Source organism: Cellulosilyticum sp. WCF-2, from assembly GCF_003990395.1.
Taxonomy (GTDB): Bacteria; Bacillota; Clostridia; order Lachnospirales; family Cellulosilyticaceae; genus Cellulosilyticum; species Cellulosilyticum lentocellum.
In genome coordinates this window covers 1,712,912-1,770,582 of the sequence record NZ_CP034675.1, presented here as the reverse complement: position 1 = coordinate 1,770,582, position 57,671 = coordinate 1,712,912, and the positions used below count along the sequence as shown (strand labels likewise).

The window sequence follows — 57,671 nt, the reverse complement described above, 5'->3', positions numbered from 1 at the left end:
GCTCATTTCTATCTCATCATTATATTTCCATCTATCAATATAAGCCATTAATTCTATTTGTTCCTCTTGATCACATCTTAACCGAACAACTAGTAAGTTATCGGGTTTAGAACAAAAATACTCTCTTTCAAACTTTCCTTTTGGACTCATATAACCTACTGTAGCACAAGCTGTTTCTAAATCTAACGTTCTTCTATAGTGACTTACTTGTTCTTCTTGCCCAAAGCATTGAATAACCAAATCCCCTAATACAGAGTATTGCCTTTGACCATCTGGAGTTCCAAACATACTCATGGATAAAAGTTTCTCTGCTTCTCCTATCTTCCCCTGCCATAATAAATCTCTTATAACAGGCAAATATTTTCTAGCATCTTTATTATTCCTATCTCTAAAAGTACCATACCAAAGGCTTTCCTCATTCATTTGAATGAGTTCTTTTTTTATTCCTCCAAAAATCATGCCCCCTAATGCACCATTGCCAATTGGTAATGCTTCATTCCAATTCCGTGCTGCTTGTTTATACCAGAGTACTTGATCTAGCATAGGCCCACTCCTTATAATAGTTTATTATATTATTTATTCTAATTTATTATAATTATTCACTCATTACAATATGAATTTCTGCTTATGATTTACCTAATAAAACATTCCTCTCTATTATCTAGAACCAGCCATTAACATTATCACTATCTTATTAAAAATGGGGGTGCTAATAGATATATGGCACTCCCAATAAAACATAACGTCTATTCACTCAAAAACAATTTAATTTCTTCCCATTCCCCCAACAAACTTCCTTGACAGAGCTCTGATGAGCCTCCTCCTTTGCCTTGAAATTTCATATTCATTGCTTTGCAAAGAGGTCTTATATCTATTTGGCTATTTCCTAGGGCATACTTAAATCCCGTTGCATCAGGTGTTACTACCAGACAGGTTTTATCTACCTTCTGTATTAAGAGAGTACATAGTTTTCTTAGTTCCTCTGGAACTAAACCTTCTTCACAAATACAAAGTGTCGCTTGATTGCACTTTATATATTCTTCTACCTTATATGAAAAAAGTTTTCCTTTAACTTCTGCTAATTTAAACTTTGTTTCGTTGAATTCTTCTTGTAACTTTTGAAGATGCGATGTAATCATCTCAGGTTTAGCTGAAAGTATAGCCATGGCACTACTTACGATTTCTTGCTTCTTACTGTAATCTTTTAGTGCTCTCTTGCCACAAGCTAATGTAAGCCTTGTACCACCTCGATGTCTTTCACTACTAATAAACTTAATCATTCCAATCTCCCCAGTATACTTCACGTGTGTGCCACAGCAAGCACAGGTGTCATACCCTGGTATGGTTACTAGTCTAACATCCTCATTGAGTTCAATTTTAGAACGATAAGTCATCTCTCTTACTTCCTCTTGTCCATAAATAGCCCCTTGCACTGGGATATTTTTATAGATAGCTTCATTGGCTAAGTATTCTATTTCTGAAACTTGCTCACTTGTTAACTCACCATCTACATCTGCCGTCATATTCTCTCTACTCAAATGAAAACCTACATTGTTGTAACCGTAATGCTTATTAATAAGACCTGATATAATATGTTCCCCACTATGTTGTTGCATCATATCAAATCGCTTGTCAAAATCTATCTTACCCTCTACACTATTGCCTACTTCTAAAGGGCACTCTACTATATGATAAATCACATGGTCCTTTATACGAACATCTTTAACTTTTACACCACCTAATATGCCTTCATCTGATGGTTGACCACCTCCTTCAGGATAAAAAGCTGTTTGATCAAGAACTACCTCATACCCCTTCTTTCCTTCATTGCAACTTAATACGGTTGCCGTGAAATCAGTTAAATAGCTATCTGTATAATATAACTTCTTAGTCATCTGTATTCTCCTATTCTGTTATTTCTGCCAAATATCTCTCTAAATCCTTTAATCCTCTAACTCCAGCTCTACCTCTACCCCATAATGATCTGAAACTACATTTTTATAATCTCCATTGAAGATAACCTTTGAGCTTTTAACCGTTAACGTCTTATTTACCAAAATAAGATCAATACGCAAACCTACTTTATTACCTTTCCAGCCGGCTATTTCTCCCTGTACAGTAACTCCTTGATCTTTTTCTCCTGCTAGAATATAGGTATCATAAAATCCTTTATCAATTAGATAATCATAGCCCTCTTCTCTAAGATTCGCATTATTATTGAAATCACCCATAAGTAGACTAAGTTTATCTGAGTCCATTTCTTCTACTAATCGATCACACTGATATTCAAAAGGCTCTATTTCGTCATGCCACCAACCTAAATGACAAGAATATAAATCTATTTCTTGTTCTTTATACGCTACAGTTACTTTAACAATCTTTCTCGCTTTAACATCGTCTCTATCTCGACTCTTACTTACTGTAAAGCAAGAAGTGTGCGTAATCGGCATCTTGCATAAAATAGCAGACCCTTCTTCATATTCATCTCTAACAACTTTAGATAAGTCCCAAAAGCTATTATACTTTGGCCCACCTATTTTCTCTATTAATTGCTGTAATACCACCATAAAATTATCTCTTCTCAAATGTCTATCTTGTAAATAGGGTGATGCTGTACTTTGATTAATTTCTTGTAGTGCAATGATATCATAGTCTCTTTCTTTTATGATTTCTGCTAAATATCTCATTTTTTCCTCTTGGTTCTCTTCTCTCCATGAATGTGTGTTTAACGTCAATATTCTCATGCTAGCTGCTCCTTTTGTAGTAAACTCATGATTATAACCTATTTATTTATGAGTTTACTACAAAAAGAGACAGGAGACAAATAACTCTTCCGGTTACTCATCTCCTGCCTTTTATTTATCTTTTATTGAAAGGTTATACAAATTATCTTTCTGCTAAACGTAAGTAAGATTCATATCTTGTTTTAGCATTTTCTTCTGCTAGCTCGAAGAGTTCCTCTGCTTGTGTTGGATATTGTTTAGCAAGTGATGAGTAACGTACTTGTCCCATAATGAAATCTCTAAAGCTAGCTGTTGGTTCTTTTGAGTCAAGGCTAAATGGATTTTTACCTTTTTCAACATTTGGATTATAACGATATAAATGCCAGTAACCAGATTTAACCGCTTGATCTTCATTAGCAACAGAACGTCCCATACCTTCTCTTAGTCCATGGCTAATACATGGTGCATAAGCAATGATAATAGATGGACCTTGATGTGCTTCTGCTTCCATAATAGCTTTCATAAATTGGTTCTTATCAGCACCAATAGCTACTTGAGCCACATAAACATTGCCATAGCTCATCATCATCATACCTAAATCTTTTTTACGTGTCTTCTTACCAGATGCAGCGAATTTTGCAATAGCTGCTGCTGGTGTTGCTTTAGAAGATTGACCACCAGTGTTTGAGTAAATTTCTGTATCAAATACTAGTACATTAACATCTTCACCTGATGCTAATACGTGATCAAGACCGCCATAACCAATATCATATGACCAACCATCTCCACCAAGCATCCATACAGAACGTTTAACAAGATAATCTTTCTTATCTTCAACTTCTGCAAGAAGTGCTTTAGCTGCTGGATCAGTAATTGTATTATTTTCAAGTACTTCTAATACTTTAGCACTTGCAGCTTTAGAAGCTTCACCTGAGTTCATTACTTCTAGCCATTCATTAAATGCTGCTTTAGCTGTTTCATCAATATCTAAGTCAACTAATTCATGCATAACATTAGCTAATTTATTTCTCATTTGATTAACACCAAGACTCATACCAAGACCATATTCAGCATTATCTTCAAATAAAGAGTTTGCCCATGATGGTCCTTGACCTTTGCTATTTGTAGTATATGGTGTAGATGGCGCAGAACCACCCCAAATAGAAGAACATCCTGTAGCATTAGCAATCATCATGCGATCTCCGAAAAGCTGTGTTACAACTTTGATATAAGCTGTTTCACCGCAACCTGCACAAGCACCTGAGAACTCAATAAGTGGTGTCTTGAATTGGCTATTTTTAACGTTCATTGTAAGATCTAAATCATCTTTACTACTTACTTCTTTCACAACAAAGCTCCAGTTTGCATCTTCAACTTCTGATTGAGAAGCAAATGGTTTCATAACTAAAGCTTTAGTTTTAGCTGGACAAATATCAGCACAGTTGCCACAACCTGTACAGTCATATGGACTAACTTGTATTCTATAAGTTAAGCCTTCTAAACCTTTTCCAATTGCTTTCTTAGTAGCAAATGTACCTGGTGCTTTTGCTTGTTCTTCTTCTGTTAAAAGCACTGGTCTAATACATGCATGTGGACAAACAAATGAACATTGATTACATTGAATACAATTTTCAATCTCCCATTCTGGTACTTCAATAGCAATACCACGTTTTTCGTAAGCAGCTGTTCCTGCTGGAAAAGTACCATCTTCAAGACCATTAAATGCGCTTACAGGAAGTTTATCTCCTTCTTGAGCATTCATAGGACGTAAGATGTTAGTAATGAATTCTGGTTCATCTACAGCTGCTGCCGCTTCTTCTACTGCGCTTGCCCAGCTAGCTGGAACATTAACTTTAACTGCTGCTTCAAAACCACGGTCAATAGCTGCATAATTCATATTAACAACTTTTTCGCCTTTTTTACCGTAAGCTTTAACTACGGCTTCTTTTAAGTATTTAATAGCATCTTCTTCTGAAATAATATTAGCTAATTTAAAGAATGCTGATTGCATAACCATATTAATACGGTTACCAAGGCCTACTTCTCCTGCTATTTTAGTTGCATTAACAATATAAAATCTAATTTCATTGTCAGCAATATATTTTTTCATATGTGCTGGAAGGTTAGCTTCTAATTCACTTTCATCCCAAATACAGTTAAGTACGAATACTCCGCCCTTTTTAAGTCCTTTTAATAAATCATATTGATGAACATAGGATTGATTGTGACAAGCAATATAATCTGCTTCATCAATTAAATAGGTCGAACGAATAGGTGTATCACCAAAACGTAAGTGAGAAATAGTTACTCCACCTGATTTTTTAGAGTCGTATGCGAAATATGCTTGTGCATATTTATCTGTATGATTACCAATGATTTTAATGGCTTGCTTGTTAGCACCAACTGTACCATCAGAACCAAGACCCCAGAATTTACATCTTACTGTACCTGGCTCAGCAATTTTTAATTCGTCTTTGTAAGTTAATGAAGTAAATGTTACGTCATCATTAATACCTACTGTAAATCCAGTCTTTGGCTGAGCACTTACTAAATTATCAAATACAGCTTTAATATCTGTTGGTGTTGTATCTTTTGACCCAAGACCATAACGTCCACCAATAACTGTAGGCGCATCAGCTTTTCCATAAAATGCTGAACATACATCTAAATAAAGTGGTTCACCTGCTGAACCTGGTTCTTTTGTACGATCTAATACACAAATACGTTTTACTGTGCTTGGAATAGCTGCAAGTAAATGTTTTGTTGAGAAAGGTCTATATAAGTGAACTTTAACTACACCGTATTTAGCACCTTTTTTATTAAGTTCTTCAATTGTTTGTTCAATTGTTTCTGTTACAGAACCCATTGCTATAATGATATCTTCTGCATCATCGGCACCATAATAATTGAATAAACCATAATTTCTACCTGTTAATTTATTGATTTCTCCTATGTATTCTTCAACAACAGGTACTAAGTTGTTATAGAATTTATTACTAGCTTCTCTTGTTTGGAAATAAATATCTGGATTTTGTGCAGTTCCTCTTGTTACAGGATGATTTGGAGAAAGTGCATTATCTCTAAATGCTTTAAGAGCATCTTGATCTACTAGTTTAGCAAAATCATCATAATCAATTGCTTCTACTTTTTGAATCTCATGTGAAGTTCTGAAGCCATCAAAGAAATGTACAAAAGGAATTCTACCTTTAATAGCAGCAAGGTGAGCCACTGGTGCAAGGTCCATAACTTCTTGTACAGAGCCTGTTGCAAGCATAGCACAGCCTGTTTGTCTTGTAGCCATAACGTCTTGGTGGTCGCCAAAAATGTTAAGCGCTTGAGCAGCAAGAGCACGGGCACTTACATGGAAAACGCCTGGTAAAAGTTCCCCTGCAACCTTATACATATTAGGAATCATTAATAACAAGCCTTGTGAAGCTGTAAAAGTAGTTGTTAAAGCTCCAGCTTGAAGTGAGCCGTGGAAAGCCCCCGCAGCTCCTGCTTCAGATTGCATCTCTACTACATTAACAGTTTGTCCGAAAATATTCTTCCTTCCTTGAGCAGACCATTCGTCAACTACTTCTGCCATAGTTGATGAGGGGGTAATTGGATAAATTGCAGCAACATCAGTAAAAGCATACGCAACATAAGATGCAGCTGTATTACCATCAACAGTCATCATCGTTTTTCCCATATTATCTCTCCTTTTTATTTATTAATAATACAAGCATTCCAAATACTATCTAAAGTATTCTAAATAATTTTACGCTTTTGGCCAATATTTGTAAATATCTTGCACTCAATATCTTATGTTTTTGTAAATTATTTATCGGGTCATTTAGAATTTCTTCATGAACTAACTAGCAAAAAGGGACAATTTCTTTTAAATAACTTGTTTAAAATTACTTTTTTATACTCAACTAATATATTTTACTTTAGTATTGTTAAGAATCTAACTTCTTGCTAATATCCTTATTGTTAAAAAACAATCTATATATTCGTTTTGAGATAGTTTTATTTATATATTTTTCTCTGAATTGGTAGATATATTTTTGAGAAGCCATCTTATAGATTGTTCTATATACTCTAGTTGATTAGATGCATCAAAATGTTCTATATTAAGTGTCCCATCATACCCCATAAATTCTAGTTTATCAAGTATTTCCTTAATTTTAATAACACCAGAACCTACTGGAGTTGAAAACAAGGCCGTTCCATCAGCAGCTATCTTAGCCACTTCTTCTCCCTTCATGGCAGTACTTCTATCTTTTACATGAACATATACAATATAGTCTTTCAACAACTCAAAAGCCTCGATTTCATCTTCACCTCTATATCTGTAGTTACCTGTATCAAAAGTATGCTTTAAATCTGGAACCTGCTCCATAAACCATAATATTTCTTTTGCTGTAGTATAAGGTGCACAAACATTATCATAATCTTCTAAAGTAACAGTGATTCCCTTATCCTTGGCATAATCACACATTAATCTTAATGCCTCAACCATATGCTTTATAGCTTGTTCGCGTTTGATACCTACTTCTTCTTTTAACAATCCTGGAATGACTAGTACAAACTTAGCTCCCATATGCTCCGCTAGATCAATTAATCCGTAACCAGCTTCACCTGTTTCCTCATAACCAAAATCAAAATATTTATAGATACAACTAATCTCCAATTCGACTGCCTTTAATAATACTTTCATCTCTCTAGTATAAGGCTTTAACTCTTCATAGGAGCATGCCACAGATTGAATCCCCATATTTTTTACTTTTTTCAATACCTCTGAAAGTGATAAACCTGTTTGTTCACTTGCCAACAAAATGTGATTATAACAAACCGACAACTTCATATAACATCCTCCCATCAGCTTACCCATTTATATCTCTTTTCTTTATGGGCCCCTATACAAGATTGAAATTATGTACAATGTTATTTCGTATACACTCTACTAAAACTACTATATGCTACAAAAAAAATTAAATCAATAGAATATACGATACAATTGTATATTATTGTAAATAATCATGCACTAATCTTACTTTTATATCCTATAAACCGGTTTATTCTCATTACACTTATAATTCTTGTCTTCTTAATACAGCAAAAGAGAAGATATCACCTAATTGGTATATCTTCTCCTCTGATATATTTTAACTTCCCTAGCTCTATACTTGTTCAGCTAAACGTTTATAATTTTCATAACGTTCCTTTGCATATTGCTCAGTAAGTTCAAATAAATGTTCAGCATGTTCTGGGAACTGTTTCATTAAAGCTGAATAACGCACCTGCGCCATTATGAAATCTCTAAAACTTTCTTTTGGTTCTTTCGAATCTAAAGTAAATGGATTTTTACCTTGTTCTTTAAGCAATGGATTAAATCGATATAAATGCCAGTAACCACATTTAACAGCTTGTTCCTGATTAGCTGTTGTTCTGCCCATACCTTCTCTTAGTCCATGACTAATACATGGGGCATAAGCAATAATAATAGATGGCCCTGGGTGTGCTTCTGCTTCTATAACAGCTTTCATAAATTGATTTTTATCTGCTCCCATAGATACTTGAGCTACATACACATTCCCATAGGTTATCATCATTAAACCTAAGTCTTTTTTACGAGATTTTTTACCAGAGGCAGCGAATTTGGCAATAGCTGCTGCTGGTGTAGATTTAGAAGCTTGACCACCTGTATTAGAGTAAATCTCAGTATCGAATACAAGCACATTAACATCTTCACCTGAGGCCATGACTTGGTCAAGACCACCATAACCAATATCATAAGCCCAGCCGTCACCACCTAATATCCATTGTGAACGTTTAACAAGATAATCCTTTCTTTCCTTAATCTCATTAATTAAAGTTTTAGTAGCTTCGTCAGCCGTTGTGTCTTTTTCTAATACCGCTAGAACCTGCTCACTTATTCTTCTAGATTCAGCCCCAGATTCTTTTGTACTTAACCATTCATTAAATGCTAATTTCATATCTTCATCAATAGGCAGTTCTAGTAAAGACCTCATATTGTCTTCGATTTTATTTCGCATTTGTTTCACACCTAGATACATTCCTAATCCATATTCAGCATTATCTTCGAACAAAGAGTTGGCCCATGATGGTCCTTGGCCTTTTTCATTGACCGTATATGGTGTAACAGGCGCAGATGCCCCCCAAATAGAAGAACAACCAGTGGCATTAGCAATCATCATACGATCTCCGAAAAGCTGTGTAATGACTTTAATATACGCTGTTTCACCACAGCCTGCGCAAGCACCTGAGAACTCATGAAGAGGTTGTCTGAACTGGCTACCTTTGACGGTATGTGGTGCCATAACATCTCCCTTATTGGCAATTTTAGAAACTGCATATTCCCAGTTAGGTACTTCCTTTTCTACCTGAGTATGGAGTGGTTTCATAATAAGGGCCTTACCTTCTTTTTTACCTGGACAAATATCAGCACAGTTACCACAGCCTGTACAGTCCATTGTATCAACTTGAATGCGATAACCAAACTCATTCATATCCTTTCCCATGGCCTTAAGTGTTACAAAACTACCTGGCTTTTCGCTTTCCTCTTCGGTATTTAAAAGATAAGGTCTAATTGTAGCATGCGGACAAATAAATGAGCATTGGTTACATTGAATACAGTTCTCGGGAACCCACTCTGGTACATTAATAGCTACTCCACGCTTTTCATAAGCTGCACTACCACTTGGAAAAGTACCATCTTCAATCCCATTAAATGTACTTACTGGAAGGCTATCGCCTTCTTGTCTACTCATAGGGCGTAATATCTTCGTTACAAATTCAGGTTCGTCAAAACCTCTTTCATCTACACTTGTTCCTTTTTTCCAATTTTCTGGCACATTAACTTTTATCGCTGCCTCAAGCCCCCTATCAATAGCAGCATAGTTCATATTAATAACCTTTTCACCTTTTTTCCCATAAGCTTTAACCACTGCTTCTTTTAAATACTGAGCTGCCTGGGCCTCTGGTATAATATCTGTTAACTTAAAGAAGGCTGCTTGCATAATCATATTAATACGGTTACCCAGTCCTATTTCAGAAGCAATTTTAACAGCATTTACAATGTAGAATTGGATGTCATTTTCTGCGATGGTGCGCTTCATGGTAGTTGATAAATTCTCTTCTAATTCTTTTTCATCCCATAAGCAGTTAAGAACGAATATGCCTCCCTTTTTAAGTCCTTTTAAAACATCATACTGATGTATATAAGATTGATTATGGCAAGCAATATAATCTGCTTCATCAATAAGATAAGGTGCATTAATCGGTTCTTTACCAAAACGAAGATGTGACATGGTTAAGCCACCAGACTTTTTAGAGTCATAGTCAAAATAAGCTTGAGCATACATATCCGTATAATTACCAATAATTTTTATAGCTTGCTTATTAGCCCCAACTGTACCATCTGAACCTAGTCCCCAGAATTTGCAACGTACTAAATCCGGCACTTGAAGCTTAAGTGGTTCATTTGTATTAATGGAAGTATGCGTAACATCATCATCAATGCTCACAGTGAATTGATTTTTAGGTGTACTACTTAAAAGATTTTCTACTACTGCCTTAATATCTGTTGGCGTGGTATCTTTAGAGCCTAATCCATAACGACCACCAATAATCATGGGTGCATCTTCTTTTTCATAGAAAGCAGCACGTACATCTAAATAAAGTGGTTCCCCTATAGCACCTGGCTCTTTAGTACGATCCAGTACACATATACGCCTAACATTCTTTGGCACCGCTTTAAGAAAGTGTTCTACTGAAAAAGGTCTATAAAGATGCACTTTAACAAGACCTAGCTTTTGTCCTTTAGCATTTAAGGCATCTATAGTTTCCGCAATGGTAGCTGTTACAGACCCCATAGCTACAATAATATTTTCTGCATCCTCTGCTCCATAATAATCAAAGAGGCCGTATTTTCTGCCAGTAAGGGCATTCATCTTTTCAATATATTCTTCTACAATAGGTACTAGAGCTTCATAAAATTTATTACTTGCCTCCCTTGTTTGGAAATAAATATCTGGATTTTGCGCTGTACCACGAATAACGGGATGATTAGGAGATAAAGCTCTATCTCTAAAAGCTTGAAGCTCTTCTACGGGCATTAGCTTTGCTAAATCTTCATAGTTAATTGCTTCTACTTTTTGAATCTCATGTGAAGTTCTAAAACCATCAAAGAAATGAACAAAGGGTACACGTCCTTTAATAGCCGCAAGATGTGCTACTGGTGCTAGGTCCATAATCTCTTGAACAGAACTAGTTGCAAATAACGCACATCCGGTTTGTCTTGTAGCCATAACATCTTGGTGATCACCAAAAATCGAAAGAGCCTGCGCAGCTATTGCTCTAGCACTCACATGAAAAACACCTGGTAAAAGCTCTCCGGATACCTTATACATATTTGGAATCATAAGTAACAAACCTTGTGAAGCAGTGAAGGTACTTGTTAACGCACCTGCTTGAAGTGAACCATGAAAAGCCCCTGAAGCCCCTGCTTCAGATTGCATTTCTACTACATTGACAGTTTGTCCAAATATATTTTTCTTGCCTTGTGCAGCCCATTCATCTACTTGTTCAGCCATAGGTGTAGATGGCGTAATTGGATAGATAGCTGCCACATCAGTATACGCATAAGCGATATATGCTGCCGCTGTGTTACCATCTACAGTCATCATTGTTTTTCCCATTTCATCTTTCCTTTCTAATGTCTTAACTTGAAGCCTATTTTCTCGATATCTTTTATTCTATTTTTCACTTCACTAGTGTTTCACATTAAAGGATAATTCATACTTGTTTTATACAAAGACATATAGAGAGAAAAGAAAAAAGCTGAGCATTTCTCGCTATACGAAAATCTCAGCTTTTACCATTTTATTCTTTTATAAGTTTTATTTGATCATCTAATACTGAGTGCAATCAGACTCTAAATTAAATTCTAGTACCTTTAAAACTTGTTCAGCTATTTGACGTTCTGTTCCTTTATAAGGATAAGAATGAATATGAATAGCGGGATTAAAGTTAAGTTCAATAATTGCATAAGGTGCTTTTTCATCTCTATAATCTTCTAGCATCATATCAACACCACAAAACTTAGCACCTACTGCTTTGGCTGCACGAACAGCTATCTCTTTAAAGTATTCTGGAATATCATCTGTATAATCAATGCTATCTCCACCTGTGCTAATGTTAGAATTTTCCCTCAAATAAACAACCTCTCCTTCAGCAGGAATATAGTCGAAATCCAAATCGCTTTGTTTTAGGAATAAAGCGCTACTTGCATCTAAGTTAATTTTTTCTAATGGTGTTTTATAACCTCTCCCTCTTAAACTATCTTGATTTTTTATAGCTACTAACTGTGTTATCGTATGTGCTCCATCACCTATAACATTGGCCGGTACGCGGTGAAGAACTCCTGCCACTTGATCTCCGATTACAAGGAATCGGTACTCCTTACCTTTAGCAAACTCTTCAATTAACACTGTATCATCATGTTCAAAGCCTATCTCAAGCGCCCTTTTGATATCTACTTCACTGGCTCCCTGTGTAAAAATACTAATGCCTTTACCGAAATTCGTAGATTTTGGTTTAACAACAATAGGTTTATTGGCATAACGCTTAACTGCTAACTCTAAGCCTTGTCCTTTAAAAACTTCAATACCTTTTGGTACACAAACCTGGTGCTTCTCTAACACCTTCTTAGTAACTGTTTTATTTTCCATCATCAGCATAGTCATATAACTATCTTTAGATGTCTTGGTAGCCTGTTTCACATATTCGGTATGTGTTCCTTGAGTAAGGGCAATAAAGTTGTCACTACGATCTAATACTTCTACTTTTATTCCTCTTTTAATAGCTTCTTTCATAAGGATTTGTGTAGAAAGTTCCATATCATCATAACCATATAGTTTATAACGGTTCGCATAAGCATCTTTTTTATAAATTTCTGCTAGTTCTAATTGGCTCTGTAAATAGCCTTTTTGTTTAGAGAGTTCTGTTATTTTAGCTGCATAAGTACGCTCAGGATCACATACCTTCTTGACCATTTCATCAATAACTTCTGCCCTGTTAAGATCTAAAGTTCCTTCCATCACTTTCATTTCATCTAAAATTTCTAAAGCCCACTCGGTCTTCGTAATTTCTTTTCCTTCCTTACTTAACCAAACCTCTAATCTTCCACCCTTGGCAATTAAACGCTGATTATTAGTAGCTTCTTCCTGCCAATTAATTAGCTCTTCTTTACTTTCTTCTTTTATGAGAAGGTATAACATAAATAAGTGTAAAAACTCTAAGTCTTCTAAGCTAATACCGCCTTTTTCAAAAGGATTATTATCAATACTTCTCACTTCAATATATAAGATACCTTCTTGTTTTAAGGACTCCAGTAGTCTTGTATTATCCTTTGCCTTTGGCCTGATTTGACTATAAAGTTCTTTGTGACTTTGAATCATGCCATCTGCTACAAATCTCTCAATACTTTTTGCATAGGCCTCTACACTAGAGTAGTCAGGATAAAGATCAGTATGATTTTTATAACCACATTCACCATTACGATAAGATACAGCCCCTGGATTTGTAAAGCTTTCTTCATCTACCTTATTTAAATAGCGTGTACACTCTGTAGCATAGGTTTTATGAAATACAGGTGTCGCTCCTAATAAATAAATAAGTAACCAACGATACCTTAAATAATTTCTTGCCATCTTCAAATAAATACTATCTTTGAATAGCTGATAATTTAAGTGAGTATCTTCTGCTTCATAAAGTCTTTGTATAAAGTTTTCTTCAAAGGAAAAATTATAATGTATTCCTGAAATAAGTTGCTTTTTCCCTCCGTACTTCTTAAGTAGCTCCTCCCTATAAAGCCTCGCTTCTTGACAAGTTTTACAATCTCTATATTCGGCAATAGGAATATGTTCATCTGCTGGTATATCGCACGGCATAGAACCCGGCCATATATATTCATCTTCTATATTAAGTGCGACTATATCATATAAAATATTTAAGTAATCGTATGCTTTTTGACTACTATCTAAATTAGGTGTAATAATCTCTACCTGGCTCTCAGAAAAATCTGTAGTAATGTATGGGTTTTTAAGTTTATCCCCAAATACAGCCGGATGCTTGGACATAGCAAGCTTTCCTTCAGGTGTTACTCTAAGCCCTTCTCTTTCAATACCAATGCTTGCAGCTAATAATTCTTCTCTATTAAATAATTGCTTTAATTGATTAAGCATAAAATCTCCTTCCAACTACATTAATGTATACTAAGTAATAATGATTATAAAATAGTATACCTCATTTTTATTAAAAGCTAAACAATAATTCAATTTTAATATTTTCTCGTATTTTATTGATTTAGGGAACCTTATTATACCATTTTTCGTCATAATTCTTATAAATATACTTATATTTTATGATTACACTTTATCATTGCAATCTAACAATTAATGGATTTATGTTAAGGAGACAACTATGAGAAAACAATTTGTAATGGCTATGGCCGCGCTAACACTCAGTACAGTCGTTGTAGGCTGTAGTTCTAAAGCACCAACTTCATCCGAGATGAATACAGAGGCTTCCTCTACCCCTGAAGAAAAACAACCTACTACTGAAGAATCAACTAGTGAACCTGAATCTAGTATTGTTCCAGAAGAAAGTATTATGCCAGAAGAAACTGTAAAGCCTGAAGCAACTACGAAACCCGAAGAAAGTGTGATTCCAGAAGCAAGTACTTCACCTGAGGCAACAAAAAAACCTGAGACAGCTTCCAAGCCACAAACAAGTCTAAAGCCTGAAGCGACTGCTAAACCACAAGCAACACCTAAGCCTTCACCAAAACCTGAAGCTAGTACTAAACCTGCAGCAACTCCAAAACCTGAAGTAATACCCAAACCAGAACCAATACCCAGCCCTGAAACAACTAGTTTAAGTGCTAGTGAAGTATATAGTAAGATTACCTCTGATCTTGATTTTTCTCGCCTAACAGATGTAGATGATACCTTATTAAAAGATCTCTATGGTATTGATACTAGCCTTCTAGACAGTTACTGCGTTAAAATGCCAATGTTAAGCTTTAGTATTTCAGAAGTTGGTGTCTTTAAGGTTAAAGATGTTAAAGATGTAAATACTATTGTAGAAGGCATTAATAAACGTGCCGAAAATGTTGGACAAATGCTCTATCCTTCTCTTATTGAAACCTTTGAAGGTAGACAAGTCATCACTAAAGGAAATTACATATTATTTGCTATGGATGAGGCGGCAAGTACTATTGCTTCAAACTTTAATAGCCTTATCAAGTAAGGAGCTCTGATTTATGGTATTTAGCAGTTTACTATTTTTATTTATATTTTTACCTGTTTTTTTAACAGTCTACTTTATACTCCCTAAAAATTTACGCAATCTTATATTATTTCTAGCTAGCCTCATGTTTTATGCATGGGGCGAACCTGTTTATGTGTCTATTATGATTTTTTCTACTGTGCTTGATTACACATGTGGACGCATCATTGATCGCTTTAGGGAGCATAAGCTGATTCCCAAATTAGGACTTGGTCTCTCTCTTATAGGAAACTTAGGAATGCTAGGCTTCTTCAAGTATGCCGACTTTTTTATTAGTAATACTAATGCACTTTTAGGAACTCATTGGGATTTACTTCGTACTGCATTACCTATAGGTATTTCCTTTTATACCTTCCAGACCATGTCCTATACCATTGATTTATATCGGGGTAAAATTCAAGTTCAAAAAAATATAATTGCCTTTGGTGCTTATGTAGCAATGTTTCCTCAACTTATCGCCGGCCCTATCGTTACTTATGCCACCGTTGAAAAAGAGCTTAATCACCGCGAAGTTACATTTGAAGATTTTGGATTAGGTGCCATGCGCTTTATCGAAGGACTTGGAAAAAAAGTACTTATTGCTAATAACATTGGTCTTTTGTGGGATCAAATACTCAATACACCTATTAATAATCTATCTATTATAGGAGCTTGGCTAGGTGCTATTAGTTTTGGACTTCAACTTTACTTTGACTTTAGTGGCTATTCTGATATGGCTATTGGACTTGGCCGAATGTTAGGTTTTCGTTTTCCCGAAAACTTTAATTATCCTTATATTGCTAAAAGTGTATCTGATTTTTGGCGAAGATGGCATATGACCTTAACCGGTTGGTTCAGAGAGTATGTGTATATTCCTTTAGGAGGGAATCGTGTAAGTAAGCCTCGTTTCTATCTCAACATTTTGATTGTATGGTTTTTAACAGGTTTTTGGCATGGTGCTGGCTGGAACTTCATCCTTTGGGGTCTTTTCTTTGCCGTGCTTATGATTATAGAGCGTAGCTTTTTACTTAAGTATTTAGAAAAATTACCTAGCTTTATCTCTAGATTTTACCTTTTATTTGTTGTAACAATAAGTTGGGTGCTTTTTGCTCATGACTCTTTGGAACAAGCCATTTCATATCTAAAGGTTATGTTTGGTATAGGTACTAACAGTTTCATTAATACCCCCTCATTATATGCTATCACCAATTTTTATGTCCTTATCATTATTGGAATCGTATTTGCAACACCACTAATGAATAATCTTAAAGCACGTCTTAATGAATGGGTTGTATTTGCATTTTATGTCGTTACTCTTTTTCTAAGTACTGCTTACTTGGTAGATGCTACTTTTAACCCGTTTTTATACTTTAGATTTTAGGAGGTGAACCATGAAGAAAAAATTACCTTTTGTAATAGGTATTACTTTTATCTTTTATATTTTTACTTTCTTTGGTTTACAACTACTAGCCAAAGACAAGACCTTCTCAGAGTTAGAAAACCGTAACTTAAGTGCTAAGCCATCTTTTACTATGGCTAGCTTATTAGATGGTACTTATGGCAAAGCTTTTGAGACTTATATAGCTGATCAATTTCCTTTAAGAAATCAATTTATCTCTACTAAAGCTTATAGTGAACTCATTTTACAAAAGAAAGATAATAATGGCGTTTATATTGGAAAAGATGATTACTTTCTTCAAAACTTTGATGCACCCGATTTAGATTTAGCAGCTAGAAATGCCACTTATATTAATGAACTTGCTAAAGAGTTTAAAGTTTATGTTGGACTTGCTCCTACTGCAACCAAAGTGCTTGAAGATAAATTGCCAAACTACGCCACCCCATATGATGAAGCATTTTATATTTCTACTTTTTATAATAAACTTTCTAATCAAGTTACTAAACTAGACTTTCTTAATACTTTAAGCACTCATAAGGATGAGTACATTTATTATAAAACAGATCATCACTGGACTACTTTAGGAGCTTATTATGCTTATACTGAATTTTGCAAATCAGCTGATTTAATTGCTTTAACTTTAGATGACTTTAAAATTGAAGATGTAAGTGATGCCTTCTATGGAACCTTATTCTCTAAAGGCAATTTCAGTTTTGCTACACCTGATACGATGCAGCTCTTTTATCCTAAACAAACTGAAGCATTGGAAATAACCTATGAAGTAACAGGAAAGACCTCTTCTAGTCTTTATGAATATTCTCATTTAGATACAAAAGATAAATATAGTGTTTTCTTAGATAACAATCACCCTTTAATTAAAATTAAAACCTCTATTAAAAATGGACGTAAGCTTCTAGTGATTAAAGATTCTTATGCAAACTCTTTTATTCCTTTTTTAACGCAGCACTACGAAGAAATTCAGGTTCTAGACTTACGATTAATGAATGTGCCTGTTGCAACTTTTGCAAAAGAAGCTGGCATATCAGAAGTTCTCTTACTTTATAATGTACAGAATTTTAGTGTAGAACCTAAGCTAAGTTTATTACTTAAATAACTTTTTTAAATCATAAGATGTATAACGTTAATAAAAGTGTCTGCTCATTTTTAGGTAACAGACACTTTTTATTAACACTATACATCTTTTATTTTTAATCAATCTCAGCACGTGAAAACAACTCTAAAATAAACTCTGAATCTTCACAAGCATCTTTAAATGCTAATACAAACTTCTTAAGAGCTTCCGAATCTTCACTATAGGCACAAAACATGCCCGCTTCTGAATCAAACTCTATATCTTCTAATAATTCCTCACATTTCTCCTCAAGGAAAACTCTAGCTAAAGCTTCCCAGTCATATCCATTTCCTTCACACCCCTCATCTTCTCTAGACTCAAAAATTTCAGGCTTATAATCTCCAGCATTTAAACATACAGAAAAACTACCATTTGAATCATTCCACCAGAAAGGTTTTATTTGTTTTTCAAAATTCATAATGACTCCCCTTTTAACTTACTTTATTTTCCAAATACTACTACTAATAATAATAGTTTTTTTCTTTCTATTGTCAATATAAAATACGAAAATTTTATATTATATTTATCCTATCGCAAATATTAAATACTCATCTTATATAAAAGAATCTAGCTATTGCTCTTTAAATAGCTTAAAATAAAACTATCTATAAACTTAAGGAGAATTCTATGTTAAATGAGAATGTAATGGTATTTTTACAAGACAACCTAGACTTTTGGCCTCATTTAAGTGCAGATCAGCAAAGTAATGTTATTGCCCATACCTCTATAGCTCGTTTTACAAAAGGGCAGACCATGCATCGTGGTGATCAAAATTGTATGGGGCTTATTATGATTCGCTCAGGACTGCTTAGAGTTTATATGCTCTCAGAGGAAGGCAAAGATATTACGCTCTTTCGTCTAGTTCCTGGAGAGCTTTGTTTACTTTCTGCCTCTTGTATCTTGAACCAAATTACCTTTGATGTACACATTGATGTTGAGGACACCTGTGAACTTGTTTCTGTTTCTTCCCATATACTTTCTGACCTTATGACCGATAATATTTATGTAGAAAATTTCATTTATAAACGTTTGGTAGATCGTTTTTCAGATGTGATGTGGGCCATGGAACAAATACTTTTTATGAGTTTTGATAAACGCTTAGCCATCTTTTTAGTAGATGAAATGTCAAAGACTCATTCAACAACTCTTCGTCTTACTCATGAGCAAATAGCCAAATATATAGGTAGTGCTAGGGAAGTCGTTACGCGTATGTTAAAATATTTTTCAAACGAAGGAATTGTGGAACTTTCTAGAGGTGGTATTACTATCATTAACCCTACAAAACTTAAATCCCTTCTTTAAAAGTCAGAAGTTAAAGGGGCTACTCACAAATGAGTCCTAGCCCCTTTAATTGTCAATTCTATACATTTCTTTATTAAGCGTTTTTAATTTGTATTTACTTCTTTAATCTCTTTCTTGCCCATATAACCTCTGTAATTATCCATGGCAACTTCTAATTTTAGGAACTCTTGCTCAGACCAATGAAGATCTCTTCCATTATTTAAAACAATCACATAGGTAGTAGGTCCTTTTCTAGTTATTTCTTTGACTTCTATAATATCATTGTAGTGTATTCTGTCTTGCTTAAAAGTCCCTTTAAATACAATACCTTTTTCAAAAAAGCTAATTTTTCTATGTCTCATGCGTATCAATACTAATGACAGAATAATTACAATTATCCCTAATCCAATTACTGCAAGCCTTTGCGTACGCCAATAGTCCTGTGCCATCATGATTACTACAAACCACATAAATAACATAATCGTATACCAGATACCTGCTCTTGATTTCACAACCAACATTAAATCACCATATTCTTTATCTGATGAACTTGCTTTCATTTTTCATCATCCCCTTAATCATCGCTATTAAGCCTTTTAATTTTATCCATCTTTAAGTTAACCATTTTTCAGATTGATGAGCATCCCCTCTTTTATAAGTGGAACTAATAAATGATAGTCTATTAATTGTGTATGTTTCGGCCTAGCCTCCTTAATATCGTAATTATTAAACTTACTATTTGTTATAACTATTCCTCTATTGGCTTTATAATGCTTCATATTCTCAGAAACTCCTTGAACGGCTTCTTTCCATGAATCAGCATCTATTTCAGTCCTATACTTAGTACAGATGGCAATAACTTCTTTCTTTCTCTTTGCTATTAAATTGATACTCATTTGTTCTGATTTTGGAATACCTTCTACTTCATACCCTTTTGTTTGATATAAATCTGCTATAAGCTTGTCAAAATCTTTAGCTTCTACCTTATTTAAGTCTTCTTCGATACTATTCATATGGATCTTACCATAAGGTCCCCTCTCATCTCCGAGGCTTCCCTTCTTATAAAGCCTACTAAATGTACTTTGTCTGAGAAATGGCTTTCCTATAAGCATTAACACCCATTCAATGAAAATCAGAGTAAAGTAAGTTAAAGTGTTAGCCTCTCCTTTAAAAATCAAAAGTGCTATATAAAAACTAAACAGCATAATAAGTCCATTAAAAATGTATTTCATTGACTTCCTCCCTTTAGGTAATTACTTTCTTTAAGCATTCACCAAATGGGATTGGTTTAATCACTAGGTCTTTACTTTCTTATCCAATATATGTATAATAGTGGAGCGAGAATAAATTTGTAGACACATAAAAATCCACTTTCGGGATGTGGCCTAGTTGGTAAGGCGCTTGTCTGGGGGGCAAGAGATCGCGTGTTCAAGTCACGTCATTCCGATTAAAACCACCTTATTAGATAAATAAGGTGGTTTTTTATTTATCATCATGTGACCTTTTTAAACCTCCTAGCTCTTTTACAAAAAGGTAATAAAGCTCACCTTAAAGCAGGCTTCTTTACTCATTTTTTAATCATTACATCACAGTTTATCCCCTTTTGTCTAATTAATTTTTCGCAAAGAATTTAACAACTCTCCCTTTTTATTAAAGTACCTATTTAAATACTTTACCATTCGTGCACTTTACTTACCAGTTTCGATAAATCCCATCTTCTTTAATTTCTATGACACCTTCTTTCATCAATCTACCAATGGCTCTTTTAAAACCGGCTTTACTCATTCCTAGCTGCTCTTTAATCGTCTCTGGTGAGCTCTTATCATGAAGCTTTAACTTCCCTTCTTCTTTATATAATATCTCCATAATCTTTTTTGCATCATCTTCCATTTGCAAATGCGCTGGTTTTCTCATACTAAGTTCTAGTTTACCGTCCGGTCTAACCTTACTTACTCTTAAGTTTAATAAATCACCTACTTTATAATCTCCATAGAGCTCTTTAATAGGTATTAAACCATGATACCTGTTATCTACAGCTATAAATGCACCAAAAGCTTCTTTTATATTATAAAGGATTCCACTCACCTCGTCTTTTTCCCTATAAGGTGAATGCGCTTGTAATAGTTCATAAACCCTCATAGTGGCACAGAGTCTATCACTTTTGTCTCTATACATACCTACTAAATAAGAGCTTCCTTTATTCACTTTTTCTGTTTGCTCACTAAACGGTAAAAATAAATCTCTTTCTAATCCCCATTCTAAAAATGCACCTATACGATTAATACTTACCACTTTTAATAGTGCTAGTTCTCCTATTATTAACTTTGGCCTTTTAAGAGTTGCAATCTTTCGGCCTTCTGAATCTCTATACACAAATACTTCTATCAAATCCCCTATTTGCAAAGTTTCTGGTTTTTGCCCTCTAGGAAGTAAAATATCTCTATCACTTTTTTCTAAATCATTTAAGTATACGCCTTGCGTGGCTTCTCTTACTACTTTCAACCTCTGAAACGTTCCAATTTCTATCATTACATTCTCCTTTGCTTACTCCTACTAATCGACCTCCATCATAACACAGTCCTTAACTCAGGTGCTACCTTTCTAGCTCACTTTATTTTTATCTATTTCCTTAAAAACACAAGGTGCTTCATCTTCTTCCTTTACTAAATTGTATTGAGAACTATTGTCCTGGATAAAGTAGCAGGTCTACAGAAATCGTAATAAAAAAATACACCCCTTTATTTCTGACTTAAAATAAAGGGGGTGTATTTAAAAAATTTTTCTATTTATACAAATCCTACTATAAATTGCTATAACCAACCCTTTTCTTTCCAATACTTTTTATCTAATCCCACGATACCATTTTCATCATAAGTATTAATCATCTTTGCCATAAGCTTCATCATTATATACCTAAATAAATTAGTGCTACCTAAGTTCTGGTGAACGAGTGCTTTATAGAAGATTTTGGCTCTTTTTCTAGCTTTCTTTCTCATGCCTTCTACATTCTGTCCATATTGTGCTTCTCTTACACTAAAAGAATATATTTTTCTAAATCCAAGATATTTAAATGTACTTCTAATGGTTCGATGTGTATTTTTCATTCCTGCTCCTGCTGCTGTTGCAAAGGAGAAACCTACCTTATTAAAAAAGATAGGTTCAGGTCGATGAGAAAGCCACAGGGTAAATAAGTGATCTAATACATTTTTTAAGCCTCCAGTCACATCGAATACATAAGTGGGGGAAGCTATAATAATACCATCTGCTTCCCTCATTTGCTTTATGACGGGTAGCATGCTAGCACTATGTGGGCAATACTCTATGCCCCTTATAAGACAAGTTTTACATCCTGAGCATATATATGGCATGGCTTCTGGCACAAAAACTTCTTCAAACTCTATTTCTTCTAATCTTTCTGCTAGCTGCTTTAGCTCTCTTTTAAATACCTCCATTGACTTATAAGTAAACCCTTTTCGATTCGTCCCATAAATAATAAGTACTTTCATATCCTTTCCCCCTCGCCTCTGCTAGGCTCTTATTTTAGAGCATTATTATTCTTGAAGCTTCAATTAATAGTGTTTTAAAAATAATAGTACTAGATAAAATAAAAAACATAACCTTCCAATACCCTTGCTTTCTTATAAATAAACTACTTAATGCTGCAAAACCAATGACCGCTCCTGCTAGGGTACATAAACGTGATTGTATACTAGGGAGCGTAAACAGCCCTGCTTCTATACTCTCCCCCATAGCAGCTCGTACTGAATAATGATAGTCATCTCTAGTTGCTACCAAAATACATACCCAAAGCCCCCATAAGACAATACATAGTACCCTACGCCCCCATGTTTTTATTGTATTTCTTTTTATATAAGTATAACCTATATAAATCCATATGCTTATTATTGATAAACTAGAAATACTTGTTATTATGTTTCCAAAATATAGCTCCATTTTTATTCCCCCTTCATTAACTAACACTTGTTAGTATTATATTAACTAATGAATGTTTGTAAATCAAGTTGATTTACAGATTTTTAATTAAATTTTAATCATTTTAAAAAAATCAGTACTATCAATCCACTATTTTGTAATACAGCTCTGTAGCATAACTAGATTTAAGCGGCTCTCCTTCTTCAATATGATAAGTTCTAGTACCATCCTCCTGTCGCATGGCTCTTAAGCATAATATATCTTTTTCACTTTTTAAACTCATTTTTTGTGCATATGAATATAGATGGGTTACATAAAAAACATCTATGCTCGACTCCTTTAGAGCCTCTATTACTTCTTCTGCTAATTGTGCACCATCTTTTTCCGCAGTAGTACTGAATGTTTCATTCATCAGTATCATACTATTAGGCTTCATCATACTAATAAGATATTTCATTTTTCTAATTTCTTGTTCTAGTAAGCCTACTATCATCATTTCATCTTCCGAATCGGTAAAATGCGTAAATATCCCTGTAAAAATCTTATTTTCATATTGATTGGCTGTCACAAATAAGCCACATTGAGCCATAAGCTGTGCTATTCCTATACTTCGTAAAAAAGTAGATTTCCCACCTTGGTTAACTCCTGTAATTAACCAAAGGTGCTTGTTATTAGCTATGAAGCTATTACCTATCGTCTTTTGCTTCTTCTTTAAGCTAAGCCCAGGGTCTATAAGCTCTTTAAATATAAACCTGTCACACTCTTTCTTTAAAGTAGGCTCACATATGCATATACCTTGCTCTCTAAGTGTTTCTTCTAACTGAAAAGCACCTACATAAAAGGCAAATTCACTTTTTAATGCCTCAAATAAGTAGCCTATTTCTTTATTTAAACTTGAAAACCTTCGAATATATTCTATTAAAACAGCTTCTCTGATTTCTTCTGCTTGATTTTCTAAAGCACTATAATCTAAGCTAATCACTTTTTCTCTTTTTGCCTTTTTTCCAATCAAATACTTTTTTGGACCTTTCACCTCTTTTTTCTCCGATTCTATATATTCAAGTTCTACCTCTGTATACTTTCCTCCTCTTCCTATCTCCCCTGCTAATATAATAATGGCTCCTTCTTTGATTTTCCGAGCTATTTTTATCAAATCTTCTACCTCATAAAAAAATGAATTGGAATACTTACTTAATAGCTCCTCACATAAGCTTTGCATTTTAAAGGAATGAACTACTTCTTTTAATTGACATAAAGATTCACACACTTTATAGAGGTAGCTTACCTTTTTTTCTAGAATTTCACTTTGTGTCATAAGTCTTTTCTCACTACGGATAGTTTGATTATACTTAGGCTTTATAAATTCCTCTTCTTCCTTGGCCACTTCAATACCTTCTGACACATACTCATAAACTAATCTAAAAAGTTTAGGATACTGCTTACAATCTTTCCTTACCTGTTGTCTAGCGCTAATCTCATCTTCTTTCATTAAAGGGGTTAATAGATGTTTTTTACAAATCTCATAAATAAACCTATCCTTTTGCGCCATAGCTTCAAGGATAATCTCCAAATTCAAATCCCTTATCAACAATTCTTCATATGTTAACTGTTCTTTATTCACTCTCAGCTGCTTTTCCATGAGCTATCGCCTCCTTTATCTCCTTTTTGGTAAGACCATACTTCTTAGCTATTGTTGAAGCATAAGCCAACTCTCCGGCTGGCTTTCTTGCAATTGTATATGTTCTTGTATGAAGCGTATCTTCCAGGACTTCTGCTACTAGACTTATCATTTGTGGACAAGTATCCGTCAAGCTTGGAACATGAGTTACACAAAAAGTATGGTGGCCTTGTTTTAATAATCTCTTGATTAAACGCTGACTTAACTCGTAAGCATCTACAGAAGTAGTTGAAGAAAAAAGCTCATTAAATAAGTACATCCATTTTCCTTCATCAGAAGTTTCTAACAATGTTTTAATGCTCATTAACTCTTCTTGTAATTTGCTATTTTGTAGCATAGTACTTTCTTCTGTGCTAAAATGCGTGCATATACCTTGATACAACGGTATCTGTGCCTTACTAGCTGGTATAAATAGTCCTTGCAGGGCCAAAACAATACTTTGCCCTAGACTCCGAAGATAAGTCGTTTTTCCACCTTGATTGGCACCTGTAATCCATGCCCCATATTCCTCTGGGCCTAGCTCTATACTATTCTTAATAATTATAGGAGACATTAATTTTCTTGCTAACGCTAGATCATACATACCGCTTAGCTTTAATGATGCTTCTTTTAAAACCATAGGGTAAGTTACAAATAGACCTCTCTCTTTTAACCTTTTCTTATAAAGGATTACTTGAAAATAGAAATATAAATCTTTTCGTAATTGTCCTATCTTCGAATCATAAAAATCTTTATGATTTTCTATCCAGAATTTACACTTATTAAATAATGTTGAACATTGTTCTAATAAATAATCTCCTATTTGTTGCTCTATATTATTGTAAGTAATCTGGTTAAAAAAAGAAAATTTCTTACTATTATTATCATCTGCTTTCTCTCGATCATCCATTGTTTCCTCACAAGTGATAGTAATACTTACTTCTTTATGTGATACCTTCATAGTATAGTGAATAGTTTTTAACCTTTCATATAGGTTTTCGCTCTCTTTCCATATGTTTTGTTCTGTATTTATCAATGCTTTCATATATCCACTGGCTAATTGAAGACCTTTAGATGCTATACGGTATTCTACTAGATTAATAAACTTCACTATTGCCTCATAGTAAACTATCATAGCTTCTAGTTGATAGGCTATCCTTTGCACTTCATGAGTTACCTCCTCCTTATATCCGATTAGCTTTTGTACTAGCTGCAATTGTTCTAGTAAATAGTTAACTCCTTCAAAAACTGCATCCTTATCTAAATCTTTGAGTATATCTTGCCTATAAATAATTAAGGATAATTCATTTGGTACTTCAAAAAATAATTTTCTATACTCTTCATCATCTCTGATAGGAAATATGTCTTCTGTAATTTGATTAAGGTTCAGGTCTTTATAAAATAAAGGAACTTCCTCAAATGCTTTTTTCTCCTGCAGTGCTACCATTTTATTACCTATATACTCGTATTTGCGCTCATCTTTTTGAGATAATAACCCCTTCGGGTGCTGTTTTGCCTTTTCTTTTAGCTTGAGCATTTGTTCCTTTGATTCATATAGCAAACTAAAAAACGTCATAGCTTATCCCCTCCTTTTTAGATGGAGTATAAACTATGACGCATGTGTAAGGTCAACCTTCTTTTTTAAAGCCATAAAATTTGTGAGAAATCATGTTCTAGCTTTTCATTTTCTAAGCAAGCTAGGCGTGCTAACTTAGTGGCTTCAGCTTGTTCATCTGCTAGTTCTTTTAACATACCTAATGCTTTTAGCATAGCATTAATATTTTCAATATTATATGTGGCCACTTCCACAATTCGTTGCTGCTCTCTTCTTTTATCACATAATCTCTCAATGACTTGTTCCTTTAATAAACCTGCTTCTTTCATTTCCTTAATTTCTTGCAATGAAAAACCTACCTTTTTAAAGCTAATAATGGTATTTAACTCTAACATTTGTTCAGTATCATAGTAACGATAGCCATTTTTAGGATCTATGTATGCTGGATGAAATAGCCCTAGCTTATCATACAAACTCAGTGCTCTATCGGATACATTACAAAATGCTGCAAAATCTTTTATTTTTATAAGCATGTTTCTCTCCCCCCTTTTGCTAACTGCATTGTATTCTTCGTGTTCTTGCTTTACCACTTTTCCTACAAGTAACTCTTTTCATTCAATAAGAAGCACTCAAATTGTTCCTAATTCTAGTAGACATTTGAGTGCTTCTTATTAAATTACTTTTTACTCACCTAAATACGCTTTCTTAATAGAATCATCATTAATTAGATCTTTTGCATTACCTTCTAGTACAATCTTCCCTGTTTCTAGAACATAAGCTCTATCTGCAATAGAAAGTGCTTTTTTAGCATTTTGCTCTACAAGAAGAACGGTTGTACCGCTACTACTAATTTCCTCAATAATCTTAAAAATCTCGGAGACATATAATGGAGAAAGTCCCATAGAAGGTTCGTCCATTAAAATAATTTTAGGATGTGACATAAGTGCTCTACCCATTGCTAGCATTTGTTGCTCACCGCCACTTAAAGTCCCTGCAATTTGTTCTTTTCTTTCTTCAAGTCTTGGGAACTTGGTATAAATCATACGAAGTGTTTCTTCCATTTCTTTCTTATCTTTACGAGTATATGCGCCTAACTTTAAATTTTCAAGCACTGTCAGCTCTTGAAAAATTCTTCTACCTTCTGGTACATGGGCCATTCCCATACTTACAATATGATGTGCTGGTGTTTTAAGAAGGTTTTTTCCTTCAAATTCTATACTTCCTGCTCTGGCATCTACTAAACCTGTAACGGTATGAAGAATAGTGGTTTTTCCCGCACCATTGGCACCAATTAAAGCAATAACTTCACCCTCATTAACTTCAAAAGAGATTCCCTTGATTGCTTGAATCATGCCATAATATACTTCTAGATTTTCTACTTTTAACATAGCCATAAGGTTATCTCCTCTCTATTCTCCTAAGTAGGCTGTAATAACTTGTGGATCATTTAATACCTTGCTGGTTTCACCATGGGCAAGTTCTTTCCCAAAGTTAAGTACTGTAATCTCTTCACATATACCCCCTACAAGCTTCATATCATGTTCAATAAGTAAAATCGTCATCTCAAACTTATCTCTTACAAAGCGAATAGTCTCCATGAGTTCTGCTGTTTCATTAGGATTCATGCCCGCTGCTGGTTCATCTAAGAGAAGAAGCTTTGGATTAGTTGCTAATGCCCTAGCAATCTCTAACTTTCTTTGCTTACCATAAGGTAAATTAGATGCTAACGTCTCTTTTTCTTTATCTAAATCAAATACAGCCAAAAGCTCTGTAGCTTTCTCATTCATTTCTTTTTCTTCTTTAAAATAACGAGGCAAACGAAACATTCCTTCTGCCACAGTATAATGCTTTTGATTATGCAAGCCAATTTTGACATTATCAAGAACTGACATATTATTAAACAAACGGATATTTTGAAAAGTTCTTGCAATTCCTTTGCGATTAATCTCTATAGTAGCTCTACCAGTTAAATCTTCACCATCTAATAAGAAGGTGCCGCTAGTTGGCTTATAAACACCTGTAATCATATTAAATACAGTTGTTTTCCCTGCACCATTAGGTCCTATTAAGCCATATAATTGTCCTTTTTCAATTTTTAAATTAAGTCCATCTACTGCTCTAAGGCCACCAAATACAATGGTTAAATTATTAACCTCTAATAACGCCATCTTCAGCTCCTCCTTTCTGTGCTTTTTTACCTTTTAATTTAGCGAAAAAGCTCTTTTTAAATTCAGCAAACTTTGGAGATGCATTTAGAATCATCATAACAATAAGCACGACTGCATAAATAAGCATTCTATAATCCGCAAGACCACGAAGTACCTCCGGAAGTACAGTAATAATAGTAGCTGCAATAATAGAACCTCTAATACTGCCCATACCGCCTAGTACTACAATAACTAAAATCTCAATAGATTTATTAAAGTCAAAGGTATCTGGTTTTAAAATACCTAGGTTATGGCCATATAATACGCCTGCCGCACCTGCAAAGAAAGCAGCTACAACAAAAGCCAATAACTTATGATAAACTACATTAATACCTACAGACTCAGCTGCTATAATATTATCTCGAATAGAACAAATAGCTCTACCTGCTCTAGAATTAACTAAGTTAGAAATTATAATAACTGTAATGACGATAATCACAAATACTAAGGTATAGTTTGCAGACTTATCAATTCCTTTTAAACCACCTGCACCACCTGTAACCTCTATATTCATCAAAATAGAACGAATAATTTCTCCAAAAGCCAGCGTCACTATTGCTAAATAATCTCCTTTTAATCTTAGTGCAGGAATACCGATAATACATCCAAATACTGCTGCTACTAAACCACCAATAATAAGAGCAATAGGTAGCTCAATATATGTTGGTAAATTAGCATAGATTGTAAACATACACCCAGCATAAGCACCTACCGACATGAAACCTGCATGACCTAAGGTTAGCTCTCCTAAAAAACCAACAGTTAAGTTAAGAGAGACCGCTAAAATAATATTAACTCCAATTGGTACTAATAAACTTTGATAGTGTCTTGATAAAGAACCTGTCTCTACAAGCATAAAAACAAGAGCATAAACTGCTATTGCAGTAACAATTGCTATGATATTCTTTTTATGTATGAGTTTTTTCATAGTCGTCACCTATACCTTATCCGTTCTCATTTTACCTAATAAACCAGCTGGTTTCACTAGAAGAACAATAATTAATACACTAAACACAATAGCATCAGCTAAATTAGTGGAAATATATGCTTTTGATAAGCTCTCAATAATGCCTAATAAAATACCTCCTAGCATAGCACCAGGCACACTACCTATTCCCCCAAGAACAGCTGCTACGAAAGCCTTAATTCCTGGAAGAGAACCTGTATAAGGGCCTACAAACCCATAAGAACTCACGTAAAGCACACCAGCTACTGCAGCTAGTGCGGAACCAATAGCAAAAGTAATAGAAATGGTACGATTAACATTAATCCCCATCAATTGAGCTGCTCCTTTATCTTCTGAAACAGCTAACATAGCTTTACCAATTTTCGTTTTATTTATAAATAAAGTAAGACCTATCATAATAATAAGTGTTACCCCTAAAGTAACAATAGATTCACCAGTTAATTCAATGCCTGCTATTTGTATAGGCTGAATAGTAATAACTGAATTTACTTTTCTTTGTTTAGATCCAAAAAGCAATAAAGCTACGCTTTGTAAGAAATAACTTACACCAATAGCAGTAATAAGCACTGTAAGGGGTGATGCTTTTCTAAGAGGTTTATAAGCAATTTTCTCAATAGTTACACCAAGTACTGAACAGACCACAACGCTAGCTATTACTGCTACAGTAGGTGGTAAATTAAGGCTTGTCATAATTAAAGACAATGTATAAGCACCGACCATAATAACGTCTCCATGTGCAAAGTTCAACATTTTCGCAATACCATAAACCATGGTATAACCAAGGGCAATAAGTGCATAAATACTTCCAAGATTAAGTCCATTAATAAGTTGTTCAATAAAGCCCATGTTTGTTCCTCCTTTTTAATTCGTTTATCTTCTCTCTTTCATAGCTAATCATCTCTAATACCTCCACAAGCAGCCAGATCCAATCTCTTAGATTGCCTCTGGGGGCATAAGAGGTGGCTAACTAAATAAAATGCTGCCCTAAATAGCTCTCCTACTAGTCTTAAGCAAGCTATTTAAGGGCAGCCTTAAACATAGATTAATATCTATTATTTAGCAACATATTGTCCATCTTGGATCATAGCAACCAAAGCTGATTTATTTGGTTCACCCTCAGCTGTGAAAGTCATATCGCCTGTAACACCTTTAACTTCAATTTTAGTCATAGCAGCAACTAGATTTTCATTTGTCACATCACTACCACAGGCTTCAATAGCAGCTTTGATAGCATATACTGCATCGTAACCATCTGCTGCAAATTGATCCGGTGTAGCATTATATGCTTTTTCGTAAGCAGCTACAAAAGATTTTACATTTTCTTTGTCAGCTGTAGCAACGAATGGTGTAAGGAAAATAGCTCCATTAATATTAGTTGTGTCACCACCTAATTGATCAATTACGCCATCCCAACCATCAGCACCAAAATATGGTAAGCTAACACCTACTGTTGTAGCTTGTTCTGAAATAGCAGCTACTTCTGCATAGTAGATTGGAAGGAAGATACAATCAGCATTAGTTCCTTTAATTTTTGTAAGTTGTGTTTTAAAGTCAATATCACCTGATGTAAATGATTCCTCAGCAGCAATATTTAAACCTACATTACCTGCTTCAGCTACAAATGCTTCTTTAATTCCCTTACTATAATCACTAGCTACATCATAAATAATAGCTACATTTTTATAACCATTGTCAGCTATGTATTTAGCCATTGTTTGACCTTGAAGTGGGTCTGTAAAGCAAATTCTGAAACTATTTGGTTGTTTTGTACATTCTTGAGCTGAACCGCTTGGTGTGATCTGAAGAATGCCATCTTTTACAGATTCATCAGATACAGCAATTGAACATCCTGATGTAACTGCACCAACAAGTGCTGTAACGCCTTGGTCCATAATTTTGTTATATGCACTAACTGCTTTTTCTGCATCATTTACATCATCTTCAAATACAAGTTCTAATTTTTTTCCATTAACACCACCAGCTGCATTAATTTCATCAATAGCAACTTGTGATCCTTGTTTAACAGAAATACCATAAGAAGATGCATCTCCTGTTAGAGGTCCAATTCCTCCAATTTTATAAACATCACCAGATGTAGCTTTGTCACCACATCCTACTAAACTAGCAGCACACATAGTAGCAGCTAAAATGGCTAAACTTGCTTTAAAACTCTTTTTCATCGTCTTATCCCCCCTGGATTAAATTGACTTTTGACATATCTTTAACCAATATATTCATTACGTCAAAGTTAATGAAAATACAAAAAAATATTTTACATAAAAAATATACTATCATTTATAACATTTGTCAATTTATAATCTCGTACAGTTTATTCTGAATATTTAAAATAACGATGTTTTTGATTTACATTTTTTACAAATTGATTGTCCTTATTCCCTTTAATTACTGCATTATGCTTTGATTATTTTTTAATTTTTGCAATTTTAATGTGTTAATATATCTTTTCCTTTTTAAAGCTCTTAGTGACTTATGTCACTTTAATTCATTATAAGATTTTATTAATATTACAAAAAAAGAGCTTGCAACTTCTAATTTGCAGCTCCTTTTAATCTATCCTTCTTTTTTCTCTACACTTCTCTAAATTGCTTTCTATATACACTAAAAAAAATGATAAATACTAGTAACAAATTAATGCCTATTATTGCACCTTGTTCTAACGTGTACATCCTTAAACTCGGCTTACTTATTAAATAACTAATTTGTTGGCTATACGTAATTTTAGCTATTTTTTCAATACTTGTATTAAAACTCGATAACATTGGAAATAGAGAAAGCACCAGTCCTAGTGGTACTGTTAAAGCAGTAGCCCCCATTTGATTTTTAGCTACTAGCCCTACTATAAAACCAATAAGCATAGAACAAATACTTCCTAACATCATGTTCATTATAAAGCTTACAAAACTACCACCACTCCACTTTCCCATTATGGCGAAACACAACGTTCCTATATGGGTTCCTAAAAAAATAAAACTTCCCACACCTATTAAATAAGTTATTGGCTTTACATTAGCTAGCATTAATACTTTTAAAGTACTTTTCTCTTTTTCTTCCGCAACTACTGAAGCTGTAGCTACAATAGGTAAAAATACCATATGCATAGATGCAAATATTTTTATAAAGAAATTTTCTTCACCTACCTGTGGTGCTATAGCTGTTACCATGATAAACCCTAATAACGGATACACAATATATAAAACTAATACCTGAGTATCTTTAAGTGTATCTTTTATCTGCTTAATAAAAATGGCTCCTACTTTATTTAACTGAATCACTGAGCTAGCTCCTTTCCTGTTAATTTAATAAAAACCTTTTCTAAATTCGGTTCAGAGGAATGAATAGTAGCAACTTGTTCTTCTTCAAAATATTTAGCAATCACCTTTCCACTTGAGGGAATATGCTCTAATTCCACCACTTCTCCATCCTTTTGTAAAATAACAATCTTATTTTCTAAACTATGTTTAAGACAAATCTCTCTTGGTGTACCATATTCTATGATGGTCCCCTCAAAAAGTAGAGCTACTTGATCGCAAAGCTTTGTTGCCTCCTCCATATTGTGAGTTGTCAAAAATACTGTTGCCCCTTCATCTCTTAGACTTAAGATGAGTTCGTGAATAGTTTTAGCCGTTGTAGGATCTAGCCCGCTAGTAGGTTCATCTAAAAAAAGAAGCTTAGGTTTATTTAAAATAGCCCTTGCTAATACAAGGCGTTGCAACATACCCTTTGAAAGTTTTTGTACAGAAATCTTCTTTGCATCTTTTAAAGCTACTTGTTCCAATACCTCATCAATTCTGACTTTAGGCAAATGATAGAGCCTAACAAACAATAAAAGATTATCATAAACACTTAACCTAGTATATAAACCACAATTATCTAGTACCATGCCCATTTGATTATACTCTCTATCAGTTAATTGCTCACTTGAGATTCCTAACACTTCCGACTTTCCTGTAGTAGCTTTTAACTGTCCTGTTATTATTTTTAATAAAGTTGTCTTCCCTGCTCCAGAAGGTCCTAATAAGCCCAAGATTTCTCCTTGACTTACTTGTATGTTAATATCTTTTAAAGCTATTTTTTCACCAAAACACTTTTGTATATGTTCTAGGCTAATGACCATTTCTTTCCACCTCCTGTTTTTTTTGATACGCTGTTAATAATCTTTCATATTCCTTTTCTCTGCTTTTAAAAATCACACTAAAAATAAACATACTGATTAATAAGCTGACTATATAAGACACAATGAACCCTATCCACGCTAAGCCACTATCTATCGGAAACCATCCCCACCAAGCTACTAAAATTGTTATTGCAATAAATATGGTACTCATAAATAAAATCATTCTTTTGGCATAGCTCATTTTTTTAATCCAACATTCTGTTAGAAATACATGTTGCATGCTCGTCATAATAAAAGAAAGAATTGCAACTTGAAATATCCCCCCATAACTTAATCCTCTTGCTCCCAAAATAGTAGAAGCCCATTGTGCTTTTTCTCCACCCCACGCCCCAGTAATAGCAATAATTAAAAGCGCAACCATAAAACACCTTGCCATCTGGTCAAAAAACTTTATTAAACCAACTCGCTCCTTCATTATATTTTACCTAACCTTTCCTTTATATGAATGGCGTATTGCCTAGAGACATATAATTTCTCTTCATTACTCATAGTGACCTCTAAACGTCCACCAAGATCTGGTTTAATACGCTTAATATGTGAGAAATTAATTATTATTGATTTGCCGGCTCTAAAAAAATTGCTAGCTTCTAGCAGCTCTTCTAATTCATAGAGCTTTAAATTACTTTCATAAATGTCCCCAGCTGTATATAAAAAAGTATGCTTATCCACAGTGTCAATGTATAATATCTGAATAACATCTAAAATATAGATTTGTTGGTCTTTTATACCTTTTAGCTTCTTATTAAATAGCTCTAGTAGATCTTGAATTCGTTTTACTTCTTCATTTGCTTCTTTACAACGTATAATAACCTCTATCTCATTTTGATCTATTTGTGTATCAATATGAATTTTCACAGTTTCTCCACCTAACCTTCCCCCTTATATCCAATATATTTAAAATTATATATTCTTTCAATTAATTATTTCTAAGTTGCTACTTATAATACCTAAGTGGTAAGTAGCTTATACAATTTAATAAGGCGGATACCGTTCTTACGATATCCACCTTATTAGTTGTATTCTTATTTATTTTTTAACTTATGACCGTTTCAGTCAACCTATTTCAACTACATGATCTAGCCTTACCGGTTGACTTTTTTTCATTCCGAATAATGTATTAAGAACGGGGCAGCGCTTTAATACTACATAGATAGCTATAGTAGCAATAAAACTTAAAATCATTATCACTAAACTTTGCACACTTCTATATGGCACCAGAGGTAATACATAATAACCAATAGTAATAATAACAGTCTGATGAATAAAATAAATCCCAAAGGAAGCTTTTGCTAAATAACTAAAAAAACACTAACGGTCTTTAATCACATAAGTATTAGCAATGCAATCATGTAACCCTTGCTTTTGCGCAGAAAGTCCAATCATTATAAAACCTATAAAGAAAAAGGCTAATGATAAAAGCTTGGAAAAACATCTTAAGATACCTTGAAGTAAAGTAATACTTTCTCCCTTTGCATTAACAACACGTATTTTCATCGCTCGCTTTCCAAGTGTAGCCCCTTTAGCAAATACTTCAAGACCAACAAAGTAGATGCTCATCATTAATGCTAGAACGTCTCTATTAAATATTTTCTCTATAGGTTCTCCAATTATCCCCCACAAAATAGCTAATACAATAAAATCAATCCCAAAAGCTATTGTTCTAGAGAAAAAGCCCGCAAAAATACCACGAACATACTTTAAGTCTTGTGATGCTTCCATTGCTTGGCTTTTTCTTAATTCTTCTTGCTCCCTTTGTAATCTGTAACGTTCAGCTACTTCCCTTTGTTTTCTCTGCCTTCTTGTTTCATATCCTACTGGTGGTATAGGATTAGCCCTGGTATTTTGTATATCATTTATTGAAGAATTTGGCCTAGAATGAACTGTATCGGCCGAGGTTGTTGCAGTCGCTGTGCCTCCTGTAGTAGTACTTGTGGGTCCATTAATCTTAATATTAATGCCACCTACATTCACTTCTATATTTGAACCTTGAGTTTGTCTAACCTCTGGTACTGGTATTGGATTTTCTATGGGTGCCCCACATCCTCCACATGTCACTTCCCCTGGTAAGCATGTTCTCCCACAATATTCACATTTCATTTCTAATCTCCCCTATAAGTATTAATCTGTTTATACTGCTTTATTCGTTATTAGATTATTTTACCATGTTTTAACTATTTTTTATATTATATTATGTATTTTATATCAATCAAATTATTCAATTAATATAATACGTATTTTATTAATTGATATTCCTAGTACACAAAGCTATCCACTTCTAGTCATTGGTACATAAAACAGGGTAAGGCCTTATGGAAATTATCTTTCATACTACCTTACCCTTATATTTATTTTAAATACTACTCCATCTTAGTAATTCTAAACTCTGCATAATTACTATGATATACCCAGGCTTTATTGATTAATCCCTATAATGTAAAGATAAGCATCTTCTTTCTTAGAGATGGCATATTCTTCAAGCACTGTACATTGACTTCTACTACTTACTTCTTTCAATACTAAACTCTTATCTCTTGTATACATAATTATTACAGCTTCATTCTTTAATACCCGCAATGCCTTATTAAAAAACTCATGATATAGCATTACCATTTCTTGCTCAGATTTTCTGCCTCCACGGGTTGGCATATTGGTAAAGATTTCATCAAATAAATAGTTATGTGTAAAGTCAAAGAAATCACGATTTATAAAGTTAATAACGGCCTCTGCTCTTTTGGCATTAATAATTGCCTTATCTATGGCTTCTCCAAATAAATCAATACCATACATTGGATTTGCTGGAACTAACTTATGACGTTCTATCAGCATTGTGCCTACTCCACAGAATGGGTCTAATACCTGTGCCCCTTCTTTTAAATATGGCTCAGAAATTTTAGCTACAAGGGCTGCCGTTACTGGCTGAATACTAGCTGCTACTGCATGCTTTCTATATTCAAAACGCTCATCTTTAATGGTATAAAGCTTAAGAAGTACATTAAACTGCCCTTCTTTATTTTCAACTAACCTAATTTCCACTTCATAATTTGAGGTAGAATTAATTAATGCTCTATCTGATGCTTTTTCTAACTCGAAAGCCAATTTTTTGGCAAAAGCACTTTTCTTATCTAGAGGCATTTTAGTTTTTATCTCTAATCTAAAATAATAAGGCAATTCTCCTGTATGTCTTTTAGTCAAAAATGCTAATAAACCACCTTTATATATAGCCATTGCCGCTTCTGTTGGGTCATTTACAACAGTGGTTACATCTTTTAATCGAAAAAGTAATTCTGAATAAGTTCGAATACTTAATATTTCTTTTAGATCTTTTGTTCGTACTAATACCCCTGCATTAAAAATCCTTTTGTTGCCTTGGTGAATTTGTTCTAAAGTAATATCTTGGTGATCTCTATTAGTGAGTAAAATCAAATCCGATAATTCATCATATCCTATGAAAGTATGCCCTTCAGGTCTTTCTATATCTAAAATCATATTAGTAAGTATCTTCATTTCTTCATGAATATGCTTCATACTTGTTTCTTCAAAGTTACTAGTTGTTAAAAAGCTTAAACGTTCCTTCAATTCTTCAAGCAAATGACGATAATCCAAATGACTTAGTGCCACTAGATAGTCTCCTTTAACAAAAAGCTTATCTTCCTTTATATAGGCTTCAAAAAGCTTATCAACAAATTCAGGTACTGCTAATTCTCCCATAATTAAGGCTGTATTTTTACGCACTTTAGCATCTTCATCTTCTAACAACTTGTATAAAAGTGTATAACTACCTGCTAAATAATAAATAAAAGCCATACGATTACTTTCTTCTTTTAATAGCTTTTTAAGTTCTATAAGATTTTTTCTAACCTCGTGTCCACCTTGTATATTTTCATAAATTGCTCTAAGCATATTTTCTCCTTATGACTCATGTGTTATAGTTGCTCAATTTACACTATCACCTTTTAACTCTTTTCGCAACTCCTACCTTTAGATAAACGCCTTTTATTACCTACCCAAACAGTATCTTAAATATATTATTTGCATTAATGTTATTTTCAAAGCATTATTCCTACTTGTAAAATTGAATTACATACATTGCTCCCTCTAGCTTACGTCAAAACAAGCTGTTTCTACTATGGAGTATTTTAATTACTAATATTTTATAAAATATTTAAGGAAGTACATGCTATTAGAACTACCCACTATATTACATTCACCTAAATATATTAAAAAACGCAAGCCCTAGTTCTAGGAGCTTGCGTTTTTATTTAACTAAGAGGATTTGTTAATGGTTTGGAATGGTTTTGTTTATCTACTACTACATTCTTTCGTGGAAGGTACGGCTGATAACATCTAATTGTTGTTCTTTTGTAAGCTTAATAAAGTTTACAGCATATCCTGATACACGAATTGTAAGTTGTGGGTATTTTTCTGGGTGGTCCATTGCATCAAGTAATACTTCTTTATTAAGAACGTTTACATTGATGTGTTGTCCTGTTTGGCCAAAGTAACCATCTAAGATACCTACCATGTTTGTAATACGATCTGTTTCGTTATTACCAAGTGTTGATGGTACTAATGAGAATGTATATGAAATACCATCATTAGCATGTTCGAATGGTAATTTAGCAACTGAAGCACATGCTGCAAGAACACCTTTTGTTTCTCTACCATTCATTGGGTTTGCACCTGGTGAGAATGGTACACCAGCTTGACGTCCGTCTGGTGTTGCTCCTGTTTTCTTACCATATACAACGTTTGATGTAATTGTAAGAACAGATTGTGTGTATACAGAGTTTCTATATGGTGTGTGTTTTCTGATTTCTTGCATAAAGTCCTCTACTAATGATACAGCAATTGAGTCTACCTTATCATCGTTGTTTCCGTATGCTGGGTATTCCCCTTCGATTTCGAAGTCAATTGCAATACCTTCTTCATTTCTAATAGGTTTAACTTTAGCATATTTAATAGCTGATAATGAGTCTGTTGCTACTGCAAGACCTGCAATACCACATGCCATTGTTCTTAAGATATCTGTATCATGAAGTGCCATTTCAATTCTTTCATAAGCATACTTATCATGCATGAAGTGAATAATGTTAAGAGCATCTGTATAAACCTTAGCAACCCATGCTTTAGTGATTTGGTAGTTTTTCATTACTTTATCGTAGTCAAGATATTCATCACCAGTCATTGGTTCAATACCTGGTACTACTTTGATACCAGTTTTTTCATCTACCCCACCATTAATTGCATAAAGTACAGCTTTAGCAAGGTTAGCACGAGCACCAAAGAATTGCATTTGTTTACCGATTCTCATTGGAGATACACAACAAGCAATACCGTAGTCATCACCAAATTGTGGTCTCATAAGGTCATCACTTTCATATTGAATAGCTGATGTATCAATAGATACTTTTGCACAGAAGTTTTTGTAACCTTGTGGGAAATGTTCACTCCAAAGTACTGTTAAGTTTGGTTCTGGAGCTGGTCCAATGTTGTAAAGTGTGTGAAGGTAACGGAAACTATTTTTAGTTACAAGTGAAGCACTCATATCTTCTAACATACCACCAAGTGATTCTGTTACCCATGTTGGGTCTCCTGAGAATAATTCGTTGTATTCTGGAGTTCTAAGGAATCTGATGATACGAAGTTTCATGATAAATTGATCAATGATTTCTTGAACTTCTTGTTCTGTAAGTTTACCTTCTTGTAAATCTCTTTCTGCATAAATATCAAGGAATGTAGATGTACGTCCGATTGACATAGCTGCACCATCTTGTTCTTTAGTTGCTGCAAGGTATGCAAGATATAACCACTGTGTTGCTTCTTGGAAATTCTCAGCTGGTCTAGCTAAATCAAAACCATACATTTGACCTAATTCTTTAAGTTCATTTAAGGCTTTGATTTGTTCTGCTAATTCTTCACAGTCTCTCATTGTTTCTGCTGTAAATACTTTAGAACGTTCTTCTTTATCTTTCATTTTGAATTCGATTAATTTATCGATTCCGTAAAGAGCAACTCTTCTGTAGTCACCAATAATACGTCCACGACCGTAAGCATCTGGAAGACCTGTTACAACGCCTACTTTACGTGCTGTACGAATATCTTTGTTATATACATCGAATACACCTTGGTTATGTGTTTTTCTGTATTTTGTAAAGATTTCTTTCATTTCTGGATCTACTTCATAATCGTATGCTTTTAAAGCATTTTCTACAACTCTCATCCCACCAAATGGATGACAGCTTCTTACAAGTGGTGCATCTGTTTGAAGACCAACGATTTTTTCTTTATCTTTATCAATATAACCTGCTGCGTGAGAAGTGATTGTTGCTACTGTTTTAGTATCTGCAAAACAACCTCTTTCTCTTTCTTTTACCATAAGTTCGCTAAGTTCACTCCAAAGATCTAATGTGTCTTGTGTAGGACCAGCTAAGAAACTATCGTCACCTGTATATTCTGTATAGTTGTTAACGATGAAATCTCTTACATTAATTTCGTTTTCCCATTTGCCTGATTTAAAGTTTCTCCAATGTGTCATATGCGCTGTAAAAGTAGATGCTTTGTGCTCTACCCTTACTACACCCCCTTTGATTAGTGAATTTTGACTTTGTATACTGTATACACTTCTAACTTGAATTCATTATACTATATGAATTTCGTTTTGTAAATAATAATTATTATTTTACAGTAAATATTTTTTAATAATTTAAGTTTTCTATTAGAGTCTAAACTTATTTGTATTTAAACAAAAAAAATGTTACCCCTTTGGGTAACATCTCACTTACTATATCCATCTATCATTTTAAGCATTTATTAATTGCTTCTACTATTCTATCGGCTTGAAAAGGCTTAACAATAAAGTCTCTGGCTCCTGCTTGAATAGACTCTAGTACCATTGCTTGTTGTCCCATAGCTGAGCACATAATAATTTTGGCATTTGGATCTTCAGCTTTAATTTGCTTTACAGCACCAATCCCATCTAATTCAGGCATTGTAATATCCATTAATACTAAGTCCGGGGATACTTCTTTATAACGTTCAATTGCTCTTAGACCATTTTCTGCTTCACCAGCTACTTCAAACCCATTCTTTGTTAAGATATCTTTTAACATCATTCTCATGAATGCTGCATCATCTACCACCAATATTCTTCCTGCCATTTGTTTCACCTCATATATCTAGTCTTTAATCTTTCTTCTTATTTCGTAATAATAAGTCGATTTCTTTAGTTTTATACTTTACTTTAAGATTATACCATAATTTCCTATATCACGGAATAATATTCTTACTTATCTCTTCACCTATTATTTTTAACCCTTTAGAAATCTCTTCTTTCTTCAGCCTTGCAAATCCTATACGAAGACTAGAAGTTACTTTCATACTAGGTTCAAAAATATCACCTGGCATAAATAGTACTCCTCTCCTATAGCACTGCTTTAGTAGTTCCCTCGTATCTATCTTATGATTTAACTCAATAAAAATATGAAGTCCTCCCTCTCCCCAAAGCTTCTCATAAGGTATATATTCTTTGATTTGCTCTACTGTATATAAATATTTTTCTCGATAATATTTTTTTGCTTTTTTTACATAGCGTTCAAAGGCACCACTTTTCATATATTGCACAAAAACAGCTTGATCTACGAAGGAAGTATGAATCGTTTTTGCCCTCTTTACACTTTCCAAAGTATCAATGCAGGCTGAGTCTGCCATAATCCAACCCAACCTTAATCCAGGAAATAGTATTTTAGAAAGACTTCCTATATAAATAATATGATTACTTTCACCGGTCAGTGCCATAAGTGGCATAATATGCGAACTAGAATATAAAAGTTCTTCGTTAAACCCATCTTCTATACAAGGCGTATGATAGTCACTTAATATACCATAAACAATTCGCCTTCTTTCTCCGCTCATTACAATTCCTGTGGGATTTTGATAGGAAGGTGTTAGATATACCCACTTAGGCTTATATTTAAGTATAGCATTCTCTAAAGCCTCTGGTAATATGCCTTGTTCATCCATAGGTACCCCTACTACCTGCAAACCATAAGCCTTCATCATTTTTAACGTTGTATGATGAGTTGGACTTTCACATAAAATAACATCTCCTGCCTGAGTGTACGTACTTAAAATAAGATCTAGCCCTTCCGTAAAGCCATTGGTTATTAAAATATCTTTTTTGTTCCCGTCTACACCTTTACCTACCATATAGTTCATTAAATACTCTATTAAATCTCTATAACCTTTTGCGTAGCCATAATTAAGTAGTTTTTCTCCCTCTAGAGCCATAACATCTAAGAACGCTCTTTTAAACTCTTCTACATCGAATAAATTTCCTTCTGGTGCAATACTTTTAAAAGAAATCATTCCTTTTTCATAGCGGGGTTCTGTTTTAATAATATCCATTTGTTCACATGTTTGACCATAGCTATTAATCCGCTGTTTCCACTTTATGTTCACTTCTTGCCAATCATTTTTAGCTTCTTCTTTTACAAAAGAGCCTTTTCCCTTAATACTATAAATGATGCCTCTGCTCTCTAAGTTTTCATAAGCTGTTAAAACTGTATTTCTACTAATCCCCAGTACACTACTAGCTTCTCTGGTAGAGGGTAATTTACTATCCTTAATTAATGCTCCTGCTTTTACCGCTTTTTCTATATGTTTTTCTATTTGCTCATAAATAGGGGTATCTTGATTAAGTATTAGTGTAGAAAAAATCAAATTTACTCCTCCTTGCTGTTTAAGTTACTAAGCGTATCCAATATATTCACTTTATCATACATCCTTTTTATACTCAACATTGCCTATAGAGGTAGATAGTAAAACATCCTCTTATCTTTAATACTTCAAATAAGAGGATGTTTTTATTATTTTATTTTTATAGTCGTTCTTTGTTCACAGCTTTTGCAAATATAAGTCGCTTCTGTTTCTTTTAGCTCATGAATTTCCATGAACTCCCCACAGTGAGGACAAGTTTTGTAGCGTTTGAGGCTATAAGGTAATGTGCTAGATTTTTCTTTCGTAAGTTGCTTTTGTACTTTATCTACTGGATCAAATTCACCCATACGTTCTTTAACATCTTGCTTAGTAGTCTTGTGTGACACTTTTTCAAATTCATCCATACGAGATTCTACATTCATTCCTTATCCTCCTTTTACGTCTATTTTATATCATTTTATTGTAAGAAAGCTGATCCTATTGATTGAATATTATTTTGTATACTTTGAGCTATAGCCATTAATTCTGCTGTAGTAAGTTCCAAAACATATTTTACTTCTTCTTTACTTTCAAACTTAACATCTTTTGCTTTAATAGCCTTTGCACCATATTCTACTGCAAGATTAACTTGCATTTCATTACTGTAATCATCACTTACTTTACAAGTTAATTCATCTATAGTAGTAGATATTTCTTTTGCACTTACTACTTTGGTTCCTTTTCCTGCTATAGTAGCTGACCCTGTGTAAGGAAGTGTTGCTTCGAAGTTAACTTCAAAGTTATTATCCTTAGCTTTTGAATCATAAGACGTATTATAGCTAATAAAACCTGTTTCTCCATCAGATGTAATGCTTACTTTGAAAGCTTGTTCGAATACACTACCTTTTTCACCCAAATTATTATTAAATGCCACTTCTACTTGAGCCTCATCATTTACTCCAAACGAAAAGCCAATCTCATTAAGTAAATTTTCTTTATCACCCAAATTAAATTCAACACTTATCATCTCTTCATCATATGCATTATCAATAATAGTGCACACTCCTGATCGAATAAAATAATCATCTACATGAAGTTCAAATTTTACATCTACATCACCATATGTACTGCCTTGTGCTATTTGTTCTAATAATTCTTCTTGAGTAACACCTGAGTATTTTGCTACTAAATTAAATAGGCGGTCAGCAAAATCTAGTTCCATGATAATAGCCATTTGTTCTTTATTAAAATTGGCCATTTGCTCACCAGTTACAGTAACCTCATAAACATCGTAGCCTTCTACTTTTTCATTAAGCTTTTCTATATCCAAGCCTTTAATGGTATCTTCATATAATTTATTAACCTTGTCAATATACTCTTTATTATCTGCCATGCCTAAAATGCCATTAAAATAGTCACCTATGGCAGTAAACATTTCTTTAACTTCTTCTATTTGTGCTTCATCAATACTTTCTCCGCCCCCTAGTGCATACATCGGTGAGTTTTGTAAGTCTTCAAATAAAGTATCTAATTTAATAGCATATGGATTTCCTAGTACTTTAGGAATATCAATTCCTAATTCTTGGTCAGCTTTATAAAGCGTCGCACCAACCAATTCTAAATCACCTTGCTTTGCTTTTAAATCAGCATTCCAGTACTTCCCGTCTTTAGTATAAGCTAAATCACCTTGAACAGCTAAATCTTTTACAACGGCATTAATAATGCTCTCATTTTCCATGCCGCTTACACCTTTAATTTTTACATTAAAGTTCATATCAGCCGCTTCTGATTTTAAAATATCAGCTAAAACCTTGCCACCATTTCTTTCTTCAAGTAATGTCATCTCACTAGCTAACTTGTCTTGTGTATTAAGAAGCGCTGTATGTACTATTTCTTGTGGTGTGCCCTTTAACGTTCTCAATTTAACTTTAGAACCATTATTTCCCAAACCACCCATAGCTAATAAACCTACTGTTATTGCTAATACTCCCACAATACATGCAATGAGTACTATAATCTTCTTATTACCCTTTTCACTATTTTTTGTGCTCATTACTTCATTTTGATTATTTTCTTCCAACTTCGTTCCCCCTTAAATCATTATATGTATATCACATACCTTTACATTATATCGGAATAGATAGAATATTTCCACCCTTGATCACGTATTATTATAAGTATTTTATCATATTTATTAATTGTCTTCTTAATTAATACCTTTAAAAGAATCTCATGTTCAACAAACAAGTAAGTTGACCTCTTTTTAATAAAAAGCCGAAAAATAAATTGTCACGAATCGAAAAAAAATTACACTAATGAAATAGAAACATGTTTCGGAAAGAAGGTGATGTATTGCAAAATGATGATATGAATAAACTCTACGAAAGGCATAGCAAAATGGTTTACCTCTTCCTTTTTCGAATGGCAGGAAGCCATGAACTCGCAGAAGAATTAACGCAAGAAACCTTTTACCAAGCATTTTTATCCTATGCCCATTTTCGTGGAGAATGTAAAGCATCTACTTGGCTATGTCAAATTGCTAGGCATGTGTGGCTACAGTACTTGCGTAAAAAAAAGGATTTATACTCCATAGAAGAGATCGCAATACCTTTGACCAATATAAACTTATTTGATCCATTAAAGACTTATATTCTAAAAGAGGAAAAAAACACTTTTTATCACATGCTGCAAAAATTACCAAACGACATGAAAGAGGTTGTCATCCTCCGAATTACATCCGAACTAAGTTTTGCAGAGATTGGGGAATTACTAGGAAAAAGTGAAACATGGGCTAGAACTAATTTCTTTAGAGCCAAGCGAAAGCTACAAGAATACATCAAAGAAATGGAAAGGAGCTAAAAGTCATGAAATTAAATTGTTATATTGTTGAGGATTTAATGCCTTCCTATATTGAAAATCTAACTAATGAAAATACCTCTAAGGATATTCAAGAACATTTTATTGAATGTGAAAGGTGCAAAAAACTTTATTCAGATATGAAACAGGAGATCCTCCTACCCGAAAACCTGCAGATGGATAATGAAGAGAAGAATAAAAGTGATTTGAGCTATCTGGGTAAGATTAGAAAAAATTGCGATCGAAAATCAGTCATTAGCCTCATTGTATTCGTATGTATTACTGCATTATTACTTATGATTGCGTGGAATAACATCGGAAATATTCATACAAGCGTAAAGTTATCTTATGTGGTGCTTCCATTAGTTATTTTAACCGGTGGTTTTTTATGCTATAGAAGGTTTGAAAAAAGCAGACAAAGAAACTGGGATTTATGGCTCGGTCAGATACTAGTATTAACCACGGCAATAATAGTCATTTTAATTATGTACCTTTCTTATTCATGGGTAAATAACCATACTTACCCTTTTGGGTTACAGGCGTATGAAATAGGACCATTTGTAGCTAGATTTTTATATATTGGTATAGGCATTGGAGCTGTAGTCTTTTTCTATGGAGCTCTCCAAATTTTAAAAAAATCTTTTGCTTACTATTTTTTGTGTTCTCATTCGATTAGCCTTATATGTATGTCTATAGGATTTTATCGAATTTTAAAAACCCTGTCTAGTATAGAAGGATACACGTTATTGTGCTTACAGACAGGTATTGTTTACTGGATTGGCTTTGTCATAACCATTATCCTTTGGTGCATTTTAAAAAATAAAAGGTTATAAAATTACTCCAACAATAAAAATGCTGAACGGCCACATCAATGTACCATTTGTGGCTGTCCAGCATTTTCTTACTTAAATTAATCCATATTTCTTAAAGCTTTTATATAAACCATCCTCATCAGGAGAATCTGTGATATCATCCGCCACCTTCTTTAGAGCCTCTGCACCATTTGACATTGCCACACCACAAGCTACATATTGTAGCATCTCTATATCATTATAACTATCCCCATAAGCATAAGTATCCTTCTGCTCAATACCTAGCGCTTTGAGTACAATCTCTATTCCTGTTGCTTTATGCACTTCTTTTAGCATAAGTTCACCGCATAGTTCTCCTTCTCGTCCATAAGACCCTGGAATAGCTACGAAGTTCTCTTTAAACTCTTCTTGCACTTCTTTTAAAGACAATTGAGCTCCCATAAAAGTGACTTTATTAATATCTTCTCTTATGATATCTCCCTCATCTTGCATATGTGCAATAAAAGAAAGCATATTTCTTTCAAGATCTTCTTTAGCATCTGGATAACGGGCGATATTAGCATTCATCATCGCCATCAAATAGGCTTTTCCACCTTTACTGGAATAAACCTGACTAGTGGCCTCTAAATAAAATTCAATATGGTTGGCCTCAAAAAAGTTCACAATATGTGTGACTTCTTCCTTAGGAATATAAACTTCATGAATAGCTTTTCCTTCTAATTCTACATAACCACCTGCTGCTCCTATAATGCCATCTAGATTCATTTTAAAAATTTCTTCAGGTATCTCAGCTCTAGAGCGTCCTGTACACACAAAAATAACATGTCCGTTTTTTCTTGCTGCTGCAATAGCTTCTCTAGCTGAGTCTGGTATTTTCCCATGATGATTAACAAGTGTTCCATCTATATCTAAAAAAATGGCTTTTTTATTCATGATGCACCTTCCCTTCTCTCTATAAGCCTATTATAGCTTATCCCTTCTCTTCTGCCTACTCCACTTTTCTTTTCTTACATCTAAGTGTTCCTTAAAAGCTTATGGCCCAGCCTTATAGCAAATTCTGTATTAACATTAATAATGGTTGCTACTTTAGGGTCTTTGTAACTTTCATTTTTCATAGAAAGCTTTTGGCATAAAACTGCCGAATGAATAATCGTATCTCTTATATAATGCTTGTTTTCTTTTCCTTCTAAACTAGCAATACCTTGCTGTTCTAGTACAGCATTAAGCTTGTCAATTTCCTTGATTAACTCCTTAATACCATCCTCTATTTTATAAGGCACCAGCCTAGCACTTAACTCTGCTACAGTGGCACCTATTATCACATAAATGATTCGGTAAAAAACTAGTACATTAACCCCACTACTAAATGCCGATAAACTCATGGAGACAATAGTTAAAAAGAATGAGATGCGATAATAGTCATTAAAAGCATAGATCAAATAATAGCCACCTATTAAAAGTACTAAATTAATCCACCAGGTTCCTATGACATTAATGACTATGCCTACAATAGTAGCTGCTAATACATTACTTTTTATCCTATCCTTCTTCTTCCTAATAGTATCCTCATAGTAAGGCGCTGTAATAGAAATAATGGGAATAACCGCCCAAATGATTTTATAAAAGCCTAATAAATCTGCTAAAGATAGACTTACAGATAAAATAAAAGACATACGCATAGCAAAATTAAAGCTTATACTCTTAGGATTGCAAATGGTTTTTATACTCATTTGTACATGCTCTAGATTAGACCTCTGCCAATTATAATAGAGTTTATCTCTTGTCTTATAATCTAAAATATTTAGTTCAACGAAATTGCTATAAATCCCATAAATCATATCTACTATTTCTTCTTCAAATCCATTAGCTACGCTATGTTCTTCTAAAAAGCGCCATAAAATTCTAATCACTTTTGTTCGTGTTATTTGTCTTTTAAAATAGCTATCAATAACTTCTGTAATACCTATAAGTTCCTGCAATGCCTTTTTGTCAAATCGCCCTCTTTGATACTCACATGATAGCTGCACTAAGAGAACATTAAAATAGCTGATATTCATATAAAATTGAAACTGTATCTTTCCTACATAAGTGGTTAAATATCGCCTATAGCCTGTTAAATAAATGCTATGTGCTACTTCATTCATATACTTATTGCAAGTAGAACTAAGTGCTTCATCATAATGTCCTTCTAGAATACACTTTAGTTGTTCATTAATTACTTCCCAAGCCTTACCGATATTGGGATCTAAAAGTGCCTTATTCTTGTTCTGTTTAATTAAAGTAGTTCCCAACATAACTACTAAGACAAATACGACTAATAATAACCTACTAGGTAATGCACTAAGTTCTATAGTATTATACTGTGAAAACACATAAAGCATGATAAAGGTCTTATATGCCATTTGATCATAGGGTGAAACAAAATAATAAGTAATAACAAACAAAGTAGCCATATTAATAGGTATTCCCCACCACCTATTTCTGGATGCTAAAAAGGCTAAACAAACAATCAGGGTATCTATTAAAATCAGTCTTGCAATCTTCCTTACTGTTTGTACCCTTAAATTTTGCTTTTCAAAAGTATTTGCCCCCAATAAAATAACAAAAGCAATCATCATACTACTTTTTCCAAACAAAAATCCTGCTATAAAAGTTACTAAGACCATCACTGTTCCTTTTAAAAGCATATCTGGTACATCTATTTTACTTTTTGATAATAAAGAGTTCATCATTAGTTTCATTCCTACCCTTATATTCTTAAGGATAGTTTGGTTATTTTTTCATATCTTATTCTTATTACATCTATATCTCTGAGCTTTTTACCTTTTAAAGAATCCCCATAAAACAATTAATTTGGTCTGCTAAGTTTAGTTCCTTAGGTTTCCAGCTTCTCTTTACTTCTATTTGCAATGCTGGCGATTCACTGATTTGCTTAATAAACTCATCTAACGCTTCATCATACCATGGAGGAGTCCAAGGTCCTGAACGACATATATGAATAGCTGCTACGTCTATTTTCCTTTTAAATAATTCCTCTAAACTAAGAAAGTGTACCTCATAAGCATCCATTATTTCCTTAAAATCTTCTTCATCTTCTTTCGTATAGGGACTGTAAATAATATTAGCCTTATTTATATACTTTTCCTTTAGTAACTTTCCTAACCAATTGGCACAGTTTATTTCAAACTCTAATGCTGCCAAACCACCATAGCCCAAATCACTGTGAGCATCTAAAGAATATACTTCTGTGCAATCCCACTCTTTAGCAATCTTATAGGCTTCTTCATGCCCCTCAGTTACGATAACAGGTATCGTCTTCTTTAGCTTCAAAACTTTTTTAGCTTGCTTCCAAAACGTTCTGTAAAAAGGTGCCAAATTATAAAAGTTCTCCAAGTGTTCATTTCTTTGTAAGCAAATTAAATGACGCCTATACCACTCTTCTAATAAGTTAACTTGATTTTCTCTATAAGACATATAGTGCTGACTATGTACATTAATAAAATAATCCCAGTCTATAGTTAAAAGTACTTTATCCATTATTATGCTCCCTTCTCTTCTTTATTAATGGTTAAATGGCTCTCATCGTATATAGTGAGTATTTTATTCTTTGTAAACCTTGCTATTCTTTTTAGTATACACCATATTTCAAGTAAAGGCATGATTCTCTTCCTTAATAAGTCATTTGAAATGCCTACAATTATTCACTGAATAATCATTTCGTCTCAATACAAAAAAGGTGTAGCAAACTTAAAACTTGCTACACCTTTTCATGCTACTTATTCCTACCCAGTTATTAATATGCTCTTTCTAAAAGCTCCCTACTCATTTCCTTGAGCATGCTTTTATATTCATTATCTGGTAATTGACCTATTAATTTATAAGCTTTATCAGTATATTTTTTAGCTAAGTTTCTAGCACTCTCTATTCCGCCTAATTCATGAGTCAGCTTAAAAATAGCTGCAATATCTTCATCCTCATATATTTCTTTATCTAGAATAGTTAAAAGCTCCTTTGGCTGTTTCTCTAACACATAAATGAGAGGCAAGGTATACAACCCATCCTTAAGGTCATTGGCACTATCTTTGCCTAATGTATTCGTATCACTAACATAATCTAAGATATCATCAATAATTTGAAAAGCCATTCCTATATTATGTCCGATATTCCAAAATAGTCTACTCAGTTTTTTATCACAATTACTTTCTGCAGCTCCTATATAAAGGCTTAGTGAAAATAATTCTGCTGTTTTTCCTGAAACACGCTTTAAATAATTTTTAACTGATACATTTTTATCAAAACGTGAGTTAAGTTGTTCTACTTCTCCTAAGCAAATTCTAGACATAGCCTTACTATCTATTTGAATGCTTTGCAGAGAAGCCGTGCTTGCTAAAAGCTTAAAGCAGATACAAAATAGATAATCACCAATATAAACTGCATAGTCCTTCCCATATTTTGATTGGACCGTCTCTTTTCCTCTACGAAGCTTTGCATCGTCAATCACATCATCATGTACAAGTGTCGCCATATGGAAAAACTCCATCACTGCGGCTAACACCCTTGTTCGCTCTTCTTCGTACTCACCAAACTTTGCTGCAATGATAGAAAAGCCTGGTCGAATCATTTTCCCATTTGAATGAATCATATCCTTAATAGAACTTTCAATTACCTTATCTTTGCAATAAGCATTTTCATCCATAAGGTCTATAACTACTTCTAGCTCTTTTTTGATTTCTGGATAACTATCCCAGAGTTTATGCATTAATGATTCCTCTTTTCTATTTCCATGATATCTCTAAATATAGTAAGTTTATTCATGTGCCCTATTACATAATTCGCTGCCATTCCCACAAAAATACCAGTTACAATTCCTGCCAAGGACAGGAATGGCAAATATAGCATAACGCCTATATTTCTCACAATAAATGCCGCTACTAAGAGCTGACCAATATTATGGAATACTGCACCTGCCGCACTTACTCCTATAATACTTACTTTTTCTTTTAATCCGTCCTTAATCACTACCATAATCAAAAAACTAAGTACTGCACCCATACTACCATACATTAGCCCCGATACACTTCCGCCAAAAATACTACTAAGAAAAAGTCTAGCAACTATCACTTTAATAACATCGCTTTTCTTTGGTAAGGTATAAAGTGCTAATACAGTAATCAAATTGGCTAAGCCTAATTTAGCACCCGGCGTCATAAAAGGAACAGGAATATTTCTTTCAATCAAATGTAGCACTAATGCAAGAGCTACAAGGAGGGACATATAAATTAAATGTCTTGTTTTTTGCATATTTCTCCTCCTAATAAATTCTGCCATCTACTTCATTATTATGGTCAGTACCCTTTATTTCTATATAAACTTGGTGTGGTAAACAAACAATCACATCACCAACTTGGTTTTTTGCCCCAAACTCCTCACAAAGATGATCTGGACAATCTGCTTCTTCTACTCTGATGCTTTCATTCTCTACCACTAACACATTTGTTCCTATTGACGATTTAATCGTATATTCCTTAGACGTAACTTGTCCCGTTAAAGGAATATCCATATAAGGCTTACCTTCTACCGTAATATAAGCATAGGTACCATTAAAGTCTCCTAACAAAAACACTTTAAATAACAGATACGGTAAGAAGGAAATGAGCAATAACACTCCAATAATTATTTTATCCCATTTTTTCATGGCGTTACCCTCTTTTTACCAACAACTTTTACATACAAATTTCGCCTTACACAAAGGTAAGGCGAAATAAAATCATTTATATTAAGCAGTTTTTTCTTCTTTATAAATATGCTTGTTCTTACCAATCCACCAATTGCCTACTAGCTTAGTAATCCATGGCATTACATAGTAATCAAGACCAAATGTTCTACCAGCACCACTCATTAAAGCAATTCCACCAAAAGTATACCATAAAATATCCCATCCAGCCATAGCTGAAAGTATAAAGTTCATAGTCATGAATACTGATGCTGCTGAAGCAAGCCATGTGAATAAACCAGCAATAAGCGCAAGTCCAATCCCAATTTCTAAAATAACAACCATGATTTGGAAAATATTAGCCATAGTTTCATTTGGAATCATGATTTTCATAATAGATTCATAGAATTTAGGCATACTACTTAAAATAGGTGTTGCATATTCTACTGCACCTTCTGCTGCTGATGAAGCACCTGTTAAACCATCTTGAAGCCATGAAAATGGCATATTGATATTACCAGCTTTTACCCAGCTGTCTGCACCAATTGTAAATAGCCACTCACCTTTATGGAATAAAGCATCTACTGCAGTTTCCCATGTACCTTCACCACAGAGTTTAGCAAGACCTTCTAATAACCATACACAGCCCACATAAAGTCTAAGTGGAATGAGCCATAAACGATTACCTTTAGAAGCTAAGTGTCCTCTAAGAATCGTTCTATTTTCTTTCATATCAAAGAATTCATGTTGTAAATAGTGATATACAGCCGGAATATTAAGTATTCCAAATAAGTAAATCATATTTACAATATGTTTTGCTGCCATAGCAAAGAAACCGGAAAGTTTAATACCCATTAAATTTGCTACACAGTATTTACCACCTATTGATACCATGAAACCATGATAACTAGATTTGAATTTTACTTTTTCTTTGTTTTCAATAGAAGCAATAATATTTTTCACTGCTGTTGTCGCTGTTTGCTCTGCCGCTTCTACAATTTGAGGATTTCCTTTACCTGGCTCCTCTTCTACGTATGCACAGTCACCGATTAGATATACATTTTCATGATGAGTTGATTGCATGTACTCATTAGCTTGAAGACGGTTAGCTCTAGTGGTTTCTAATCCATAGGCTAAGCATGCAGTGTTATTTTGGATACCACAAGTCCAAATAAGTGTTTGTGTTTTAATCACTTCACCTGATTTTAATGTAATAGCATCTGGTGTTACTTCTGTAATTGGACTATCTTTTAAAATACGTACACCATGTTTAGTCATATATTTTTCAGCTTTATCAGCTTGTTTTCTATCTAGCATGTTAAGAATAGTGCCTGCTGCTTCTACTACAAGAAGTGATACTTCGCTTTCATCTACTCTATACTCACGTGCAAGCGTTGATTTCCACTCCAGAAGTTCACCTGCCATCTCAATCCCTGTGAAGCCTGAACCTGCCACAGCGAAAGTAAGCATTTCTCTTCTTTTAGCTTCATCTCTTTCAAGTGAAGCTGCTTTAAATTTGTATTCAATATGTTCTCGGATTTTAAGGGCATCTTCAAGAGACCAAAGGCTAAATCCATACTCATCAACACCTGGTACACCAAAAGATGCTGGTTCATTACCCATTCCAATCATTAAGTAATCATATGCATACTCACCATATGTTGTTTTTACTTTTTGCGCAGCTATATCTACATTATCGATATAGTCTACTACTACTTTTACTTTCGTTCTGTGGAAGATTTGGCTAAGGTCTACCTTAACTGACTCTTCTGGCACACGGCCACCTGCTACCTCATGAAGTTCTGTCATGAGAGTATGATATGGATTTTTATCGATTAGTGTGATTTGTACATCGTTATTTTTCTTGTACTTTTTAGCAAGTTTTTTTGCGGCATGCACTCCAGCATAACCTGCCCCAAGTATAACGATATTCGTTACTTTACTCATCCTTCACCTCGTTTATAATGTGTCTCATTTTTGTAATTAATTATTTTAGTTTATTTTACATAATTACTATACCGAATTTTTGTTAAGAAGTCTACTATTAGTTTGCTATTTTTCTCAATAGATAGTTTTTCCAGTTTAGCCTTGGTAAGCGTATACCATTCTATTTATTTTGTAGTATAATACAGGCTAGAAAGCTTATTTTAAGCTTTCATTTAGTCATTAAATGGAGGAAAAAATGTATAACTATTTAAAAAAATTTGGGCTGTCTCTTATATTATCTTCTTTAATAGGTGTTATTTATTTAACAGGCTGTAATCAAGCCACGCCTACTACAGTCGAGCCATTATCCCGTACAGAGTTTGTTTTAGGGACGGTTGCTAAAATCTCTCTTTATGACCATCAATCTGAAGAAATACTTGATTTAGCAGCTAATAGGCTCCATGAATTAGAAGATACCTTAAGTATCAATAAAACAGGCACTTTAATTGATGAAATTAATAACCAAGCTGGAATCGCACCTGTTCAAGTAGATGAAGATACTTTTAAGGTAATTGAAAGAGGTCTAGCTTATAGTGAACTTACTGATGGTGCATTTGATATTACTGTTGGGCCTATTGTTAAACTTTGGAACATTGGTTTCCCTGAGGCCAGGATTCCTAGTTCTGAGGAAATTAAGGCGGCCCTCCCTTTAGTTGGATTTGATAAAGCCACATTAAATGCTGCAGATTCAACTGTTTATTTAAAAGAAAAGGGAATGCAGTTAGATTTAGGCGGCATTGGTAAAGGCTATGCCGCTGATGAAATTGCTGACTTACTTCGCTCACAAGGTGTTCAGCATGCTTTAATAGACTTAGGTGGTAACCTTTATACCTTAGGTACTAAAGTAGATGGCTCTTTATGGAATATTGGTGTTCAAGATCCTTTTAATCCCAGAGGTAAAATTATTGGGCGCCTAACGACTGCTGATCACTCCATCGTTACATCAGGTATTTATGAACGTTACATCGAAGATGAAGCTGGTCATAAGTATCATCATATTCTAGACCCTAAAACAGGTTATCCTTATGAGAATGAAATTGCTGGTGTAACCATTATCAGTAAATCTTCTACAGATGGGGATGCACTTTCTACTTCTGTCTTTGCTCTTGGTATAGAAAAAGGTCTTGAATTTATTGAAAGCCAACCTGATGTTGAGGCTATTTTTATAACAACGGATTACAAAATCTATATCACAGAGGGATTAAAAGATATTTTCACCCTAACTAATGATGCTTTTACTTTAGCTAATTAGTATCTATCACTACTTCGTTTCTTAATCCGTTACCAAATCAAAAACTACCCTAGTATAAGAGGTAACCTCTTATACTAGGGTAGTTTTATATGTGTCTTTACTAGTTTAATGCAGCTTTTACTGCTTCTAATAAAGCAGGAACTTTGATAGAAACACCTGTTACAGCATCAGTGTGACCATCTTCGTCTGTTAATGTAACTTTTTCTAAATCGAAGTTATTTTCAGCTAAGAATGTAGCAAGTGAATCTACTTGTTCATTCCAAGGTGTACTTCCTTCACCCATGTCATATGTTCCAGCAGCTGCTGCTTCATATTTACTTGAGTTATCTTTTGTACTAATGTAATCAAATTTAACGCTTACTGGTGTCCCAGCTTCAAATGTTACAGTTGCAACTGTTTTTCCTTCTTCATCTGCTACTTCACCAACTTTTTCACCTGTGAAAGCTTCTTCTGTTGCTGGAGTTTCTGAAGCTGCTGGCGCTTCTGTAGCAACTGGTGTTTCTGCTGGCGCTTCTGTTTTAGAACCACAAGCTGTTAATGTTAACATTGAGCTTAATAATAAAGCTAATACTGCGAATTTTTTCATATTGTCCTCCAAAAATATATTAATAGTAACTTCCACATTATATAGCAATATTTGTATCATTTCAATATTTACGTCGACTTTTCATCAAATTTTTTCTTTCCAGTTACTCCACCTTTGTTTTTTATCCTATGAATAATATGTAAATACATTCTGTATATTAACTAAAACCTTTATTACAATAAAAAAACAGCTTATAGGCTAAAACCTATAAGCTGTTTTTTTGCATTTATACGTTCCCGACTGGAATCGAACCAGCGGCCTACCGCTTAGGAGGCGGTCGCTCTATCCTACTGAGCTACGGAAACCTATAACTTTAAAAGTTATCGCAATTATTATACTACATTTTTATTTGCTATTCGTCAAGTACTAATTAGAGGTCACAATAGTTCCTTGTAGCCAACAAGTACCCATAAAACGCATACCTATGCTTGGATATCCTACAAGATTAGCTTTATTAATAAGGACTTCTAGCGGCATATCATTTACATCTAAAGTGAAAAGATATGATTCTTCTCCTGTTTGCGTATTTTTTCTATTCTGTATATCTGTAATTTCTCCTAATATAGCATACGTAGCATCTACCAAAGTAGTCGGTACAAAATAACCGCTCATAATAGAAAGGAAATCTTCTTCAAACATACGCTCTTTTAATTGATCATCTAACTCTTTTTCTTCTTCTTCTAATTTAGCTCTAGCATCTTCATCGCCTTCTCTAGCTTTTTGAAGCATCACTTTAATTTTTTCTCTTTCTTCTTTTTCTACAGCCTCATCTTCCTCATCTTTTTCAATAGGAAGCACAACAGTACCTTCCATGGCAAGTGCTGCAATCTGCACTTCATTAAAAGTCTGCATCATTTCTACTGCTTCTGTATATTCTACTACATTTTGTAGCCAAAAAATGAATTGCATGCCTGTCTCTGCTTCTTCACAAATAGCATAATAATTATACTCGTCGTCTATGCATTCTACACTAAGATCTTCTACTTTTACGGTATAATGACTACTTAAATAAGGTTCACACTGTTCTATTTCAAGCTTAGTATCTTTTTGGTCTGCCCTTACGACAATCCTAACCATGACATACATATCTTTTCCAAATTCTTTTAAATACTCTGCGATAATATCTTGATTTGCTTTGCGACTTGCAACTTGCTTCGTTGGCTTATCTAGAATGCCACTCACAATCTTCTCAAGATTATATTTTTTTTCTATATCAGAAAAGCCTATTGCTGCAATTGGAGATTCCATATCCATCCCCCTCTCTATCCTTTTGCCTATATGATCTTCTACCTATATTATATAGCAATCCCTCCTTATTGACTAGCTATCTTTAGAAGTTATCCTATATACCATAGGCCTACTATAAATATATCTCCCATAAGGCTATAATATACCCTATCATGAAGTGTATAAGATGCATATAAAGAACGCATAAAAAAGACGTAAGAAAAGCCAGCTAGCTTTTCTTACGTCCTATACTCTTTTTCTTAGCATAAACCGTTAATAACATCATTGAAAGTATCTGGATGATTTGTAATTACTGCATCAACACCATATTCTTTCATAAGTTTCATATCTGCTATATCATCAACTACCCAAACTGTTACTTTTTTACCAATGCTATGAACTGTTTCAATAGCAGCTTTATCCATTTTTGTGTAATCACAAGAAATAGAATCTGCATATTGATAGCTACGGATATCGAAAGGCATTTCTTTACAAAGTAAAGCCGTTTGAATATTAGGCGCCATAGTTTTAATGCGTTTTAATGTTTCTACATTATAAGAAGATAAAATAACTTTGTCCTCTGCACCTACTAATTTAACACGATCAAGAACTTGTTCTTCAATAGCTTCATAGTCCTCATCACTATCTTTGATTTCCACATAAAGCTTAACATTATATTTTTTCACTAGCTCTAGTGCTGATTTAATACATAGAATTTTTTCACCTTTATATTTAGGGTCATATTTCACGCCTGCATCAAACTCTAGGAGTTCATCAAGTGTATGATCTTTAATATAGCCCGTACCAGTAGTTGTACGGTCTAATTTGCTGTCGTGAATAATAACCAGCTTGTCATCTTTTGTCATGTGCACATCTACTTCGATGCCATCACAGTATCCTTCAGTTAAAGCTTTTGCAAAGGCGATATTAGTGTTTTCTGGATACTTACCACTAAATCCTCTATGAGCAATATTTAACACTCTATTCATTGTTCCCTCTCCTTTCATACTATACAATCAAAAAATATTCCCTCATGACATATTATATATTATTTTTAGAATAACTTCTAACCTTTTTTATGAGAATCTTATAAACAAATTATGGCATTAACTCCCAATTGTAGTTTGCTTTACAATTGGGACACACTTCTTCACTTCCCC

The 57,671-nt window shown here is 33.9% G+C and carries 50 protein-coding genes and 2 tRNA genes (2 of these 52 running past the window's edge); 8 read left to right on the top strand and 44 right to left on the bottom strand.

Annotated features, from left to right (window positions below):
- The 7 genes from EKH84_RS07750 to gshAB form a co-directional block, all read right to left on the bottom strand.
- Positions 1-543 carry the 5' end (the start) of a glycoside hydrolase family 95 protein gene (locus tag EKH84_RS07750; RefSeq protein ID WP_127065862.1) on the bottom strand. 1,728 nt of this gene lie to the left of the window's left edge, so the window shows 543 of its 2,271 coding nt (coding positions 1-543); its start codon is at positions 541-543; its stop codon lies beyond the left edge, outside the window.
- A 203-nt stretch (positions 544-746) separates the two neighbouring features.
- Positions 747-1,895, bottom strand: coding sequence for an alanyl-tRNA editing protein (locus EKH84_RS07745; RefSeq protein WP_127065861.1), 1,149 nt, complete (start codon positions 1,893-1,895; stop codon positions 747-749).
- Positions 1,896-1,943: 48 nt separating this feature from the next.
- Complete coding sequence (locus EKH84_RS07740; RefSeq protein WP_127065860.1) at positions 1,944-2,744, bottom strand: endonuclease/exonuclease/phosphatase family protein; 801 nt, start codon at positions 2,742-2,744, stop codon at positions 1,944-1,946.
- Positions 2,745-2,886: 142 nt separating this feature from the next.
- Positions 2,887-6,414 (bottom strand): pyruvate:ferredoxin (flavodoxin) oxidoreductase, encoded by a 3,528-nt coding sequence (gene nifJ, locus EKH84_RS07735; RefSeq protein WP_127065859.1) that lies wholly within the window; start codon positions 6,412-6,414, stop codon positions 2,887-2,889.
- 324 nt (positions 6,415-6,738) lie between these two features.
- Entirely contained in the window at positions 6,739-7,572 is an 834-nt protein-coding gene (locus EKH84_RS07730) for a sugar phosphate isomerase/epimerase family protein (protein WP_127065858.1), read from the bottom strand.
- A 316-nt stretch (positions 7,573-7,888) separates the two neighbouring features.
- The gene (gene nifJ / locus EKH84_RS07725; RefSeq protein WP_127065857.1) at positions 7,889-11,428 is read right to left on the bottom strand and encodes a pyruvate:ferredoxin (flavodoxin) oxidoreductase; all 3,540 of its coding nucleotides are present in this window, start codon (positions 11,426-11,428) and stop codon (positions 7,889-7,891) included.
- A 213-nt stretch (positions 11,429-11,641) separates the two neighbouring features.
- Positions 11,642-13,975 (bottom strand): bifunctional glutamate--cysteine ligase GshA/glutathione synthetase GshB, encoded by a 2,334-nt coding sequence (gene gshAB, locus EKH84_RS07720; RefSeq protein WP_127065856.1) that lies wholly within the window; start codon positions 13,973-13,975, stop codon positions 11,642-11,644.
- A 238-nt stretch (positions 13,976-14,213) separates the two neighbouring features.
- Here gshAB and EKH84_RS07715 point away from each other — a divergent pair, with 238 nt between their 5' ends.
- From EKH84_RS07715 to EKH84_RS07705, 3 genes are read left to right on the top strand one after another with little or no spacing between them, the layout of a single operon-like run.
- Positions 14,214-15,041, top strand: coding sequence for a DUF4358 domain-containing protein (locus EKH84_RS07715; RefSeq protein WP_127065855.1), 828 nt, complete (start codon positions 14,214-14,216; stop codon positions 15,039-15,041).
- A gap of 13 nt (positions 15,042-15,054) precedes the next feature.
- Positions 15,055-16,440: an MBOAT family O-acyltransferase gene (locus tag EKH84_RS07710; protein ID WP_127065854.1), complete on the top strand. Its 1,386-nt coding sequence runs from the start codon at positions 15,055-15,057 to the stop codon at positions 16,438-16,440.
- Between the two features lie 10 nt (positions 16,441-16,450).
- Positions 16,451-17,572, top strand: a complete 1,122-nt coding sequence (locus tag EKH84_RS07705) for a DHHW family protein (protein WP_127065853.1) — start codon at positions 16,451-16,453, stop codon at positions 17,570-17,572.
- Positions 17,573-17,666: 94 nt separating this feature from the next.
- Here the strand turns inward: EKH84_RS07705 and EKH84_RS07700 are convergent, their stop codons facing one another.
- Complete coding sequence (locus EKH84_RS07700; RefSeq protein ID WP_013656030.1) at positions 17,667-18,008, bottom strand: immunity 51 family protein; 342 nt, start codon at positions 18,006-18,008, stop codon at positions 17,667-17,669.
- 209 nt (positions 18,009-18,217) lie between these two features.
- Here EKH84_RS07700 and EKH84_RS07695 point away from each other — a divergent pair, with 209 nt between their 5' ends.
- A complete protein-coding gene (locus EKH84_RS07695) occupies positions 18,218-18,892 on the top strand; it encodes a Crp/Fnr family transcriptional regulator (protein ID WP_013656029.1) in 675 nt (224 codons plus the stop codon).
- A gap of 83 nt (positions 18,893-18,975) precedes the next feature.
- On the opposite strand, the gene EKH84_RS07690 is transcribed toward EKH84_RS07695, so the two are convergent.
- Positions 18,976-19,431: a DUF986 family protein gene (locus EKH84_RS07690; RefSeq protein ID WP_127065852.1), complete on the bottom strand. Its 456-nt coding sequence runs from the start codon at positions 19,429-19,431 to the stop codon at positions 18,976-18,978.
- Between the two features lie 57 nt (positions 19,432-19,488).
- On the bottom strand, positions 19,489-20,103 hold the full coding sequence (locus EKH84_RS07685) for a restriction endonuclease (protein WP_127065851.1): 615 nt from the start codon (positions 20,101-20,103) through the stop codon (positions 19,489-19,491).
- 142 nt (positions 20,104-20,245) lie between these two features.
- Between EKH84_RS07685 and EKH84_RS07680 the strand changes: the two genes are divergently transcribed.
- Positions 20,246-20,318, top strand: a tRNA-Pro gene (locus tag EKH84_RS07680).
- A 245-nt stretch (positions 20,319-20,563) separates the two neighbouring features.
- On the opposite strand, the gene EKH84_RS07675 is transcribed toward EKH84_RS07680, so the two are convergent.
- From EKH84_RS07675 to EKH84_RS07570, 22 genes are all read right to left on the bottom strand, one after another.
- The gene (locus tag EKH84_RS07675) at positions 20,564-21,400 is read right to left on the bottom strand and encodes a CvfB family protein (protein WP_127065850.1); all 837 of its coding nucleotides are present in this window, start codon (positions 21,398-21,400) and stop codon (positions 20,564-20,566) included.
- Positions 21,401-21,681: 281 nt separating this feature from the next.
- Positions 21,682-22,377: a flavodoxin family protein gene (locus EKH84_RS07670; protein ID WP_127065849.1), complete on the bottom strand. Its 696-nt coding sequence runs from the start codon at positions 22,375-22,377 to the stop codon at positions 21,682-21,684.
- A gap of 34 nt (positions 22,378-22,411) precedes the next feature.
- Complete coding sequence (locus EKH84_RS07665) at positions 22,412-22,825, bottom strand: hypothetical protein (RefSeq protein ID WP_013655956.1); 414 nt, start codon at positions 22,823-22,825, stop codon at positions 22,412-22,414.
- Between the two features lie 121 nt (positions 22,826-22,946).
- The gene (locus tag EKH84_RS07660; protein ID WP_127065848.1) at positions 22,947-24,443 is read right to left on the bottom strand and encodes a MutS-related protein; all 1,497 of its coding nucleotides are present in this window, start codon (positions 24,441-24,443) and stop codon (positions 22,947-22,949) included.
- On the bottom strand, positions 24,418-26,037 hold the full coding sequence (locus EKH84_RS07655) for a MutS-related protein (protein WP_127065847.1): 1,620 nt from the start codon (positions 26,035-26,037) through the stop codon (positions 24,418-24,420). The genes EKH84_RS07660 and EKH84_RS07655 overlap by 26 nt, the downstream gene beginning before the upstream one ends.
- Before the next feature lie 65 nt (positions 26,038-26,102).
- Positions 26,103-26,549 carry a MerR family transcriptional regulator gene (locus EKH84_RS07650; protein WP_127065846.1) on the bottom strand — a complete coding sequence of 149 codons (447 nt, stop codon included), beginning with the start codon at positions 26,547-26,549 and terminating at the stop codon, positions 26,103-26,105.
- 150 nt (positions 26,550-26,699) lie between these two features.
- Positions 26,700-27,410, bottom strand: a complete 711-nt coding sequence (locus tag EKH84_RS07645) for an ABC transporter ATP-binding protein (protein ID WP_127065845.1) — start codon at positions 27,408-27,410, stop codon at positions 26,700-26,702.
- A 15-nt stretch (positions 27,411-27,425) separates the two neighbouring features.
- Positions 27,426-28,184: an ABC transporter ATP-binding protein gene (locus tag EKH84_RS07640; protein ID WP_127065844.1), complete on the bottom strand. Its 759-nt coding sequence runs from the start codon at positions 28,182-28,184 to the stop codon at positions 27,426-27,428.
- Entirely contained in the window at positions 28,165-29,151 is a 987-nt protein-coding gene (locus tag EKH84_RS07635; RefSeq protein WP_127065843.1) for a branched-chain amino acid ABC transporter permease, read from the bottom strand. Before EKH84_RS07635 ends, EKH84_RS07640 begins: the two co-directional genes overlap by 20 nt.
- A gap of 9 nt (positions 29,152-29,160) precedes the next feature.
- On the bottom strand, positions 29,161-30,036 hold the full coding sequence (locus tag EKH84_RS07630; RefSeq protein ID WP_013655949.1) for a branched-chain amino acid ABC transporter permease: 876 nt from the start codon (positions 30,034-30,036) through the stop codon (positions 29,161-29,163).
- A 206-nt stretch (positions 30,037-30,242) separates the two neighbouring features.
- Positions 30,243-31,370 (bottom strand): ABC transporter substrate-binding protein, encoded by a 1,128-nt coding sequence (locus EKH84_RS07625; RefSeq protein ID WP_013655948.1) that lies wholly within the window; start codon positions 31,368-31,370, stop codon positions 30,243-30,245.
- A 408-nt stretch (positions 31,371-31,778) separates the two neighbouring features.
- Positions 31,779-32,483, bottom strand: a complete 705-nt coding sequence (locus tag EKH84_RS07620; RefSeq protein WP_190283534.1) for an ABC transporter permease — start codon at positions 32,481-32,483, stop codon at positions 31,779-31,781.
- Positions 32,480-33,325, bottom strand: a complete 846-nt coding sequence (locus EKH84_RS07615; RefSeq protein WP_127065841.1) for an ABC transporter ATP-binding protein — start codon at positions 33,323-33,325, stop codon at positions 32,480-32,482. Before EKH84_RS07615 ends, EKH84_RS07620 begins: the two co-directional genes overlap by 4 nt.
- On the bottom strand, positions 33,315-33,800 hold the full coding sequence (locus tag EKH84_RS07610; protein ID WP_013655946.1) for a hypothetical protein: 486 nt from the start codon (positions 33,798-33,800) through the stop codon (positions 33,315-33,317). Before EKH84_RS07610 ends, EKH84_RS07615 begins: the two co-directional genes overlap by 11 nt.
- Positions 33,800-34,240, bottom strand: a complete 441-nt coding sequence (locus EKH84_RS07605) for a LytTR family DNA-binding domain-containing protein (RefSeq protein ID WP_127065840.1) — start codon at positions 34,238-34,240, stop codon at positions 33,800-33,802. Before EKH84_RS07605 ends, EKH84_RS07610 begins: the two co-directional genes overlap by 1 nt.
- Positions 34,241-34,693: 453 nt before the next feature.
- A complete protein-coding gene (locus EKH84_RS07600; protein ID WP_127065839.1) occupies positions 34,694-35,482 on the bottom strand; it encodes an RDD family protein in 789 nt (262 codons plus the stop codon).
- Between the two features lie 315 nt (positions 35,483-35,797).
- Positions 35,798-37,285 carry a TRM11 family SAM-dependent methyltransferase gene (locus EKH84_RS07595; RefSeq protein ID WP_127065838.1) on the bottom strand — a complete coding sequence of 496 codons (1,488 nt, stop codon included), beginning with the start codon at positions 37,283-37,285 and terminating at the stop codon, positions 35,798-35,800.
- 409 nt (positions 37,286-37,694) lie between these two features.
- Entirely contained in the window at positions 37,695-39,920 is a 2,226-nt protein-coding gene (gene pflB / locus EKH84_RS07590) for a formate C-acetyltransferase (protein WP_127065837.1), read from the bottom strand.
- Between the two features lie 259 nt (positions 39,921-40,179).
- The gene (locus tag EKH84_RS07585; protein ID WP_013655940.1) at positions 40,180-40,542 is read right to left on the bottom strand and encodes a response regulator; all 363 of its coding nucleotides are present in this window, start codon (positions 40,540-40,542) and stop codon (positions 40,180-40,182) included.
- A 109-nt stretch (positions 40,543-40,651) separates the two neighbouring features.
- Positions 40,652-42,103 (bottom strand): aminotransferase-like domain-containing protein, encoded by a 1,452-nt coding sequence (locus tag EKH84_RS07580; RefSeq protein ID WP_127065836.1) that lies wholly within the window; start codon positions 42,101-42,103, stop codon positions 40,652-40,654.
- 146 nt (positions 42,104-42,249) lie between these two features.
- Positions 42,250-42,522, bottom strand: coding sequence for a hypothetical protein (locus EKH84_RS07575; RefSeq protein WP_013655938.1), 273 nt, complete (start codon positions 42,520-42,522; stop codon positions 42,250-42,252).
- A gap of 35 nt (positions 42,523-42,557) precedes the next feature.
- Positions 42,558-44,159, bottom strand: coding sequence for a hypothetical protein (locus EKH84_RS07570; protein WP_127065835.1), 1,602 nt, complete (start codon positions 44,157-44,159; stop codon positions 42,558-42,560).
- Between the two features lie 272 nt (positions 44,160-44,431).
- Here EKH84_RS07570 and EKH84_RS07565 point away from each other — a divergent pair, with 272 nt between their 5' ends.
- Positions 44,432-44,938, top strand: a complete 507-nt coding sequence (locus EKH84_RS07565; protein ID WP_190283533.1) for an RNA polymerase sigma factor — start codon at positions 44,432-44,434, stop codon at positions 44,936-44,938.
- 5 nt (positions 44,939-44,943) lie between these two features.
- A complete protein-coding gene (locus tag EKH84_RS07560) occupies positions 44,944-45,768 on the top strand; it encodes a zf-HC2 domain-containing protein (RefSeq protein WP_127065833.1) in 825 nt (274 codons plus the stop codon).
- Positions 45,769-45,840: 72 nt separating this feature from the next.
- On the opposite strand, the gene EKH84_RS07555 is transcribed toward EKH84_RS07560, so the two are convergent.
- The 7 genes from EKH84_RS07555 to EKH84_RS07525 form a co-directional block, all read right to left on the bottom strand.
- Complete coding sequence (locus EKH84_RS07555; RefSeq protein ID WP_127065832.1) at positions 45,841-46,680, bottom strand: HAD family hydrolase; 840 nt, start codon at positions 46,678-46,680, stop codon at positions 45,841-45,843.
- A gap of 80 nt (positions 46,681-46,760) precedes the next feature.
- A complete protein-coding gene (locus EKH84_RS07550) occupies positions 46,761-48,479 on the bottom strand; it encodes an FUSC family protein (RefSeq protein WP_190283532.1) in 1,719 nt (572 codons plus the stop codon).
- A 94-nt stretch (positions 48,480-48,573) separates the two neighbouring features.
- Positions 48,574-49,284 (bottom strand): arginase, encoded by a 711-nt coding sequence (locus tag EKH84_RS07545; RefSeq protein WP_127065830.1) that lies wholly within the window; start codon positions 49,282-49,284, stop codon positions 48,574-48,576.
- A gap of 256 nt (positions 49,285-49,540) precedes the next feature.
- Positions 49,541-50,506 carry a polyprenyl synthetase family protein gene (locus EKH84_RS07540; RefSeq protein WP_127065829.1) on the bottom strand — a complete coding sequence of 322 codons (966 nt, stop codon included), beginning with the start codon at positions 50,504-50,506 and terminating at the stop codon, positions 49,541-49,543.
- Complete coding sequence (locus tag EKH84_RS07535; protein ID WP_013655930.1) at positions 50,506-51,048, bottom strand: Gx transporter family protein; 543 nt, start codon at positions 51,046-51,048, stop codon at positions 50,506-50,508. Before EKH84_RS07535 ends, EKH84_RS07540 begins: the two co-directional genes overlap by 1 nt.
- A gap of 10 nt (positions 51,049-51,058) precedes the next feature.
- Entirely contained in the window at positions 51,059-51,442 is a 384-nt protein-coding gene (locus tag EKH84_RS07530; protein ID WP_127065828.1) for a NusG domain II-containing protein, read from the bottom strand.
- 81 nt (positions 51,443-51,523) lie between these two features.
- On the bottom strand, positions 51,524-53,407 hold the full coding sequence (locus tag EKH84_RS07525) for an FAD-dependent oxidoreductase (RefSeq protein WP_013655928.1): 1,884 nt from the start codon (positions 53,405-53,407) through the stop codon (positions 51,524-51,526).
- Positions 53,408-53,642: 235 nt separating this feature from the next.
- Here EKH84_RS07525 and EKH84_RS07520 point away from each other — a divergent pair, with 235 nt between their 5' ends.
- The gene (locus EKH84_RS07520) at positions 53,643-54,698 is read left to right on the top strand and encodes an FAD:protein FMN transferase (protein ID WP_127065827.1); all 1,056 of its coding nucleotides are present in this window, start codon (positions 53,643-53,645) and stop codon (positions 54,696-54,698) included.
- A 100-nt stretch (positions 54,699-54,798) separates the two neighbouring features.
- Here the strand turns inward: EKH84_RS07520 and EKH84_RS07515 are convergent, their stop codons facing one another.
- From EKH84_RS07515 to EKH84_RS07495, 5 genes are all read right to left on the bottom strand, one after another.
- Positions 54,799-55,284: a hypothetical protein gene (locus EKH84_RS07515; protein ID WP_013655926.1), complete on the bottom strand. Its 486-nt coding sequence runs from the start codon at positions 55,282-55,284 to the stop codon at positions 54,799-54,801.
- Positions 55,285-55,515: 231 nt separating this feature from the next.
- Positions 55,516-55,589: transfer RNA gene (locus tag EKH84_RS07510), tRNA-Arg, on the bottom strand.
- A gap of 61 nt (positions 55,590-55,650) precedes the next feature.
- On the bottom strand, positions 55,651-56,532 hold the full coding sequence (locus tag EKH84_RS07505) for a DUF3881 family protein (protein WP_190283531.1): 882 nt from the start codon (positions 56,530-56,532) through the stop codon (positions 55,651-55,653).
- Between the two features lie 239 nt (positions 56,533-56,771).
- The gene (locus EKH84_RS07500; RefSeq protein WP_190283530.1) at positions 56,772-57,500 is read right to left on the bottom strand and encodes a glycerophosphodiester phosphodiesterase; all 729 of its coding nucleotides are present in this window, start codon (positions 57,498-57,500) and stop codon (positions 56,772-56,774) included.
- Between the two features lie 109 nt (positions 57,501-57,609).
- Positions 57,610-57,671 carry the 3' portion of a hypothetical protein gene (locus tag EKH84_RS07495; protein ID WP_013655923.1) on the bottom strand. It continues 136 nt past the right edge of the window, so the window shows 62 of its 198 coding nt (coding positions 137-198); its start codon lies beyond the right edge, outside the window; its stop codon occupies positions 57,610-57,612.

Excerpts from the sequence above, each read along its gene's own strand:
- EKH84_RS07745 (WP_127065861.1), bottom strand. The coding sequence starts at position 1,895 with ATGACTAAGAAGTTATATTATACAGATAGCTATTTAACTGATTTCACG.
- EKH84_RS07740 (WP_127065860.1), bottom strand. The coding sequence starts at position 2,744 with ATGAGAATATTGACGTTAAACACACATTCATGGAGAGAAGAGAACCAA.
- nifJ (WP_127065859.1), bottom strand. The coding sequence starts at position 6,414 with ATGGGAAAAACGATGATGACTGTTGATGGTAATACAGCTGCATCTTAT.
- EKH84_RS07730 (WP_127065858.1), bottom strand. The coding sequence starts at position 7,572 with ATGAAGTTGTCGGTTTGTTATAATCACATTTTGTTGGCAAGTGAACAA.
- nifJ (WP_127065857.1), bottom strand. The coding sequence starts at position 11,428 with ATGGGAAAAACAATGATGACTGTAGATGGTAACACAGCGGCAGCATAT.
- gshAB (WP_127065856.1), bottom strand. The coding sequence starts at position 13,975 with ATGCTTAATCAATTAAAGCAATTATTTAATAGAGAAGAATTATTAGCT.
- EKH84_RS07715 (WP_127065855.1), top strand. The coding sequence starts at position 14,214 with ATGAGAAAACAATTTGTAATGGCTATGGCCGCGCTAACACTCAGTACA.
- EKH84_RS07710 (WP_127065854.1), top strand. The coding sequence starts at position 15,055 with ATGGTATTTAGCAGTTTACTATTTTTATTTATATTTTTACCTGTTTTT.
- EKH84_RS07705 (WP_127065853.1), top strand. The coding sequence starts at position 16,451 with ATGAAGAAAAAATTACCTTTTGTAATAGGTATTACTTTTATCTTTTAT.
- EKH84_RS07700 (WP_013656030.1), bottom strand. The coding sequence starts at position 18,008 with ATGAATTTTGAAAAACAAATAAAACCTTTCTGGTGGAATGATTCAAAT.
- EKH84_RS07695 (WP_013656029.1), top strand. The coding sequence starts at position 18,218 with ATGTTAAATGAGAATGTAATGGTATTTTTACAAGACAACCTAGACTTT.
- EKH84_RS07690 (WP_127065852.1), bottom strand. The coding sequence starts at position 19,431 with ATGAAAGCAAGTTCATCAGATAAAGAATATGGTGATTTAATGTTGGTT.
- EKH84_RS07685 (WP_127065851.1), bottom strand. The coding sequence starts at position 20,103 with ATGAAATACATTTTTAATGGACTTATTATGCTGTTTAGTTTTTATATA.
- EKH84_RS07675 (WP_127065850.1), bottom strand. The coding sequence starts at position 21,400 with ATGATAGAAATTGGAACGTTTCAGAGGTTGAAAGTAGTAAGAGAAGCC.
- EKH84_RS07670 (WP_127065849.1), bottom strand. The coding sequence starts at position 22,377 with ATGAAAGTACTTATTATTTATGGGACGAATCGAAAAGGGTTTACTTAT.
- EKH84_RS07665 (WP_013655956.1), bottom strand. The coding sequence starts at position 22,825 with ATGGAGCTATATTTTGGAAACATAATAACAAGTATTTCTAGTTTATCA.
- EKH84_RS07660 (WP_127065848.1), bottom strand. The coding sequence starts at position 24,443 with ATGGAAAAGCAGCTGAGAGTGAATAAAGAACAGTTAACATATGAAGAA.
- EKH84_RS07655 (WP_127065847.1), bottom strand. The coding sequence starts at position 26,037 with ATGACGTTTTTTAGTTTGCTATATGAATCAAAGGAACAAATGCTCAAG.
- EKH84_RS07650 (WP_127065846.1), bottom strand. The coding sequence starts at position 26,549 with ATGCTTATAAAAATAAAAGATTTTGCAGCATTTTGTAATGTATCCGAT.
- EKH84_RS07645 (WP_127065845.1), bottom strand. The coding sequence starts at position 27,410 with ATGGCTATGTTAAAAGTAGAAAATCTAGAAGTATATTATGGCATGATT.
- EKH84_RS07640 (WP_127065844.1), bottom strand. The coding sequence starts at position 28,184 with ATGGCGTTATTAGAGGTTAATAATTTAACCATTGTATTTGGTGGCCTT.
- EKH84_RS07635 (WP_127065843.1), bottom strand. The coding sequence starts at position 29,151 with ATGAAAAAACTCATACATAAAAAGAATATCATAGCAATTGTTACTGCA.
- EKH84_RS07630 (WP_013655949.1), bottom strand. The coding sequence starts at position 30,036 with ATGGGCTTTATTGAACAACTTATTAATGGACTTAATCTTGGAAGTATT.
- EKH84_RS07625 (WP_013655948.1), bottom strand. The coding sequence starts at position 31,370 with ATGAAAAAGAGTTTTAAAGCAAGTTTAGCCATTTTAGCTGCTACTATG.
- EKH84_RS07615 (WP_127065841.1), bottom strand. The coding sequence starts at position 33,325 with ATGGTCATTAGCCTAGAACATATACAAAAGTGTTTTGGTGAAAAAATA.
- EKH84_RS07610 (WP_013655946.1), bottom strand. The coding sequence starts at position 33,800 with ATGAAGGAGCGAGTTGGTTTAATAAAGTTTTTTGACCAGATGGCAAGG.
- EKH84_RS07600 (WP_127065839.1), bottom strand. The coding sequence starts at position 35,482 with ATGAAATGTGAATATTGTGGGAGAACATGCTTACCAGGGGAAGTGACA.
- EKH84_RS07595 (WP_127065838.1), bottom strand. The coding sequence starts at position 37,285 with ATGCTTAGAGCAATTTATGAAAATATACAAGGTGGACACGAGGTTAGA.
- pflB (WP_127065837.1), bottom strand. The coding sequence starts at position 39,920 with ATGACACATTGGAGAAACTTTAAATCAGGCAAATGGGAAAACGAAATT.
- EKH84_RS07585 (WP_013655940.1), bottom strand. The coding sequence starts at position 40,542 with ATGGCAGGAAGAATATTGGTGGTAGATGATGCAGCATTCATGAGAATG.
- EKH84_RS07575 (WP_013655938.1), bottom strand. The coding sequence starts at position 42,522 with ATGAATGTAGAATCTCGTATGGATGAATTTGAAAAAGTGTCACACAAG.
- EKH84_RS07560 (WP_127065833.1), top strand. The coding sequence starts at position 44,944 with ATGAAATTAAATTGTTATATTGTTGAGGATTTAATGCCTTCCTATATT.
- EKH84_RS07555 (WP_127065832.1), bottom strand. The coding sequence starts at position 46,680 with ATGAATAAAAAAGCCATTTTTTTAGATATAGATGGAACACTTGTTAAT.
- EKH84_RS07550 (WP_190283532.1), bottom strand. The coding sequence starts at position 48,479 with ATGATGAACTCTTTATTATCAAAAAGTAAAATAGATGTACCAGATATG.
- EKH84_RS07545 (WP_127065830.1), bottom strand. The coding sequence starts at position 49,284 with ATGGATAAAGTACTTTTAACTATAGACTGGGATTATTTTATTAATGTA.
- EKH84_RS07540 (WP_127065829.1), bottom strand. The coding sequence starts at position 50,506 with ATGCATAAACTCTGGGATAGTTATCCAGAAATCAAAAAAGAGCTAGAA.
- EKH84_RS07535 (WP_013655930.1), bottom strand. The coding sequence starts at position 51,048 with ATGCAAAAAACAAGACATTTAATTTATATGTCCCTCCTTGTAGCTCTT.
- EKH84_RS07530 (WP_127065828.1), bottom strand. The coding sequence starts at position 51,442 with ATGAAAAAATGGGATAAAATAATTATTGGAGTGTTATTGCTCATTTCC.
- EKH84_RS07525 (WP_013655928.1), bottom strand. The coding sequence starts at position 53,407 with ATGAGTAAAGTAACGAATATCGTTATACTTGGGGCAGGTTATGCTGGA.
- EKH84_RS07520 (WP_127065827.1), top strand. The coding sequence starts at position 53,643 with ATGTATAACTATTTAAAAAAATTTGGGCTGTCTCTTATATTATCTTCT.
- EKH84_RS07515 (WP_013655926.1), bottom strand. The coding sequence starts at position 55,284 with ATGAAAAAATTCGCAGTATTAGCTTTATTATTAAGCTCAATGTTAACA.
- EKH84_RS07505 (WP_190283531.1), bottom strand. The coding sequence starts at position 56,532 with ATGGAATCTCCAATTGCAGCAATAGGCTTTTCTGATATAGAAAAAAAA.
- EKH84_RS07500 (WP_190283530.1), bottom strand. The coding sequence starts at position 57,500 with ATGAATAGAGTGTTAAATATTGCTCATAGAGGATTTAGTGGTAAGTAT.